General features: G+C 60.7%; 55 protein-coding genes and 1 pseudogene (1 of these 56 cut by a window edge). 36 read left to right on the forward strand and 20 right to left on the reverse strand.

What is annotated here, in order from left to right; all coding sequences use genetic code 11:
• From I3J13_RS19115 to I3J13_RS19125, 3 genes and pseudogenes are all read right to left on the reverse strand, one after another.
• Positions 1–226 (reverse strand): annotated as a pseudogene (locus I3J13_RS19115) (sugar ABC transporter permease); the annotation flags it as partial.
• A gap of 66 nt (positions 227–292) precedes the next feature.
• Entirely contained in the window at positions 293–1570 is a 1278-nt protein-coding gene (locus I3J13_RS19120) for a D-tagatose-bisphosphate aldolase, class II, non-catalytic subunit (protein WP_142780343.1), read from the reverse strand.
• The gene (locus I3J13_RS19125; RefSeq protein ID WP_196379822.1) at positions 1567–2574 is read right to left on the reverse strand and encodes a tagatose kinase; all 1008 of its coding nucleotides are present in this window, start codon (positions 2572–2574) and stop codon (positions 1567–1569) included. The genes I3J13_RS19120 and I3J13_RS19125 overlap by 4 nt, the downstream gene beginning before the upstream one ends.
• A 312-nt stretch (positions 2575–2886) precedes the next feature.
• Here I3J13_RS19125 and I3J13_RS19130 point away from each other — a divergent pair, with 312 nt between their 5' ends.
• The 10 genes from I3J13_RS19130 to I3J13_RS19175 all read left to right on the forward strand — a co-directional run bounded on the left by I3J13_RS19130 (position 2887) and on the right by I3J13_RS19175 (position 13295).
• On the forward strand, positions 2887–4200 hold the full coding sequence (locus I3J13_RS19130; protein ID WP_196379823.1) for an ABC transporter substrate-binding protein: 1314 nt from the start codon (positions 2887–2889) through the stop codon (positions 4198–4200).
• Positions 4201–4528: 328 nt separating this feature from the next.
• Positions 4529–5299 (forward strand): galactitol 2-dehydrogenase, encoded by a 771-nt coding sequence (locus I3J13_RS19135; RefSeq protein WP_196379824.1) that lies wholly within the window; start codon positions 4529–4531, stop codon positions 5297–5299.
• Positions 5300–5315: 16 nt separating this feature from the next.
• Positions 5316–6326: a D-altritol 5-dehydrogenase gene (locus tag I3J13_RS19140; protein WP_196379825.1), complete on the forward strand. Its 1011-nt coding sequence runs from the start codon at positions 5316–5318 to the stop codon at positions 6324–6326.
• Between the two features lie 116 nt (positions 6327–6442).
• Positions 6443–7456: a LacI family DNA-binding transcriptional regulator gene (locus I3J13_RS19145; protein ID WP_196379898.1), complete on the forward strand. Its 1014-nt coding sequence runs from the start codon at positions 6443–6445 to the stop codon at positions 7454–7456.
• Positions 7457–7718: 262 nt separating this feature from the next.
• Positions 7719–9077 (forward strand): NAD(P)H-dependent oxidoreductase, encoded by a 1359-nt coding sequence (locus I3J13_RS19150; RefSeq protein WP_196379826.1) that lies wholly within the window; start codon positions 7719–7721, stop codon positions 9075–9077.
• A 17-nt stretch (positions 9078–9094) separates the two neighbouring features.
• The gene (locus I3J13_RS19155; protein ID WP_206696250.1) at positions 9095–9397 is read left to right on the forward strand and encodes a putative quinol monooxygenase; all 303 of its coding nucleotides are present in this window, start codon (positions 9095–9097) and stop codon (positions 9395–9397) included.
• A gap of 12 nt (positions 9398–9409) precedes the next feature.
• Complete coding sequence (locus tag I3J13_RS19160; RefSeq protein WP_196379828.1) at positions 9410–10312, forward strand: NAD(P)-dependent oxidoreductase; 903 nt, start codon at positions 9410–9412, stop codon at positions 10310–10312.
• Between the two features lie 22 nt (positions 10313–10334).
• The gene (locus tag I3J13_RS19165; protein ID WP_196379829.1) at positions 10335–11330 is read left to right on the forward strand and encodes a DctP family TRAP transporter solute-binding subunit; all 996 of its coding nucleotides are present in this window, start codon (positions 10335–10337) and stop codon (positions 11328–11330) included.
• A gap of 129 nt (positions 11331–11459) precedes the next feature.
• Positions 11460–12011, forward strand: a complete 552-nt coding sequence (locus I3J13_RS19170; RefSeq protein ID WP_196379830.1) for a TRAP transporter small permease — start codon at positions 11460–11462, stop codon at positions 12009–12011.
• A gap of 3 nt (positions 12012–12014) precedes the next feature.
• Complete coding sequence (locus tag I3J13_RS19175; RefSeq protein ID WP_196379831.1) at positions 12015–13295, forward strand: TRAP transporter large permease; 1281 nt, start codon at positions 12015–12017, stop codon at positions 13293–13295.
• 24 nt (positions 13296–13319) lie between these two features.
• Here the strand turns inward: I3J13_RS19175 and I3J13_RS19180 are convergent, their stop codons facing one another.
• Both I3J13_RS19180 and I3J13_RS19185 read right to left on the reverse strand, forming a co-directional pair.
• Positions 13320–14216 (reverse strand): LysR substrate-binding domain-containing protein, encoded by an 897-nt coding sequence (locus tag I3J13_RS19180; RefSeq protein ID WP_196379832.1) that lies wholly within the window; start codon positions 14214–14216, stop codon positions 13320–13322.
• An 85-nt stretch (positions 14217–14301) separates the two neighbouring features.
• Entirely contained in the window at positions 14302–15510 is a 1209-nt protein-coding gene (locus tag I3J13_RS19185) for an MFS transporter (RefSeq protein WP_196379833.1), read from the reverse strand.
• Positions 15511–15633: 123 nt separating this feature from the next.
• Between I3J13_RS19185 and I3J13_RS19190 the strand changes: the two genes are divergently transcribed.
• Complete coding sequence (locus I3J13_RS19190; protein ID WP_196379834.1) at positions 15634–16488, forward strand: AraC family transcriptional regulator; 855 nt, start codon at positions 15634–15636, stop codon at positions 16486–16488.
• Positions 16489–16632: 144 nt separating this feature from the next.
• On the opposite strand, the gene I3J13_RS19195 is transcribed toward I3J13_RS19190, so the two are convergent.
• Positions 16633–17529 (reverse strand): helix-turn-helix domain-containing protein, encoded by an 897-nt coding sequence (locus I3J13_RS19195; RefSeq protein WP_196379899.1) that lies wholly within the window; start codon positions 17527–17529, stop codon positions 16633–16635.
• An 86-nt stretch (positions 17530–17615) separates the two neighbouring features.
• Between I3J13_RS19195 and I3J13_RS19200 the strand changes: the two genes are divergently transcribed.
• The 6 genes from I3J13_RS19200 (at position 17616) to I3J13_RS19225 (ending at position 25445) form a co-directional block, all read left to right on the forward strand.
• Positions 17616–18887, forward strand: a complete 1272-nt coding sequence (locus I3J13_RS19200; protein WP_196379835.1) for an ABC transporter substrate-binding protein — start codon at positions 17616–17618, stop codon at positions 18885–18887.
• A gap of 255 nt (positions 18888–19142) precedes the next feature.
• Positions 19143–20003, forward strand: coding sequence for a carbohydrate ABC transporter permease (locus I3J13_RS19205; RefSeq protein ID WP_196379836.1), 861 nt, complete (start codon positions 19143–19145; stop codon positions 20001–20003).
• Positions 20000–20836, forward strand: a complete 837-nt coding sequence (locus I3J13_RS19210) for a carbohydrate ABC transporter permease (RefSeq protein WP_196379837.1) — start codon at positions 20000–20002, stop codon at positions 20834–20836. Before I3J13_RS19205 ends, I3J13_RS19210 begins: the two co-directional genes overlap by 4 nt.
• A gap of 9 nt (positions 20837–20845) precedes the next feature.
• Positions 20846–21931: an ABC transporter ATP-binding protein gene (locus I3J13_RS19215; protein WP_196379838.1), complete on the forward strand. Its 1086-nt coding sequence runs from the start codon at positions 20846–20848 to the stop codon at positions 21929–21931.
• A 45-nt stretch (positions 21932–21976) separates the two neighbouring features.
• Positions 21977–23980 (forward strand): aldo/keto reductase, encoded by a 2004-nt coding sequence (locus I3J13_RS19220; protein ID WP_196379839.1) that lies wholly within the window; start codon positions 21977–21979, stop codon positions 23978–23980.
• 232 nt (positions 23981–24212) lie between these two features.
• Positions 24213–25445 (forward strand): M24 family metallopeptidase, encoded by a 1233-nt coding sequence (locus I3J13_RS19225; RefSeq protein ID WP_196379840.1) that lies wholly within the window; start codon positions 24213–24215, stop codon positions 25443–25445.
• An 8-nt stretch (positions 25446–25453) separates the two neighbouring features.
• On the opposite strand, the gene I3J13_RS19230 is transcribed toward I3J13_RS19225, so the two are convergent.
• From I3J13_RS19230 to I3J13_RS19240, 3 genes are all read right to left on the reverse strand, one after another.
• The gene (locus tag I3J13_RS19230; RefSeq protein ID WP_003522691.1) at positions 25454–25771 is read right to left on the reverse strand and encodes a cupin domain-containing protein; all 318 of its coding nucleotides are present in this window, start codon (positions 25769–25771) and stop codon (positions 25454–25456) included.
• A gap of 42 nt (positions 25772–25813) precedes the next feature.
• A complete protein-coding gene (locus tag I3J13_RS19235) occupies positions 25814–26551 on the reverse strand; it encodes a FadR/GntR family transcriptional regulator (RefSeq protein ID WP_020812260.1) in 738 nt (245 codons plus the stop codon).
• A gap of 110 nt (positions 26552–26661) precedes the next feature.
• Positions 26662–27459 carry an NAD-dependent epimerase/dehydratase family protein gene (locus I3J13_RS19240; protein ID WP_196379841.1) on the reverse strand — a complete coding sequence of 266 codons (798 nt, stop codon included), beginning with the start codon at positions 27457–27459 and terminating at the stop codon, positions 26662–26664.
• A gap of 138 nt (positions 27460–27597) precedes the next feature.
• On the opposite strand from I3J13_RS19240, the gene kduI reads away from it, so the two are divergent.
• The 8 genes from kduI to I3J13_RS19280 all read left to right on the forward strand — a co-directional run bounded on the left by kduI (position 27598) and on the right by I3J13_RS19280 (position 35230).
• Positions 27598–28422 (forward strand): 5-dehydro-4-deoxy-D-glucuronate isomerase, encoded by an 825-nt coding sequence (gene kduI, locus I3J13_RS19245; RefSeq protein ID WP_196379842.1) that lies wholly within the window; start codon positions 27598–27600, stop codon positions 28420–28422.
• On the forward strand, positions 28419–29162 hold the full coding sequence (gene kduD, locus I3J13_RS19250) for a 2-dehydro-3-deoxy-D-gluconate 5-dehydrogenase KduD (protein ID WP_078053632.1): 744 nt from the start codon (positions 28419–28421) through the stop codon (positions 29160–29162). Before kduI ends, kduD begins: the two co-directional genes overlap by 4 nt.
• A gap of 114 nt (positions 29163–29276) precedes the next feature.
• The gene (gene kdgD / locus I3J13_RS19255; RefSeq protein WP_196379843.1) at positions 29277–30188 is read left to right on the forward strand and encodes a 5-dehydro-4-deoxyglucarate dehydratase; all 912 of its coding nucleotides are present in this window, start codon (positions 29277–29279) and stop codon (positions 30186–30188) included.
• A gap of 36 nt (positions 30189–30224) precedes the next feature.
• A complete protein-coding gene (locus tag I3J13_RS19260) occupies positions 30225–31361 on the forward strand; it encodes a D-galactarolactone cycloisomerase (protein WP_196379844.1) in 1137 nt (378 codons plus the stop codon).
• A complete protein-coding gene (locus I3J13_RS19265) occupies positions 31358–32236 on the forward strand; it encodes an amidohydrolase family protein (RefSeq protein WP_196379845.1) in 879 nt (292 codons plus the stop codon). The genes I3J13_RS19260 and I3J13_RS19265 overlap by 4 nt, the downstream gene beginning before the upstream one ends.
• Positions 32237–32380: 144 nt before the next feature.
• Complete coding sequence (locus tag I3J13_RS19270) at positions 32381–33358, forward strand: TRAP transporter substrate-binding protein (RefSeq protein ID WP_196379846.1); 978 nt, start codon at positions 32381–32383, stop codon at positions 33356–33358.
• Positions 33359–33427: 69 nt separating this feature from the next.
• Positions 33428–33949, forward strand: a complete 522-nt coding sequence (locus tag I3J13_RS19275) for a TRAP transporter small permease (RefSeq protein WP_003522682.1) — start codon at positions 33428–33430, stop codon at positions 33947–33949.
• Complete coding sequence (locus I3J13_RS19280) at positions 33950–35230, forward strand: TRAP transporter large permease (protein WP_059757073.1); 1281 nt, start codon at positions 33950–33952, stop codon at positions 35228–35230.
• Positions 35231–35259: 29 nt separating this feature from the next.
• Here I3J13_RS19280 and I3J13_RS19285 read toward each other — a convergent pair whose 3' ends face one another.
• Positions 35260–36186, reverse strand: coding sequence for a helix-turn-helix domain-containing protein (locus I3J13_RS19285; protein WP_196379847.1), 927 nt, complete (start codon positions 36184–36186; stop codon positions 35260–35262).
• Between the two features lie 212 nt (positions 36187–36398).
• On the opposite strand from I3J13_RS19285, the gene I3J13_RS19290 reads away from it, so the two are divergent.
• The 6 genes from I3J13_RS19290 to I3J13_RS19315 all read left to right on the forward strand — a co-directional run bounded on the left by I3J13_RS19290 (position 36399) and on the right by I3J13_RS19315 (position 43386).
• Positions 36399–37280: a carbohydrate ABC transporter permease gene (locus I3J13_RS19290; RefSeq protein ID WP_020812253.1), complete on the forward strand. Its 882-nt coding sequence runs from the start codon at positions 36399–36401 to the stop codon at positions 37278–37280.
• 4 nt (positions 37281–37284) lie between these two features.
• The gene (locus I3J13_RS19295) at positions 37285–38169 is read left to right on the forward strand and encodes a carbohydrate ABC transporter permease (RefSeq protein WP_142780325.1); all 885 of its coding nucleotides are present in this window, start codon (positions 37285–37287) and stop codon (positions 38167–38169) included.
• Between the two features lie 2 nt (positions 38170–38171).
• Entirely contained in the window at positions 38172–39272 is a 1101-nt protein-coding gene (locus I3J13_RS19300) for an ABC transporter ATP-binding protein (protein WP_196379848.1), read from the forward strand.
• Between the two features lie 43 nt (positions 39273–39315).
• Positions 39316–40584 (forward strand): ABC transporter substrate-binding protein, encoded by a 1269-nt coding sequence (locus tag I3J13_RS19305; RefSeq protein ID WP_196379849.1) that lies wholly within the window; start codon positions 39316–39318, stop codon positions 40582–40584.
• A 115-nt stretch (positions 40585–40699) separates the two neighbouring features.
• On the forward strand, positions 40700–42253 hold the full coding sequence (pglA, locus tag I3J13_RS19310; RefSeq protein ID WP_196379850.1) for a polygalacturonase PglA: 1554 nt from the start codon (positions 40700–40702) through the stop codon (positions 42251–42253).
• Between the two features lie 8 nt (positions 42254–42261).
• On the forward strand, positions 42262–43386 hold the full coding sequence (locus I3J13_RS19315; RefSeq protein WP_196379851.1) for a glycoside hydrolase family 88/105 protein: 1125 nt from the start codon (positions 42262–42264) through the stop codon (positions 43384–43386).
• Positions 43387–43388: 2 nt separating this feature from the next.
• Here I3J13_RS19315 and I3J13_RS19320 read toward each other — a convergent pair whose 3' ends face one another.
• Together I3J13_RS19320 and I3J13_RS19325 are read right to left on the reverse strand one after the other, a co-directional pair.
• Positions 43389–44651: an ATP-binding protein gene (locus I3J13_RS19320; RefSeq protein ID WP_196379852.1), complete on the reverse strand. Its 1263-nt coding sequence runs from the start codon at positions 44649–44651 to the stop codon at positions 43389–43391.
• Positions 44648–45379, reverse strand: coding sequence for a response regulator (locus I3J13_RS19325; protein ID WP_196379853.1), 732 nt, complete (start codon positions 45377–45379; stop codon positions 44648–44650). The genes I3J13_RS19320 and I3J13_RS19325 overlap by 4 nt, the downstream gene beginning before the upstream one ends.
• A gap of 202 nt (positions 45380–45581) precedes the next feature.
• Here I3J13_RS19325 and I3J13_RS19330 point away from each other — a divergent pair, with 202 nt between their 5' ends.
• The 4 genes from I3J13_RS19330 to I3J13_RS19345 all read left to right on the forward strand — a co-directional run bounded on the left by I3J13_RS19330 (position 45582) and on the right by I3J13_RS19345 (position 49855).
• Complete coding sequence (locus I3J13_RS19330) at positions 45582–46223, forward strand: hypothetical protein (protein WP_196379854.1); 642 nt, start codon at positions 45582–45584, stop codon at positions 46221–46223.
• Positions 46224–46350: 127 nt separating this feature from the next.
• Positions 46351–46647, forward strand: coding sequence for a hypothetical protein (locus I3J13_RS19335; RefSeq protein WP_059757103.1), 297 nt, complete (start codon positions 46351–46353; stop codon positions 46645–46647).
• 22 nt (positions 46648–46669) lie between these two features.
• Positions 46670–47893 (forward strand): efflux RND transporter periplasmic adaptor subunit, encoded by a 1224-nt coding sequence (locus tag I3J13_RS19340; protein ID WP_196379855.1) that lies wholly within the window; start codon positions 46670–46672, stop codon positions 47891–47893.
• 3 nt (positions 47894–47896) lie between these two features.
• Positions 47897–49855, forward strand: a complete 1959-nt coding sequence (locus tag I3J13_RS19345) for a MacB family efflux pump subunit (protein ID WP_196379856.1) — start codon at positions 47897–47899, stop codon at positions 49853–49855.
• Positions 49856–49867: 12 nt separating this feature from the next.
• Here the strand turns inward: I3J13_RS19345 and I3J13_RS19350 are convergent, their stop codons facing one another.
• Positions 49868–50104 (reverse strand): acyl carrier protein, encoded by a 237-nt coding sequence (locus tag I3J13_RS19350; protein ID WP_003520197.1) that lies wholly within the window; start codon positions 50102–50104, stop codon positions 49868–49870.
• A gap of 312 nt (positions 50105–50416) precedes the next feature.
• Between I3J13_RS19350 and I3J13_RS19355 the strand changes: the two genes are divergently transcribed.
• On the forward strand, positions 50417–51514 hold the full coding sequence (locus I3J13_RS19355) for an acyltransferase family protein (RefSeq protein ID WP_196379857.1): 1098 nt from the start codon (positions 50417–50419) through the stop codon (positions 51512–51514).
• 350 nt (positions 51515–51864) lie between these two features.
• Here the strand turns inward: I3J13_RS19355 and I3J13_RS19360 are convergent, their stop codons facing one another.
• The 7 genes from I3J13_RS19360 to I3J13_RS19390 all read right to left on the reverse strand — a co-directional run.
• A complete protein-coding gene (locus I3J13_RS19360; protein WP_080854724.1) occupies positions 51865–52152 on the reverse strand; it encodes a hypothetical protein in 288 nt (95 codons plus the stop codon).
• A gap of 547 nt (positions 52153–52699) precedes the next feature.
• On the reverse strand, positions 52700–52837 hold the full coding sequence (locus I3J13_RS19365; RefSeq protein ID WP_020809401.1) for a hypothetical protein: 138 nt from the start codon (positions 52835–52837) through the stop codon (positions 52700–52702).
• A gap of 96 nt (positions 52838–52933) precedes the next feature.
• Entirely contained in the window at positions 52934–53149 is a 216-nt protein-coding gene (locus I3J13_RS19370; protein WP_020809402.1) for a hypothetical protein, read from the reverse strand.
• Positions 53150–53345: 196 nt separating this feature from the next.
• Entirely contained in the window at positions 53346–53555 is a 210-nt protein-coding gene (locus I3J13_RS19375) for a cold-shock protein (protein ID WP_003520191.1), read from the reverse strand.
• A 281-nt stretch (positions 53556–53836) separates the two neighbouring features.
• Positions 53837–54007, reverse strand: coding sequence for a hypothetical protein (locus tag I3J13_RS19380; RefSeq protein ID WP_020809249.1), 171 nt, complete (start codon positions 54005–54007; stop codon positions 53837–53839).
• A gap of 335 nt (positions 54008–54342) precedes the next feature.
• Entirely contained in the window at positions 54343–55578 is a 1236-nt protein-coding gene (locus tag I3J13_RS19385) for a Gfo/Idh/MocA family protein (RefSeq protein ID WP_196379858.1), read from the reverse strand.
• An 18-nt stretch (positions 55579–55596) separates the two neighbouring features.
• A protein-coding gene (locus I3J13_RS19390) for a sugar phosphate isomerase/epimerase family protein (protein WP_196379859.1) crosses the window boundary here: on the reverse strand, positions 55597–56350 show its 3' portion. The gene runs 68 nt beyond the window's last position; only the last 754 of its 822 coding nucleotides appear in the window; its start codon lies off the right edge, out of view; it ends in the stop codon at positions 55597–55599.

Genomic DNA, 56350 nt, shown 5'->3' on the forward strand with positions numbered 1-56350 from the left:
CGATCAGCAGCGTGTTCCAGATCGACTGGAAGAAGGCCGGATCGGTATAGAAATACTGGTAATTGAACAGACCGGCGAAGCTGACATTGGCCGGGTTGAGGAGATTGTAGTTCTGGAACGAGAACCACAGGGTCATCGCCAGAGGCACGATCATCCACACCAGCAACAGCAGCACCGATGGCGCTAGCATAACCCGCGCTAATCCGCTTGTGTTTCGGGTTGCCATGAGTTTCCCCTCCCTGACCGATACCCGCAACGTCTCCCGCCGGGGCATCCGAATTTAACGATTGTCTTAGTGACGATCTTCGCCCGTCGCCGCATGGTAGGTCGCCAGCACCTGATCCACTGCCGCGACCAGAACCTCCTCCATATCCTTTCCTGCAACTGCCGCGAGCGGCAATTCGCCGAGATACTGGCGCAGCAGGGGTTCGGGAATTGTCTTCCCATCCAGCGCCTTATGCAAGGCGGAAACGGCCGCAAGCGCTTCCGGCCGCGTCCAGTAATAGCGGATACGGTCGCTGTAGCTGTAGTGGCGCTGCAATCGCAGCGTGATGTCATCGCCATGGTAATGTCCGCGCCAGTCGCCGGGTGAGGAAAGCATCAGCTCCTCCATGGTGCGCGCCAAAGGACGGTCGCCATAATCGCCGATCATCTCGGAGGCGATCATATCGAGAGCGTAAAGCGCCTCGCGATAGGCGAAGGTCAGGCCGGGGCCCACTTTCAGGATGGGATATCCATCGCATACCAGTGTCGTGAGGGCGGCCTGCGTCTGGTAATCGGTGGAATGGGCCTCGAAGACCAGTTGCGGTTCGGCGTCCAGCACGGCGCTCAAGGCGGTGGCCGCTTGCGGATCGTAAGCGACGACATTGTCGCTGCCGAATTCCACGCCGGGCTGCACGACAAAGGCGATGACCCGTTCGAACGCATCGGAAAGGCCGTGTCGCGCGAATATTTCGCGGTGAAGGTCGATGGTCTGGCGCGCCGCCTGCGGCTGCGTCGGCGCGACCGTGTCGAGCACATGGTCAGCCCCGCCTGGCACCGGCACCTCGGTGCCGAGAATATAAAGCGGTTTCGGCAGGCCGGCAGCCGCGGCGGCCTTTTCGGCGACGGCCGCAAGTTTGGCGGCGCGGTTGGCTATCGTGTCGTCGTCCAGCGCCGCCGGTTCACCGGCGCAGCCCATCGAGGCATCGAGATGGATCTTGCGAAAACCTGCCGTCACATAGGCCTCGACCATGGCGGCGGCTTTTGTCAGCGCTTCCTCGGCCGGTTCCTTGCGCCAGGGATTGGGGCCGAGATGGTCTCCGCCAAAAATCACCAGTTCGCGGGGCAACCCTTCTTCCTCGGCAATGCTGTTGACGAAGCTGACGAAGTCCCGCGGCGTCATACCGGTATAACCGCCGAGATGATTGACCTGATTGCAGGTTGCCTCGATCAGCACCGGTGTCCTACCGGCGGCGGCGCGGCGGATTGCGGCGCGCAGAACAACGGGATGGGCGGAGCAGACGGAGGTGATGCCGGCGGGCTTGCCGGAGCGGCGCGCGGCGGCGAGATTTTCGAGTATACCGGTCACAGGATTTCCTCCGACAGTTGCGCGGCCAGAAAGGCGTCGAGTTCGGAAAGGCTGGCGGCGCCCTCCATCGGGCCGCGGCGGGTGACATTGTGCGCGCCGGCGGCATTGGCATAGGCGAGCGCCTGTCCGGGGTGCATGCCCAGGCGGCGGCAGGTGAGGTAGGTCGCACCGAAACAGTCGCCGGCACCGGTCGGGTCGATTTCGCGAACCCGCAGGCCGGGGACGTCGATGCGCCCATGGGCGCGGCTGAAATGGCTTGCGCCATCCGCACCGCGCTTCAGCACGATCTCGCCGATACCGGAGGCAAGCAGCTTTTCAATCGCCGCGTCCTCGTCATCCAGCCCGGAGGCCGCCTGAAGCTCCTCGCCGGAGGGCAGGAGAAGATCGGTGACACCAAGCAGATCGTCGATCAGCCTGCGGCCGGCGTCGCCCTGCGCCAGTTCCTTGCGGATGTTGGGATCGAAAGAGACCGAGCCGCCACGCGCCCTGACGCTTTTGATGGCCTCAAGAATGATTTCGCCAATGCCGGCAATCGCAAAGGCCGATCCCATGACATGCACATGGCCGGCTTTTTCGATAAGAGCCTGCGCTTCATCGGTCATATGCGTTTCGCTGGCCGCCGAATGGGCAATGTTGAAAACGAAGTCCCGTGCGCCGTTTTCCCGGTAACGCACGAAGGCGCTGCCCGTCGGCCGGTCGGCTATGGTGGCGATGGCCGAGACGTCGACGCCGTCGCCGCGCAGCCTCTCGACATTGAGACGGCCGAAATCATCGTCACCCACCGCCGCAATGATGCCGGCGGCTCCGCCGCAGCGCGCTACCTGATCGATGAAGATGGCCGGCGCGCCGCTCGGGAAGGGGCCGATCAGCGCCTGCGGCTCCAGAAAGCCGTCGCCCACCGTCGTCGCCATGATTTCCACGAGGATTTCCCCCGCCGTGATGGTCGGGCCTTTCGTGTGCGGCGCCAGTGCGGATGTCTGCCTCATCGTCTCCTCCATATGCATTCGGCTCCCGTCCTTTTGGCGGATGCAAATCCGCTGTCCCGAGGGCTTCTAGTTTTCGGATATCATTCAAAAATTTACGCGCGTCAATATATGATGTGATGAAAATTTTGTTGCGTCGCAGCAAGCTAGACGCCTCTGGAAATAATTTTTTATGGTATTATCCGCTTTAAAACAGTGGTTTATCGGCACGGATGACGATATCTCCATGCTCCGATTTATTTTCGGATGTTGACAAGAGAGCGGATTTTGCGAGATAAAAAATTTACGCATGTATTGTTATGCGTAGACATCCGTAAAGGAGGAGCGGGTCTCATGAGCAAATTTATTGGAATTCTGTCATCGTCCGTGGTTGGCATCGGCCTTTTCGCCGGTCTGGCGCAGGCGGAAGAAATCAACATCGCCACCGTCAACAATGGCGACATGATCATCATGCAGAAGCTTTCCAGCGCCTGGGAGAAGGAGACGGGCAACAAGATCAACTGGATCGTGCTGGAAGAGAATGTTCTGCGCGAACGCGTCACCACCGATATCGCTACCAATGGCGGCCAGTTCGACATCATGACCATTGGCGGTTACGAGGCGCCGATCTGGGGCAAGCAGGGCTGGCTGGCGCCGGTCGACGATCTCGGCGACGACTACGATTACGCCGATCTGCTTGATCCGATCAAAAAGGGCCTGACTGTCGACGGCAAGCTTTACGCGGTGCCGTTTTACACCGAAAGCTCGTTCACGCTTTACCGCAAGGACCTGTTCGATGCGGCCGGCCTGAAAATGCCTGACAATCCGACCTACGACCAGATCAAGGATTTCGCCGCCAAGCTGACTGACAAGTCGAAACAGCAATATGGCATCTGCCTGCGCGGCAAGCCGGGCTGGGGCGAGAACATGGCCTTCCTCGGCACCATGATCAACACCTATGGTGGCCGCTGGTTCGACATGGACTGGAAACCGCAGCTGACGAGCGAGCCGTGGAAAAAGGCGATCTCGGATTATGTGGCACTGATGACGTCTTACGGCCCGCCCGGCGCGGCCGCTAACGGCTTCAACGAGAACCAGACGCTGTTTTCATCCGGCCGTTGCGCCATGTGGATCGACGCCACTTCGGCGGCGGGCCGCGTTTATGACCCCAAGCAAAGCCAGGTTGCCGACAAGACCGCTTTCACGCGCGCTCCAGTCGAAGTGACGCCGAACGGCTCGAGCTGGTCCTGGTCGTGGAACCTCGCCATTCCGAACACCACGAAGAAGCTCGAAACCGCCAAGTCCTTCGTGAAATGGGCGACCTCGAAGGACTATGTGAAGACGGTTGGTGAAAGTGAAGGCTGGGTGGCGGTGCCGCCGGGCACGCGCAAATCCACATATGAGCTGCCGGAATACAAGAAGGCTGCGCCCTTTGCGGATACGGTGCTGAAGGCGATCATGTCGGCCGATCCGTCCAAGCCGACCAAGGATCCGGTGCCCTATACCGGCGTGCAGTTCGTCGCCATACCGGAATTCCAGTCCATCGGCACGGTTGTCGGCCAGCAGATCGCGGCTGCCCTTTCCGGCCAGCAGACCGTCGATGCGGCGCTCGAAGGCGCGCAGAAACAGGTCGAACGTGACATGACCCGCGCGGGCTACATCAAGTAGCCGCGTCCTCCCGGCGTGCCGCCCGTTCGCCTTTCGGGGGCGGGCGGCATGGGTGGAGTGTGAGTTACAGCACCTGCTTCCTCATTCCTGTGCTTGTCACAGGAATCTAGCCAGCCCAAGTCCTTGGGCTGAAAAAGACTCCTTCCGCCGCGCCGACGCGCGTCGACTGGATTCCTGTGACAAGCACAGGAATGAGGGAGTGTGGGGTGCGCTGGCATATCAAATCTTTACCCGGTGTACCGTGTTCGGGTTTGCCGGAAAAAATGCATCTAACAACAAACGCATGACCGGGTTCATCCAGTGCCCACCATGCATCACGGAGATCGACATGAGATTGAAGAACAAGGTCGCGCTGATCACCGGCGCCGCCCGCGGCATCGGCCTTGGTTTCGCGCAGGCTTTTGCCGATGAAGGTGCGAAGGTGATTATCGCCGATATCGATATCGCCCGGGCGACGGCTTCCGCCGCCGCCATCGGCCCTGCAGCCAAGGCCGTGAAGCTGGATGTGACCGATCTTTCCGAGATCGACGCCGTGGTAAAGGCGGTGGATGAGGAATTTGGCGGCATCGACATTCTCGTCAACAATGCCGCGATCTTCGATATGGCGCCGATCAACGGCATTACCGAAAAGAGTTATGAGCGGGTCTTCGACATCAATCTCAAGGGACCGTTGTTCATGATGAAGGCGGTCTCGAATGTGATGATCGAGCGGGCGCGCGGTGGCAAGATCATCAATATGGCGAGCCAGGCCGGCCGTCGCGGCGAAGCGCTCGTCACGCTTTATTGCGCTTCCAAGGCGGCGATCATTTCCGCCACGCAGTCGGCGGCGCTGGCGCTCGTCAAGCACGGCATCAATGTCAACGCCATTGCGCCCGGCGTGGTGGATGGCGAGCATTGGGAAGTGGTCGATGCGGAATTTGCCAAATGGGAAGGCCTGAAGCCGGGTGAGAAGAAGGCGGCGGTGGCGAAATCCGTGCCGATCGGGCGTTTTGCGACGCCTGACGACATCAAGGGGCTGGCGGTTTTCCTCGCCTCTTCCGACAGCGACTATATTCTCGCCCAGACATATAATGTCGACGGCGGCAACTGGATGAGCTGAAAAGCCGGAGATGACCATGCATGCCATTCAATTCGTCGAGAAGGGACAGGCCGTTCTGGCGGAAGTTCCCGTTGCCAATCTTCCGCCGGGCCACGCGCTCGTGCGGGTCAAGGCTTCGGGGCTTTGCCACACCGATATCGATGTGCTCCACGCACGTTATGGCGACGGTGCCTTTCCGGTCATTCCGGGGCATGAATATGCCGGTGAAGTCGCGGCCGTGGCCGCCGATGTTTCGGGCATAAAGGCCGGCGACCGGGTGGTGGTCGATCCCAATCTGCCGTGTGGCACCTGCCCGAGTTGCAGGAAGGGGCTGACCAATCTTTGCAGCACGCTGAAGGCCTATGGGGTTTCCCATAATGGCGGTTTCGCGGAATTCAGCGTCGTACACGCTGGTCACCTGCATGGCATCGGTTCCATGCCCTATCATATCGCGGCGCTGGCCGAACCGCTTGCCTGCGTCGTCAACGGTATGCAGAGCGCGGGTATCGGCGAGAACGGAACGGTGGCTGAAAATGCGCTGGTTTTTGGCGCCGGTCCCATCGGCCTGCTGCTTGCCCTGTCGCTGAAAGCGCGCGGCATCGAGACGGTGACGATTGCCGATATCAACGAAAGCAGGCTGGCTTTTGCCGAAGGTCTCGGGCTTCAGGTGGCGGTTTCCGGTTCGGAAGCGCTCCTGCGGCAACAGAAGTCTTTCGATGTCGTCGCCGATGCGACCGGAATCGCACCCGTTGCGGAAGCGATGATCCCGCTGGTTGCCGATGGCGGCACGGCGCTGTTCTTCGGCGTCTGCGCGCCGGATGCCCGCATTTCGGTTGCGCCCTTCGAAATCTTCCGCCGTCAGCTCAAGCTTGTCGGTTCGCATTCGCTGAACCGCAACATACCGCAGGCGCTCGCCATTCTGGAAACGGATGGCGATGTCATGGCGCGGCTCGTCTCGCACCGGCTGCCGCTTTCGGAGATGCTGCCGTTCTTTACGAAGAAACCATCCGATCCGGCCACCATGAAAGTGCAATTTGCAGCCGAATGATCGTTTGGTGGTTGATAACCGCAGTCGACCGGCTTTTCGTGCGAAGGCCGGTCGATATAAAGTACCACATGTAATAGTTCATGGGGGCAAGCACTTTGGCCAAATCTATCAGGACGATGGAAGAGTTTTCGGAATTCGTCGGCCTTTCCCGCCCGACTGTTTCGAAATACTTCAATGATCCGGCCTCGGTCCGCAAGAAGACCCGGGACGCCATCGAGGATGCGCTGAAGAAATCGGGTTTCCGGCCCAATATTTTCGCCGTCAATCTCAACCGCCGCCGTTCCAATATCATCGGCATCATCATCCCGAATTCCACCGATCCCTTCTATATGGCGCTGACGAGCCGTATCGAGCTCATCGCCAACGAGGCGGGGTTTCTTGCCTTCGTGCTGTCATCCGACGGCAAGGCGGAAATCGAGGACCGGGCTATCCGCACCTTCAAGTCGATGAATGTCGCCGGCGCGATCATCGCGCCTCTCGGCGTCAAATCCCACCGCGCCACGCTGGAGCAGCTCGCGGCCAGCATTCCGATCGTTTATGTCGATTCGCCGCTCGATGAGACCTCGGCCTTTGTCGGCACCGACAATCGCCAGAGTGTCGGGCTGATGGTGGATTATCTCTGCCGCTCGGGCGAGCCGCCCTGTTTCTTCGACATGCCGCAGGTCAATACCAATGCCGCCACCCGTCGCACCGCCTATGAGGAGGCCATGCGGCGCCTTGGTTTCGAGCCGCAGGTGATCAACGTTCCGGATATTGTCACCTGGGATTTCGAGCGTTTCGCTTTCGATGAAGCGGGCAGGTTGCTGGAAGGGGCGGGGGCTCTGCCATCGCGCACGATTCTGTGCGCCAACGACCGTATCGCCTTCGGTGTCATCGCCGCCGCCTTCCAGAAGGGCATCAGGGTCGGCCATGGTGCGGATTACGACCTCAGGGTCGCCGGCCATGACGATCATCCGCTGTCGCGTTATGCCTGCCCACCGATTACCACGGTGGCGCAGAACTATAACGAGATCGGCAGGCTGTCGATCGAGCTTCTGTTACAGAAGCTGGACGAAGAGGCGGATGACACGACGCGGATGCGCGAGCGCATCCTTCTCAGTGCCGATCTGATGCTGCGCAAATCGGCCTGATGATTTGTTAGATAAGCTAAACAAAAAATCTGATTTTCTAAATAGAACTAATATTTGAACGCTCCTACTCTGTTTTCAAGGTTGCTTTGGGAGGCGACCGCGAGAGCCGGCGCAAAGGCGTGCCGGTATCCGGGAGGAACGTTGGATTGTCATGCCGTCCGTGCCGCGAGGGGAGAGCCTTCGCAGCCTGGGTATCGCATGGCCTTCGCCGGGCTGACTGGACATTCTCGCCAGCAATTTCCCCAGCGAAGGATGTCAAAACATGAATCTCTATTCTCTTCTGTCAGCGCGTGCAGCCGGCGGCAAACCCGTGCGGGTCGGCCTCATCGGCGCCGGCAAGTTCGGCTCCATGGTGCTGGCGCAGGCGCAGCGCATTGCCGGTTTCCACATGGTCGCGGTCGCAGACCTCAATGTCGGCAAGGCGAAGGAATCGCTGGATCGCGTCGGCTGGCCGAAGGAGCGCTACGATGCGAAGAGCTGCGCCGAGGCGCTGAAGAGCGGCAAGACCTATGTGACCGACGATGTGAACGAGCTTTTCGCCTGCGGCGAGATCGAATGCGTGATCGAGGCCACCGGCCATCCGCTGGCCGGCGCGCGCCATGCGCTCGGGGCCATCGACCACAACAAACATGTCGTCATGGTCAATGTCGAAGCCGATGTCATGGTCGGGCCGATCCTTGCTGAAAAGGCCCGCGCCAAGGGCCTCATCTATTCGATGGCTTACGGCGACCAGCCGGCGCTGATCTGCGAGCTGGTGGACTGGGCGCGCGCCACCGGTTTCGAGGTCGTCTCCGCCGGCAAGGGCATGAATTTCGAGCCGCGTTATCGTTATTCGACGCCGGACACGGTCTGGGGTTATTTCGGCTGGACCGACGAGGAAGTGGCCAAGGGCGACTTCAACCCGAAAATGTATAATTCCTTCACCGACGGCACCAAGGCGGCCATCGAAATGGCGGCGGTCGCCAACGGCACGGGGCTGGATTGCCCGGATGACGGTCTGGCCTTCCCGCCCGCCGGCCTGCACGATCTCGCCCGCGTCTTCCGCCCCGCTGCCGATGGCGGCCGTATGTCGCGCTCCGGTCTGGTCGATATTGCTGCGAGCCAGGAGCCGGATGGACGCGAGGTGTCCAACAACATTCGCTACGGCGTTTTCGTCACCTTCAAGGCGCATAATGAATATGCCCGCGCTTGCTTCAAGCAATATGGCCTGCTGACCGACCCATCCGGCTGGTACGCCTCCATGTGGCGTCCGTTCCACATTATCGGTCTCGAAACATCGATCAGCGTGCTCTCCGCTGTGCTGCGCAACGAGGCCACCGGTTGCTCCAAGGAGTTCCGCGGCGATGCCGTCGCCACGGCGAAGAAAGACATGCAGCCCGGCGAGATGCTGGACGGCGAGGGCGGTTACGCGGTCTGGGCGAACGCCATTCCGGCCACCCGCAGCCTCGATATGAAGGCGCTGCCGATTGGCCTCGCGCATAATGTCAAGCTGAAGCGCGCCATCAAGAAGGACCAGATTGTCAGCTTCGACGATGTGGAGCTGGTGAACGACCTCGATGTGGTGAAGCTGCGTCAGGACATGGAAAACCGCTTCCGTCCGCAAAAAGACGCAGCCGCGTAATGGACGGAGAACGGGACATGCCGAAGGGAGCTTTCGTGGTAATCGCGGAATTTCGGGTGAAGCCTGACGCGATGGATGCCTTTCTCGACGCCGCGCGCGATGACGCCACCCATTCGGTTCGGGATGAACCGGGTTGCCGGCAATTCGACGTGGTGCGGCCGGAAACCGGAAACAACGTGGTGTTCTACGAGGTCTATGACGATAGGCAGGCTTTCGACGACCATCTCAAAACACCGCATCTCGACCGGTTTCGCGAGGCGTTTCCCGCCCTTATCGATGAAGAACTGCCGGTGCGTTTCCTGAACCGGCAATGGCTTTGAAGGATGGGAACGATGGCAGACATCCGTCGGATCGCCGTTATCGGAACGGGTATCATGGGTGCCCCCATGGCGGCGCGTCTGGCGGAAGCCGGATTTTCCGTCAAGGTCTGGAACCGCAGCGCTGAAAAAGCTGCGGTTCTGGCGGAGAAGGGCGTGCTGGCGGCGGCAACGGCTGCCGAGGCTGTGTCTGAAGCGGATGCCGTGCTCTGCATGCTGAGTTCCGGGCCGGTCTGCAACGAGGTTCTGCTCGGCTCCTCGGGCGTTGTTTCAGCCATGAGGCCCGGTGCGGTTCTTCTGGTCATGAGTTCCATTCCCGTTGAGATCGCAATGGAACAGGCGGAGGCGGCAAGGGCATGCGGGGTCAGATATGTCGATGCGCCCGTATCCGGCGGTGAAAAGGGAGCGATCGAGGGAACGCTCGCCATCATGGCTGGCGGCGAACAACAGGATGTGGATGCGCTGCGGCCGCTCCTCGGTTGTCTGGGGCGCGTCACCCATGTCGGTCCGGTGGGCTGCGGTTCTCTGGCCAAGCTCGCCAATCAGTTGATCGTCGCCTCGACAATCTGCGCCGTCGCCGAAGCTCTGACCCTCGTGGAAGAGGGGGGAGCGGACCCGGCGCAGGTGCGCCACGCCCTGCTTGGCGGCTTTGCCGATTCCACCGTCTTCCGCCAGCACGGAAAACGTATGGTGGAAGGCGATTTCCGTCCCGGCGGGCCGGCGAAATATCAGGTGAAGGATACGTCCACGGCGCTGGCCTTCGCCAGAAGCCGGGGCCTCAGACTACCGGTCGGCGAGGAGGTTGACCGGCTGTTCCGCTCCATGGTCGAGCATGGCGCGGGCGAGCTTGATCACAGCGGTGTGATCCTTGAAATTAAGCGCATGAATGCGTTCGGAGGAACGCTCGAAACCATTTGAGACACAACAAAGGGAGGAACACATGAAAATTTCAAAACTTTACGGTCTGGTTCTGGCCGCCACCATGCTCGTGGCATCCATCGCACAGGCGGAAACGCTGACACTTTCGACGCCGGATGCCGACAATTCCGAAATCACGCTCGCCGCCAACAAGTTTGCCGAGATCGTTTCGAAAAAGACCGACGGCAAGCTCAAGATCAAGGTGTTTCCGAACGGCACGCTTTATGGCGGCGATCCTTCGGCGGGCGTCAAGCAGTTGGCCGGCGGTTCGCTGGACATGCTGTTGAACTCGACCTCGCTTTACGCCACCTTCAATCCGAAGTTCACGGCCATCGCCATTCCCTACCAATTCCGCGATATCGATCAGCTCAGGGTCTATCTCGACAGCGATCTCGGCAAGGAGCTTTCCACCGATCTCAGCAAGATTGGCATTCTCGGGCTCGATCTCTGGTCGCGGCCGCTGCGCCAGATCACCAATTCCAAGGCGCCGATCAAATCGCCGGCCGATCTCAAGGGCATGAAGCTGCGTGTGCCGAACAATCCGCTCTGGGTCGAATTCTTCGGCGCCATGGGTGCGGCTCCGACGCCGATGGCCTTTGCCGAGGTCTATAATGCTCTCCAGCTGAAAGTCGTCGACGGACAGGAAAATCCGGTCAACGTGCCGGTCAGCGCCAAGCTTTACGAAGTGCAGAAATATCTGACAATCAGCAATCACATTGCTGACGCCTGGGTGCTGGGCATGAACCCGGCCCGCTTCGAAGGTCTCGATGAGAACTTCAAGACCGCGCTGAAGGAAGCAGCCACCGAGACCGAAGCCTGGAAGGCGCAGAACGACGCTGCCGATATCGACAAGTCGCTCGAGACGCTGAAGAAGAACGGCATGGAGGTGAACACGCTGACCGACGACGAACGCAAGGCTTTCGTGGCGGTGGCGGCCGGTCTTTCGGCAAAGTTCTCCGCGCTGGTGAAAGATCAGGCGTTCTTCGACAAGACGCAGGCTTTCCTCAAGACGAACTGACGTTTTCGCACAGGGAAGGCCGGATTTTTATCCGGCCTTCCCCAACGTCAGCAAGGGTTGCTTTGCCGCAGAGGCAGGGTGGCATTCGTTTTACCGGATATCCGGTTTCAGCAGTGGAAGGGTATTGTCATGAACGATACGAAACCTTCGGTGCTCGGCACCATCGTTAAAGTCACCGCCGATGTGGCCGCAGGGGCAGCCTGTGCCGGCATTCTCATCGTCGTTCTTCTTCAGGTCATCGGCCGCCTTGCCGGCAGCCCGCTTCCCTGGACGGAGGAGGCGACGCGTTTCCTCTTCATCTGGATGGTGTTCCTCGGCCTCGCCGCCGGCTTCCGCACCGTTGAAAGCGCCCGTGTCGTGGTGTTTCTGGTGCTGTTTCACCGCTTCTTCCGGCGGCTGGCGGTGCCGATCTATGTCGGTTCCTCGGTGTTCTTCTTCGGCATGATGGGCTGGACGGGCCTGACCATGGTGCGCCAGCAGATCATGATGAACGAGACCGCCGCCACCCTGCCGATCCCCATGTGGACCATCGGCATCGTGTTGCCGGTCTCCGCCATCATCGCCGTGCTGGCCATCATCGAATCGCTGCGCAGCCGCCGGGAGCTCATCGCGCTTCCCGAGCTTGGTCTGCCGGCGGATGAGATCGCCCATGCCGATATCTCCATTTCAGCAGGACATTGAGCCATGTCGGTCTTTCTTCTCGTCGCCTTTTTCGGTCTCAGCATGCTCGGCGTGCCGCTTGCCATCGCGCTGGCGCTCGCCAGTGTCGGTACGCTGTGGCTCTTCACCTCCATGCCCATGGACCTGCTGTCACAGACGATGTTCTCGTCGATGAACTCCTTCCTCCTTGTCGCCGTGCCGCTTTTCATCCTCGTCGGCACCGTCATGGAGCGGGGACGTGTGGCGGAGCGTATCTTCGATTTCGCCGAAGCCATGGTCGGCTGGCTTCCCGGTGGGCTGGGCCACGTCAATGTCATCTCTTCGGTCATCTTTTCCGGTGTCTCCGGCTCCTCCGTCGCCGATATCGCCTCGGTCGGCGCCATCGAGATCAAGGCCATGGAGCGGCATGGCTTTCCGAAGGGCTATGCCGTCGGCATGACGCTTTGCACCTCGACGCTTTCCTCGATCATTCCGCCGTCGATCCTGATCGTGATTGCCGGTTCCATCGCCAACGTGTCGATCGGCACGCTGCTGATCGCGGGTCTGGTGCCCGGCCTTTTCATCGCCTTCGCCTTTCTGGTCTTCAACCACTTCTATTCGGTGCATTACGGTTACAATCCGCCGACGCCGTTCAATTTTCGTCTGGTCGTCGTCACGGGCCTGCGCGCCATCCTGCCGATGCTGACGCCGCTGATCCTCATCATCGGCATTGCCAGCGGCCTGTTCACGCCGACGGAGGCCGCAGCCATCGCGGTGGTTTATGTGGCGGTGCTTGGCGTCATCGTTTATCGCACCCTGCCGGTACGCGAACTGCCGGAAATATTGATCTCGACGGCACGTATCTCGGGAACCATCCTGTTCATCGCCGCAACCTCGCAGCTCGCCGCCTGGGTCTTCACCTTCGATGGGCTGCCCGAACAGGTGGCCGATCTCCTGAAGGCCATGAATCTCGGGCCCATGTCGGGAATGCTTGTCATCTTCGTGTTCCTGCTGATCATCGGCATCTTCATGGAAGCGATTCCGGCGATGTTCATCCTCATCCCGGTGCTGATGCCGCCGGTGGAGGCGCTGGGCATCGATCCGATCCATTTCCTGATCGTGACTGTCATGACGCTGACGCTCGGGCTGGTGACGCCGCCGGTGGGGGTCTGCCTGTTTGCGGCTGCACAGGTGGCGAATATGAAGATCGAGGATGTCATTCGCGGTTCGCTGGCGCCGATGACGGTGCTGACGCTCGCTATCTTCGCGCTGGTGCTTTTCCCGGTGCTGACGCTTGGGCCGATACGGCTGATGGGGCTTTATTGAAACGGGAAGAGCAGAACTGTAAAATCAGACAACGCGACGGGCACGCCACTCGTCGCGTTGTTTTCGCATCCACTCCAGAAACAGCGTTACTTTTCTCTGCCGCAGATGGGAATGCGGGCAAACGATCCATTGGGTAACGAGCTTGATGCGTGGCGCGTCGATGACCGGGCAGATAAGCGCGCCGGTCGTAAGTTCCCGTTCCATCATCAGCGTGCTTTCCAGCGCGACGCCCAGGCCACCGGCAGCGGCATCGATGGCCATATGGCTGCGGTCGAACAGCACACGCCGCCATCTTTTGTCAGAATGCACGCCCGCCATTGGAAACCAGTGCGTCCACTGTGCCTGCGCCTTCACCGAATGAATGAGCCGCAGATCCAGCAGATCGGCGGCCTGAAGGCTCGCAGCGGCGGCGTAATCCGGGGATGACACCGGCAGGAATTCCTCCTCCACCAGCCCTTCCACGAAGAGGCCCGGCCAGCGGCCGTCGCCATGGCGCAGCTCTATATCGACGAGTTCCTGCGAAAAGTCGGTCGGCTCGTTGGTGCCGTCGAGGCGTACTTCAAGTTCGGGATGTTCTTCCAGAAACGAGCCGAGACGCGGCAGCAGCCATTTGTTGGATATGGTCGGCGTCGCCCGGATTGTCAGCGTGGTGACCGAGCGGAAGCCGCGAATGCTGTCGGTGGCATCTGATATCTGCTCGATCTGGGCGGTTATCATCGAAAAATACCGCTCGCCCGCTTCCGTCAATGTCACCTTGCGGCCGGTTCGCGCCATCAGTGTCGTGCCGAGCTGGCCCTCCAGTAACTGGATTTGCTGGGAAACGGCCGAAGGCGTGACGCTCAACTCTTCCGCCGCCCGTGAAATGCTGCCCGCCCTTGCCGCGGCGTGGAAAACGAGGATCGATTTTATCGGGATTTGCATGGGTAGGGCTTTGCTCAACGGAATACGGCGGTCACCTGAGTATCACAGGTGACCGCCGTGTTGAAAAGCGTTGAACGCGAGGCTTTTAGCGGTGGCTCGGCAGTTTCGGCAGGAACACCGTGAGCAGGCCGAGCAGCGGCATGTAGGAGCATATGCGGTAGACGAATTCGATGCCTTCCTTATCCGCATAAACACCCAGAACCGCAGCACCGATGCCGCCGAAACCGAAGGCGAAACCGAAGAACATGCCGGCGATGAGGCCGACGCGGCCCGGCACCAGTTCCTGCGCGAACACGACGATGGCCGAGAAAGCGGAGGAGAACACGAAGCCGATGACGACGACGAGAATGGCCGTCCAGAACAGGTTGGCATAGGGCAGCAGCAGCGCGAAGGGAATGACGCCGAGGATCGAGAACCAGATGACGACGCGCGAGCCGAAACGGTCGCCGATCGGGCCGCCGAAGAACACGCCCAGTGCCGAAGCGCCGAGGAAGAGGAACAGCAGAACCTGCGCGTCCTGAACACCAAGACCGAACTTGTCGATGGTGTAGAAGGTGAAGTAGCTGGACAGGCTGGCGAGATAGGCATTCTTGGTGGCGGTCAGAACCACCAGCACCAGAAGCGTCATGATCACGGTGCCACGTGCCAGCGGAAGGGTGCGGCTCGCGGGGGCCTTGCCGACGGTTGCGCGGCGGTGGCGGGTGTACCAGACGCCAACCCAGGAAAGCACGCCGAAGCCGAGGAGCGCGATCAGCGAGAACCAGCTGAGGCTGGACTGGCCGAGCGGGATGACGATGAAGGCTGCGAGCAGCGGGCCGATGGCCGTGCCGGTATTGCCGCCCACCTGGAAGAATGACTGCGCCAGACCATGACGGCCGCCGGATGCGAGACGCGCCACGCGGGAGGCTTCCGGATGGAAGATCGCCGAACCGATGCCGATGAGGCAGGCGCCGATCACCAGAACCTCGAAACTATGGGCGAAGGCGAGCGTGATGAGGCCGGCGCAGGTGGACAGCATGGCGACGGGCAGGGAAAACGGCATGGGCCAGCGGTCCGTCACCATGCCGACAACCGGCTGCAGCAGCGAGGCGGTGACCTGAAAAGCGAAGGTAAGCAGGCCGATCTGCATGAAATCGAGCGCGTAATTCGCCTTCAGCAGCGGGTAAAGCGACGTCAGCAGCGATTGCATGATGTCGTTCAGCATGTGGCAGAAGCTGGCGGCTGCGATGATCGAAAACGCCGTGCGTTGCGGGTTAAACCCGGTGCTGGTGCTGGCGCTGGTAACAGTGGCCATGATGAAGTCCTCTTCGGTTCCCGGCGGAAGGCGGGAAACATGTCTTTATTTCTTCCCGCTTTTATTCATATTGTTTCTGGCCTGCATTTGTGTTCTGGACGATTTTCTTTGTGAGTGGGCCAAATGGCAAAAATCAAATCGCGGCAGCCCTGGAGCGTGACGCAGGACGAGCATGAACGCAGCCTGAAATTGATCGACGGCACCAATGAGCCGGTGCTGGCGCTTTGCCGCGTTTATCCCACCGGGCACCGCACCCCGCCCCACAGCCACAGCCGGGTGCAGATCTGGTGCGCCCGGCAAGGTGTCGTGCTGGTCAGCACCGCGGACGGGCGCTGGATGATACCGCCCGGTCATGGACTGCTCATCCCCGCCGGGTTGCAACATGAGGCCGAGACCATTTCCACGGTGGAGATGCACTCGATCTATGTTCACCCGGACCTTTTCCATGCCGGTGCGCCAAGGGTGGTGGAAATAACCGATCTTGCCTCCAGCCTGATTGCGGAACTGCTGGTCGAGGAGCACCAGCCCTCGGCATTCCACCGGCAGGGCCTTGTGCGGGCGCTGCTGCTGGATGAGGTGAACCGCCTGCCGGAACGGCCGCTCGGGCTGCCTTTTCCCGATAATCAGCGTCTGGCGGCGCTCTGCCGTGACTTCCTGAAAAAGCCGGTGGCCCGGGTGGAGATCGACGACTGGGCCGCGGCCATGGGCATCAGCCGCCGCTCGTTTACGCGGCTGTTCCGCAAGGAATTGGGGTTGAGTTTCGTCACCTGGCGCCAGCAGGCCTGTATCTTCGCCTCCCTGCCGAGACTGGCAGCAGGCGAAGCGGTGACGAATGTGGCGCTGGATGCCGGTTATGAAAACATCCCGGCTTTCACCACCATGTTCCGGCGAATGCTGGGCAGTTCACCAAGGGCCTATCGGCAGGCGGCGCGGCAGCGCAGCGCTGCTTTTTCCGATTTTGAAGAGATGGGTGGTTAGGGTTGGGGTGCTCACTCACCCTCATCCCTGTGCTCGTCACAGGGATCCAGCCAGACCAAGTCCTTGGGCTGGAAGGACTCTTTTCGCCGCGCAGACGCGCGTCGGCTGGATTCCTGTGACGAGCACAGGAATGAGGAGGGTACCCTAAGCCGCAGTCGCGCGCATGTCGCGGCGGAAATCGGAAGGCGACATGCCTGATATCTGGCGAAACGCCTTGTTGAAGGCGCTGACCGAGCCGAAGCCGCTTTCCATGGCGATTTGCAGGATATTGTCCTTGCCGGTCATCAGCATCGCCTGAGCGCGGGAAAGCCGGAGCAGGGTGAGATATTTGATCAGCGTCATGCCCGTGGATTTGCGAAACAGGTTCATCGCATATTTCGGATGCAGCGATGCGGCACGGGCAATATCGGTCGCGTCGATATCGTCGAGAAAATTGGCGGCGATGAAGTCGCACATGCGCACCACACCGATGGACGGCGCCATGCCCTCGTCATCCTGTCTGCGTTTTCCATCGAGAGCGGAGGATATGACGGAGTAAGGCTCCAGAAACATCCGCTCGACCCGGAGCAGCAGTTCCTCCACCGCGTGCTGGGCTTTCGCCGGATCGCCCGAGGTGACGTAACGGAACCAGCGGCCGAAATTTTCCACATCGGCCCTGTCCGTCTCGGCACTCACCATCGTCGCACCGCCCATCAACTGGCTGGAAACGGCGGCCGGCAGGCGCATGCGAAAGAAATGCACAAGCGGCAGATGCGCGCCGGCATAAAAGGAATCGTCGGAGGAATGGTCCATCTGATGCGGCTGGCCGCCCCAGAAGATGCACATCTGGCCGGCGTTGAGCGTCATGTCATGGTCGCCCATGCGGTAATGCACCGACCCCGACATGACGTAATTCACCTCCACCTGCGCGTGCCAGTGAGGCCTGAGCATGATGGGCGGATGATTGTGAAAAAGCTGAAGCGTTGTTGGCATGCCTTCGATGCTGCTCGCACCCGGCTGGTAGAAGGCTCTTTCGGCAATCTTACTTTCCGCCAAATCGATGTTCCCTTTTTACGAGACAGATTTCCTGCCGCCGCTAATGTGCCCATGTTCGCTGAAGAACGGCAATTGAAAAAGGGAGGTTTTCAATGTGCTTGAAATTTCTTGGCGCGTCTACGGCCATGCTGCTTCTCGCAGCCCCGGCTTTCGCGCAAACAGAAACCGTCACCATCTGGAGCTGGAATGTCGCGGCTTCCGCGCTGAAATCCACGGTGGAGGGCTTCAACAAGCAGAATCCGGATATCAAGATCGTCGTTGAAGACCTTGGAAACAATCAGGTTTTTGACAAGACGCTAGCCGCCTGCGCAGCCGGCGGCGATGGTCTTCCGGATATTGTCACAATCGAGAATTTCGAAGCGGAACTGTTCTGGAGCCGTTTTCCCGATTGTTTCGCCAATCTGACCGAGCTTGGCTATACGCCTGAGAAACAGGCGCTTTTCCCGGATTTCAAGCGCACGGAACTGGAGGTTGACGGCGTCGCCTATGCGGTTCCGTGGGATTCCGGTCCGGTGGCGGTGTTCTATCGCCGCGACTTCTATGAAAAGGCGGGTGTCGATCCGGCCGCCATCAAAAGCTGGGACGATTTCATCGCCGCCGGCAAGAAGGTCATGGCTGCCAATCCCGGCACCGTCATGGCGCAGGCCGATTTCAATGGCGACAGCGAATGGTTCCGCATGATCGCCAATGAGCAGGGATGCGGTTACTTTTCGACCGATGGCCAGAACATCACCATCAACCAGCCCGCCTGTGTCGCGACCCTTGAAAAGGTCAAGGAAATGAAGGACGCCGGCATCATCACGGCGGCGATCTGGGATGAGAAAATCCAGGCCAATACGGCCGGCAAGGCCGCCAGCCAGATGTATGGCGCCTGGTATGAAGGTACGGTTCGTTCCGGCTCCCCCGATCTTTCCGGCAAATGGGGCGTCTATCTGATGCCGAGCCTGACGCCGGATGGCCCGCACGCCGCCAACCTCGGCGGTTCGTCGCTGGCGATCAGCTCGACATCCCAGCATAAGGAAGCCGCGTGGAAATATATCGATTACGCGCTCACCACCAATGAAGGCCAGGTGACGATGCTGAAATCCTTCGGCCTCGTTCCCTCGCTGCTCTCCGCCATTGACGATCCTTTCGTCAAGGAGAAGCAGGCCTATTGGGGCGGACAGGCGGTGTGGACCGATATTCTGGCCACCCTGCCGAAGATCGTGCCGAGCCGTGGCACGGCGTTCCAGTCGGATGCGGATGCGATCTACAAGGCGACGCAGACGAAATATTTCGCGGGCGGATATCCCGATGCGAAAGCGGCGCTCGACGATGCGGCCAAGCAGATCGAAACGGCCACGGGGCTGCCAGTCGCGCAGTAAGTCGGCGGTTAAGACCGAGCGGGTGCCACAAGTTTCTTCTCCCCGAGGGGGAGAAGTCCGCGGCAGCGGGATGAGGGGGCGAGGGTAGCGATATCCGGTGAGCTAGCCCCCTCATCCGACCCTTCGGGCCACCTTCTCCCCCTTGGGGAGAAGAAACCAGTGGCACCGTTGTGCAAAAGCATTCCCCTCAACGGGGGAAGCTCTTTCTGAAGCTTTTCCATTTATCCGGCCACCGTCCGGCATATGGAGGTCGTCATGCCGTCCAGGAACAGGATCGCTTATGCGTTCCTTGCGCCCTATCTCCTGATTTTCGCCACCTTCTGGGTCTGGCCGATCATCAGCTCGTTCATGCTGTCGTTCCAGAACACCCGCATCAACCCATGGCGGTTTGCGCCCTCCATGAACTGGGGGCGGCTCGTTTCCGATCCGGCCTTTTATAATGCGCTTTATAATACGCTGATCATTCTGGTCATTCAGGTGCCCGTCATGATCGCGCTCGCCACCGTCATGGCGGTGCTGTTGAATTCACCGCTCCTGAAGGCGCGGCCGCTTTATCGTTTTGCCTTTTTTGCGCCTGTCGTCGTTGGCGAGGTGGCCTATGCGGCTGTCTTCCGGCTGATGTTCAGCGCCGATTTCGGCATCGTCAACAAGCTCATCACCTCAGTCGGTCTTTCGCCCATCTCGTGGTTCGACAATGCCAATGCGGCCATGGCGCTGGTCATCATCGCGGTGACCTGGCGCTGGGCGGGGTATAATGCCATCATCATTCTGGCTGGGCTGCAATCGATCCCCGGCGATGTCTATGAAGCGGCGACGCTGGACAAGGTGAGCAAGCGCCAGCAGTTCTTTTATGTCACCCTGCCGCTCCTCAAACCCATTATCCTCTTCTGTGTCGTGCTCTCGGTTATCGGCACCATGCAGCTGTTTGCCGAACCCTTCCTCATCACCAACAGGGGCGGGCCTGGCGGCGGCACGGAGACGCTGGGGCTGTTCCTTTACCGGCAGGGCTTTACCTCACTCAATTTCGGCTACGCCTCGACCATTGCCTACACCATGGCGGCGCTCGCCATCGCCATTTCGCTGCTTAATCTCTGGGTCGGGAGGGAGCCGAAATGAGATCGAAATCGAGATCGCTTTTCTGGCAGAAGATCGCGCTGCATGCGGTGCTGACACCGCTTGCCATCATCTGGCTGTTTCCGCTGTGGATGATGTTCGTGTTTTCGACCATGCCGGATTACGGCATTTTCAGCCCGGATATCGTGCTGGTGCCCTCCACCAACTTCATCGAGAATTTCAACAACCTGCAGGCGGATACCAATTTCCTCAGGGCCATGTTCATCTCGATCACCGTCGCCGTCATCTACACGGTTCTTTCGGTGTTCCTGACGTCAATGGCCGGCTGGGCGCTGGCGCGTTACCGCTTTGCCGGACGCGGGGTGGTGATCGCCATCATTCTCGGCACCATCACCCTTCCGTTTGCCGTCGTTGTCATTCCGCAATTCATCATGGTGGCGCGCGAATTCAAGCTCGCCAACACCTGGGTGGCGCTGATCGTGCCGCCGCTCTTCAACTCGCTCGGCGTTCTGTTCATGCGGCAATCCTTCTCGATGATGCCGACCGAGCTTTTCGATGCGGCAAGGGTGGAGGGCGTGAAGGAATGGCAGATCTTCCTGCGCATTGCGTTGCCGCTTGCGCGTCCCACCATGGCGGCGCTCTCCATCATTCTCTTCCTGGCCTCGTGGAACAATTATCTCTGGCCGCTTCTCATCAATTCCCGCCCAGGAATGATGACCGCACCCGTGGCGCTTGGCACCCTCATCGGGCTGACCAAAGTGTCATGGGGCGGCATCATGGCCGGCGCGGTGCTGCTCACCGCACCCATCCTCGTGGTTTTCGTGGCTTTGCAGCGTCACTTCATCGCCGGCATTTCCGCCGGGGCAGTCAAGTAAGGGGGCCGCATGGCGGAACTTTCGCTCAACAACGTGGTCAAGCGTTACGGCGCGCTGGAAGTGATCCATGGCGCAAATCTGGAGGTAAAGGACGGGGAGTTCGTCGTTTTCGTCGGCCCCTCCGGCTGCGGCAAATCCACGCTTCTCAGAATGATCGCCGGGCTGGAAGATATTTCCGGCGGCGATATCGTGATTGGCGGCAAGACGGTCAGCGATGCCGACCCGGCGGATCGTGGCATTGCCATGGTGTTCCAGTCCTATGCGCTTTATCCGCATATGACGGTGGCGGAAAACCTCTCCTTCGGCCTTAGAATGAACGGTAACCCCAAGGCCGATACGCAAAAGCGGGTCAACCGCGCGGCCGAAATTCTGCAGATCAACGAGTTGATGCAGCGCCGGCCGAAACAGCTTTCCGGCGGCCAGCGCCAGCGCGTCGCCATCGGCCGCGCCATCGTGCGCGAACCGCAGGTCTTCCTGTTCGACGAGCCGCTGTCCAATCTCGATGCGGAATTGCGGGTGCAGATGCGCGTGGAAATCTCCCGCCTGCACAAGCAGCTCGGCACCACGATGATCTATGTGACGCATGACCAGACCGAGGCGATGACGCTGGCCGACAAGATCGTTGTGCTGCGGGCGGGCAATATCGAACAGGTCGGTGCGCCGCTCGATCTCTATGACGACCCCGCCAACCGCTTCGTTGCCGGTTTCGTCGGTTCGCCGAAGATGAATTTTCTCGAAGCCACCATCGTCGGCAGCAGCGCGGAGGGCGTCAAGCTTTCGCTCGACAGCGACCCTGCGGTGCGGCTGAGCCTGCCGGTCACGGCCGGTTTGAACGAGGGAGCCAGGGTGTCGCTCGGCATCCGGCCGGAGCATTTTGCCGATGCGGGCGGGGGCGATGCCGATCTCACCGTTCATGTCGATGTCGCCGAACATCTCGGCAATACCAGCTATGTCTATGCCCGGACCGAAGGCGGCGAGCAGCTCATCATCGAGCGGCCGGAATCGCGCGATGTCGGCAATCGCGACCGGCTGACGATTGGCCTTTCCGCCCGCCGGGCTTTCCTTTTCGACAACAAGGGCGACCGCCTGCGCTGAACCCTTTCCCAAGCACCCAAGACTGATATGAAAGACGAGGATTTCATGACGACCGAACAACCGATCCGCTGGGGCATCATCGGCCCGGGCACCATCGCCAGAACTTTTGCCGATGGTATCGCGCATTCCCGCACCGGCAGGTTAGAGGCCATCGCCACCCGCAATCCGGACAAGCTCGGCCTTGCCGAGGCCTTCGCCGGTGCGCGCATCATCCATGGGTACGATGCGCTGCTTGCCGATCCCGATATCGACGCCGTCTATATCGCCACACCCCATACCGGCCATGCCGAATGGGCGATCAAGGCGATCCGGGCGGGTAAAAACGTGCTGGTGGAAAAGCCCATCGCGCTCTCGGCCTATGATGCCGACGCCATTTTCCACGAGGCGAAAAAGGCGGGCGTCTTCGCGGGCGAAGCCTATATGTATCGCCTGCATCCGCAGACGGCGAAGTTGCTGGAGCTGGTGAAAGCCCGCGCCGTCGGCGATATCCGCATCATCCGCTCCAGCTTCGGTTTCAACATGGGCTCGTTCCGGGCCGATCACCGGCTGTTCGCCAATGAAACGGCGGGCGGCGGCATTCTCGATGTCGGCGGCTATCCGGTTTCCATGGTGCGGATGATTGCCGGCGCTGTAGACGGAAAACCCTTCGCCGAACCGGAAAAGGTGGCGGGTGCGGCGCATCTCGGCCAGTCGGGCGTTGATGAATGGGCCTCGGCCGTGCTGAAATTCGCAAACGGCATCGTCGCCGAAGTCTCGTGCTCGATCATGGCGGCGCAGGACAATGTGCTGCGCATCATCGGCTCGGAGGGCCGCATCGAGGTCAAGGATTTCTGGTTCGCCGCCGGCCACAAGGGCGGCACCGGGCGGATCGATATCGTCAGGGGCGACAAGGTGGAAACCATCGAGTTGCCGGAGGATCGCTGGCTTTATTCCTTTGAGGTGGATGCGGCGGGCGAGGCGATCCGGCAGGGTAAAAAGGAATTCGATGCACCCGGTATGGCCTGGGCGGACAGCCTCGGCAATCTGCGTGTCATGGATCAATGGCGGGCTTCCGTCGGGCTCGAATACAGCATTGAAAAAGCAACGTCGCGCGTTGCCAATATTGCCGGCGGCAAGGTCGTGGCCGGAAACGCAGTGCCGAAGCGGCAGATACCGGGCCTTGCCAAACCCGCTTCCGTTGTCGCGCTCGGTTTCGAATTCTTCCCCAATTTCGCTTCCGCATCCCTGACGCTGGATGCCTTTTACGAGGCGGGCGGCAATCTCTTCGATACGGCCTATGTCTATGGCGCAGGCAGGACCGAGGCGATTTTCGGCGACTGGCACACCAGCCGCAACGTGCCGCGCGAAGAGATCGTGCTGATCGGCAAGGGTGCGCATTCGCCGCTTTGCTATCCTGACATGATCGCAAAGCAGCTCGATCAGTCGCTCGCTCGGCTGAAGACGGATTATGTCGATGCCTATTTCATGCATCGCGATAATCTGGAGGTTCCGGTCGGCGAGTTTGTCGATGCCATGGATGCCGAAGTCCGGCGCGGACGCATTCGCGGCATTTTCGGCGGTTCGAACTGGACGCGCGAGCGCATGGATGAGGCGGCCGCCTATGCTGCGAAGAACGGCAAGCAGGCTCCGGCCGCGCTTTCCAACAATTTCTCGCTGGCGGAAATGCTCGATCCCATCTGGGCGGGCTGCGTCGCGGCATCGGACGACGAGTGGAAGGAATGGCTGAAATCCCGCCAGATTCCCAATTTCGCCTGGTCCAGCCAGGGGCGCGGATTTTTCACGGACCGGGCAGGGCGCGACAAGCATGACGATGAAGAAATCGTCCGCGTCTGGTATTCCGACCGCAACTTCGTCCGCCGCGACCGGGCAATCGAGCTTGCCCAAGAACTTGGACGGCACCCGATCCATATCGCGCTCGCTTATGTCATCGCCCAGCCTTTCCCGGTCATCCCGCTGATCGGGCCGCGCACGATTGCGGAGCTGGAAGACAGTCTTTCGGCGCTGGATATCAGGCTGACGGCCGAGCAGGTGAAGTGGCTGGAGGCGTGAGAGGCAATGAGACGGCGGATTTATCCGCCGCTCATTCGGATAGGGCAAGGCGTTGCGGCATATTTCTTCTCCCCGGCGGGGAGAAGAAACAAGCGGTAATCGCTCGCTCGAACTGACGATCTTCGGGGTGGAGATGTCATCTTCCACCTTCATTCCTCTCCCGGTGACTGGTAAAGCGTAGGTCCATAAACGTGTCGCGAAACACCGCAGCGAAACAATCACCGGGGTTCCCATGAGCGATATCGACCGAAGCCGTGCCCAGCAGCTGATGCGGGAAGCGGGCATCGACGCGCTGGTGCTTTTCCAGCCCGAAGCCTTCCGTTATGCCGTCGGCGCCCATGCCGGTGTCGCGACCATGTGGGGCAGGGCGGGTTCGGCAATTGCGCTGGTGCCGGCCGATGCCGATGCGCCGCTTGCCGCTGTCGTCAGCGATCATGCAGCCCCGCTTGTCAGGAGGGCCGCGCCGGAGATCGATCTGCGCTGCCATCGCATCTGGATCGATATGGTCGATCTGTCGGGCGTCGAAACCATCGCGCAGGTAGACGATGCCTACCGCCGCAACAATTCCGGTGGTCCGAGGCCGGAGACATTCGATCGCGCCGCCTGTTTCCGCCTGCTGGCTGACCTGCTGCGGGAGCGCGGACTGACGGCGGCGCGCATTGGCGCAGACCTCGAATTCATGCCCGCCGCCGATTTTCTGGCGTTGCGTCAGTCGCTGCCCGATGTCGACTGGGTTGACGGATCGGCCGTGCTGCGCCGTCTGCGCGCCGTGAAATCCGAGCGCGAGATAGGGCTTCTGAGGCGCGCGGCGACGGCTGCGGAGGCCGGGCTGGTCGCGATGGCCGCTGCCGTCAGGCCCGGCGCGCCGCTCGGCGGGCTTTCCTCCGCCTGGAAGGCCGGCGCACAGGCCCATGCCGCGAAATCCGGGTTTTCGCTGAGTGGACATTGGGATTACATATCCGTCGGACCCGCTTTGTCGGATATGGCGGCGGTTGTCACGCCGGGTGCGCTTATCAAGGCCGATGTCGGCACGCTGGTCGATGGTTATTCATCGGATGGCGCGCGGAGTTTTTCGTGGGGGCCGGTCTCGCCGCTGGCCGCCGATGTTTTCAGCGCGCTGGAAGTGGCCTTTGCCCGTGGGCTGGAAGCGCTTCGTCCCGGCAATACATTCGGTGCTGTGCACGCCGCCATGCTGGCCTCGATGCGCGGGCAAGGTTTCAGCGAATATTATCGCGGCCATTTCGGCCATTCCGTCGGCGGTGGCGTGGGTATCGAGGAATGGCCGTTCTTTTCCCATGACAATCCGGAAATCATTCTTCCCGGCATGGTCGTGGCGCTCGAAGCGCCGTTTTATGGCGAAGGGCTCGGCGCGCTGATGATCGAGGACCAGTTCCTCGTCACCTCCTCCGGCGCGGAATGCATGAACAGCCTGCCGCGCACCCTGCGGGATTTATCGGCGGACTGACCGCCGGATCAGAGGAAATCGTCGCGGCGTGGGGTAAAGCAGTCGATCAGTTCGCCCTCTTCCAGACACAGGCAGCCATGCTCGATATGGCCGGGAATGACGAGGCTATCGCCCTTCTGAAGATCGTAGGCTTCGCCGTCGCGGTAAAAGCGGAAGCTGCCGCTGGCCACATAGGTGGATTGCACATGCGGATGGCTGTGCAGCCTGCCTTCGGCGCCGGTTTTGAAGCGGAAGGAGACCACCATCAGTTCCGGCGCTTCGGAAAGCACGGTGCGCTCCACGCCATCGTCGGGAGAAACGGTGGGGAAGGTCGGAAGCTGCTGCATATCGTTCTCCTCAGTCATGCAATGCGGTTTAAACAGGCAATCTCAGCGCGGCGCGCGCAGCATGGAGCGATAACGCGTCTGGCTGCTTTTCAGGTGGCTGCGCATGGCGCTGCGCGCCGCCTCCTCGTCGCCGTCCTGTATCGCGATCAGGATCGCTTCGTGTTCACCGACGAGCCGGGCGAGATCGGCGGGCGAAAGCACGGTTTCCGTGCCGTTTTCGGCCACGGCGCGGCGCGGAATGAGGGTAGGGCCGAGCACCTGCAGAAACTCGCTGAAGCGGGGATTGTTGGTCGCTTCGGCAATGGCGAGATGGAAGGCGAAATCGGCCTCCGCCGTCGGCACGCCCTTGGTGGCGCTGGCGCGGAAGGCATCGAAGGCCTCGATGATCTTTTCCTCCTGCGCCGGCGAACGGCGAATGGCGGCAAGACCGGCGGCGTCACCTTCAACGGCGGTGCGCAATTCCAGCATTTCGATCAGCGACGAGACGCGCGCAAGATCGACATTGTGGAAGGGACGCCGCTCAGTGGGTGCGGGTTCCAGTACGAAAACACCCGCGCCCTGACGCGGCTCGACCAGACCGTCGGATCGCAGCGAGGCGATTGCCTCCCGCACCACGGTACGGCTGACACCGAATTCCTGCGTCATCTGCGCTTCGGAGGGCAGGCGTTCGCCCGTCTTGTAACGGCCCTTGGCGATCTGGCTGCGGAGTTCCTCCGAAACCTTCACCACAAGCGTTCTGCCTTGTGGAGCTGCCGGTTCGGAGCTTGTCGCTTTTGTCATCTTGGTCGCCGTTCTAAAAAAATGTCGGTTGCGTGCACCGTTCCTCGATACGTCATTCGCGGCCCGGCATGCAATCCCGCCTTTTTCGCGGGAAAGGTCCGTGCGACATTTCACGTCTCCTTGAAGATCGGGTTGTCGACAAACACGCCACCCTGAAAGCGGACTACCGCGTCGCTCGGGTCCGGTTTGGGGGCGGTCCGGGCGATGTGCTCCCGGAAGGCCTCGGCATTGTCCTTCGGTTTCCATCCCAGAAAGCCGAGATGCGAATTGTCCCACCAGCTCGCATCGTTGGCCGACGCACCCCAGACGACCGGGCAGCCGAGAACGGGTGCGCGGAACGCCGCTTCGATCAGCGACACGAAATCGTCATGCGAGAACCACGTGGATAGCATGCGGTAATTATTGGGTTCCGGGGTGCAGGAGCCGATGCGGACAAGCGCCGTCTCCTGGCCGAATTTCTCGAAATACAGGCGGGCGAGGTTTTCGCCGAAACATTTGGAAACACCGTAAAGCCCATCCGGGCGGAAGGGAACGTCGGGACCAAGCCGTTCGGTCTGGGGATAATAGCCGATCGTATGGTTGGAACTGGCGAAAACAATTCGCGGCTGGCCGTGGGCGCGGGCGGCCTCGTAGAGATTATAAAGTCCGATGATGTTGCCCTGAAGGATTTGTTCGAACGGCTTCTCCACCGATATGCCGCCCAGATGCACGATGCCGTCGCAACCGGCAACCATGGCGTCAACGGCTTCTGCATCCGCAAGGTCGCATTGCATGCACTCCTCGTTCGGGCCTGCCGGATCGAGCGGGGCGAGATCGGCAAGGCGAATGGTCTCGGCCATCGATGCAAGGCGTTTGCGCATGACGCGGCCAAGCTGGCCCGCAGCACCGGTAACAAGAAGCCGTTTCATTGCCATTCTCCCTCAGCGTTGCACGTCCCTGGCGTGGTCGAGATATGCCTATGCCTCTTGACCTTGTCATACAGATCGTACAAAAAGCGGATAACATATATTATGTGCCATACGCAACAATCATGAAGGATGAGTTTGATGTTGACCGTCGAAACAAGGCAGGCCGTGAACCCGGAATATGCAAAAACGCTGGATACCGAAGGGCTCCGCCGGCATTTCCTCGCCAACGACATGTTTCGTTCCGGCGAAATCAGGCTGATCTATACCCATTATGACCGCTTCGCGATGGGCGGTGCGGTGCCGAACGGCGCGCCGCTGACGCTGGACAAGGTGGAAGAGACCAAAACGCCGTCCTTCCTCGACCGGCGCGAGATGGGCATCGTCAATATCGGCGAGACCGGCACGGTCAGCGCCGGCGGCGAGACTTACACCCTCAATCGCGGCGATGTGCTTTATCTCGGTGCAGGCAGCGGCGCAGTGACCTTTGACGGGGCAGGGCGATTCTACATCACCTCCTGCCCGGCGCATCGCAGCCTGCCGGCGAAGCTCGTGACGCTGGCCAATAGCAAGGAGGTCAAGCTCGGCGCGACCGAAACCTCCAACAAGCGCACCATCAACCAGTTCATCCATCCGCTGGTCATGGAAAGCTGCCAGCTGGTGCTGGGGTATACGACGCTGGAGGACGGTTCCGTCTGGAACACCATTCCATCCCATATTCACGATCGCCGCATGGAAGCCTATCTCTATTTCGGCATGGATGAGAAGTCGCGCGTGCTGCATCTGATGGGTGAGCCGCAGGAAACCCGGCATCTGTTCATTTCGAATGAAGAGGGTGCGATTTCCCCGCCCTGGTCCATTCATTCCGGTGCCGGCATCGGTTCTTACACCTTCATCTGGGCCATGGCGGGAGACAATGTCGATTACACCGACATGGACTTCATTCAGCCGGGAGACCTGAAATGAAGAATCCCTTTTCGCTTCAGGGGCGTAAGGCGCTCGTCACCGGCGCGAATACGGGGCTTGGCCAGGCGATTGCGGTGGGGCTCGCCGCGGCCGGCGCGGAGGTGGTCTGCGCCGCCCGCCGCGCGCCGGATGAAACGCTGGAGATGATCGCCAGGGACGGCGGCAAGGCCAGCGCATTGTCTATCGATTTTGCCGATCCGCTGGCGGCGAAGGACAGTTTTGCCGGCGCCGGTTTCGATATTCTCGTCAATAATGCCGGCATCATCCGCCGTGCCGATTCCGTCGAGTTTTCCGAACTCGACTGGGACGAGGTGATGGACGTCAATCTCAAGGCGCTGTTTTTCACCACCCAGGCTTTTGCGAAAGAGTTGCTCGCGAAAGGCCGGTCCGGCAAGGTGGTCAATATCGCTTCGCTCCTTTCCTTTCAGGGCGGCATTCGCGTGCCGTCCTATACGGCGGCGAAACATGGCGTCGCCGGCCTCACCAAGCTTCTGGCGAATGAGTGGGCGGCAAAGGGCATCAATGTGAATGCGATTGCGCCCGGCTACATCGAAACCAACAATACCGAGGCGCTACGCGCGGATGCGGCCCGCAACAAGGCCATTCTCGAGCGTATTCCGGCTGGCCGCTGGGGCCATTCCGACGATATAGCCGGGGCGGCGGTTTTCCTTGCCTCGCCGGCGGCGGATTATGTGCATGGCGCCATTCTCAATGTCGATGGCGGCTGGCTGGCGCGCTAATCTGTTACAGATTTCAACAATTCATCATACAACATGTATGATGAATTGTTGACAAGCATGCGGCAACCGGGTTAGGTGGCTTCCAGTGAATGAATTTGCAAAGGAATACCAAACATGAACCCTGAACAAATCAAGGCGGCGCTCGGCTCCGGCCTGTTGTCTTTCCCGGTCACCCATTTCGATTCCGAGGGCCGTTTCGCCCAGGACAGTTACAGGGCGCATGTCGAATGGCTTGCCGGTTACAAGGCGCCGGTGCTGTTTGCCGCCGGCGGCACGGGGGAGTTCTTCTCGCTGAAGCCGGATGAAATTCCGACCATCGTTTCCGCCGCCAAGGACGTGGCCGGTGAGACCGCCATCGTTTCCGGCTGCGGTTACGGCACCGAGATCGCCGTCGATATCGCCCGCTCGGTCGAAAAGGTCGGCGCGGACGGCATCCTGCTTCTACCGCATTATCTCATCGATGCGCCGCAGGAAGGCCTTTACGCCCACATCAAGAAGGTGTGTCAGTCGGTCGGCATCGGCGTCATGGTTTATAACCGCGACAATTCCGTGCTGCAGGCCGATACGCTGGCGCGTCTTTGCGACGAATGCCCGAACCTCGTCGGCTTCAAGGACGGCACCGGCGATATCGGTCTCGTTCGCCAGATCACCGCCAAGATGGGTGATCGCCTGATGTATCTTGGCGGCATGCCGACGGCGGAACTGTTTGCCGAAGCCTATCTCGGCGCCGGTTTCACCACCTATTCCTCGGCTGTCTTCAACTTCGTGCCCGGCCTTGCCAATGAATTCTACGCCGCCCTGCGTGCTGGCGAACGCGCCACCTGCGAGCGTGTCCTGACGGAATTCTTCTATCCGTTCATGGCGATCCGCAACCGCGCCAAGGGTTATGCCGTCTCCGCCGTCAAGGCCGGCGTTCGCCTGCAGGGCTTCAATGCCGGGCCGGTGCGTGCGCCGCTGAAGGACCTGACCAATGAGGAAATCGGCATGCTCGACGCCCTGATCGGCACGCACAAGCGCAAAGCCTGATTTGGAGGCCTGATCGAGACAAGCGGGAGGGGAGCCATGAAGATCACAGCGGTGCGCACGCATCTGCTCGAACACCGACTGGACACGCCGTTCGAAAGCGCATCCATGCGTTTTGACCGCCGCGCCCATATTCTGGTGGAAATCGAATGCGACGACGGAACCGTCGGCTGGGGCGAATGCCTTGGCCCGGCGCGGCCCAACGCCGCCGTGGTTAAGGCTTACTCAGGCTGGCTCATCGGCCAGGACCCGCGCCAGACCGAAAAGATCTGGGCCGTGCTTTATAACGCCCTGCGCGATCAGGGACAGCGCGGCCTCAGCCTTACCGCCTTGTCCGGTGTCGATATCGCGCTGTGGGACATCAAGGGCAAGCATTACGGTGCCTCCATCTCGATGCTGCTCGGCGGGCGCTGGCGCGAAAGCGTGCGCGCCTATGCCACCGGCAGCTTCAAGCGGGATGGTGTCGACCGCGTTTCAGACAATGCGTCGGAGATGGCGCAGCGCCGGGCGGAGGGCTTTCACGCCTGCAAGATCAAGATCGGCTTCGGCATTGAGGAGGACCTCCGCGTCATCGCCGCCGTGCGCGAGGCGATTGGGCCGGATATGCGGCTGATGATCGACGCCAATCACGGCTACACCGTCACCGAAGCCGTCGCGCTCGGCAACCGCGCCGCCGACTATTGTATCGATTGGTTCGAGGAGCCGGTGGTTCCCGAACAGCTCGATGCCTATGCCCGGGTGCGGGCGGGTCAGCCGATACCGGTTGCGGGCGGTGAGACCTGGCACGGGCGTTATGGCATGTGGCAGGCGCTTTCCGCCGGTGCGGTGGATATTCTCCAGCCCGATCTCTGCGGCTGCGGCGGTTTTTCCGAAACGCAGAAGATCGCGGCGCTCGCCACGCTGCACGGCGTGCGCATCGTGCCGCATGTCTGGGGTACGGGCGTGCAGATTGCCGCCGCCCTGCAATTCATGGCGGCGATGACGCCCGATCCGGTGCGGGTCAACCCCATCGAGCCGATCATGGAATTCGACCGCACCTATAATCCGTTCCGGCAGGCCGTGCTGAGCGAGCCGATAGAGGCGGTAAACGGCGTCGTCACGATCCCGAACGGCCCCGGCCTCGGCATCGAGATCAACCGCGACGCATTGATTGAATTCAGGATGCCAGACCCGTGAGCGAACTTGTCAGAAAACTGAGCGGCACAGCGCCTCGGCCCGCTTTCCCGAAAGGCGCCGTCGATACGCAGATGCATCTCTATCTGCGCCACTATCCCGCCCTGCCGGGTGGACCGGGCCTGCCGCCGGGCGCTCTGCCCGGACCGCAGGATTATCGCAGCCTCATGCAATGGCTCGGCATCGACCGGGTCATCATCACCCAGGGTAACGCCCATCAGCGCGATAACGGCAACACGCTCGCCTGTGTCGCGGAAATGGGCGAGGCGGCCCGCGCGGTGGTCATCATCGATGCCGGCACGACCGAAAAGGACATGGAAAAGCTTGCCGCCGCAGGCGCTGTCGGTGCGCGTATCATGGATTTGCCGGGCGGTGCGGTAAACCTGTCCGAGCTGGAAGCCGTGGACGAGCGCGCGCATGCGGCCGACTGGATGGTGGCGGTGCAATTCGACGGCAATACGCTGCTCGATCACCTGCCGCGCCTTCAGAACATCCGCTCGCGGTGGGTGTTCGATCACCACGGCAAGTTCTTCAAGGGCATCAGAACCGATGGCCCGGAAATGGCGGCGCTTCTGAAACTCATCGACTGCGGCAATCTCTGGTTCAAGTTCGCCGGAGTCTACGAAAGCTCACGCGAGAGCTGGCCCTATGAGGACGTCGCTGCCTTTTCGCGCGTCATCGCCGCCCATGCACCGGAGCGCATCGTCTGGGGCACCAACTGGCCGCATAATTCCATCCGCGAAACGGCAGCCTATCCCGACGATGCCCGCCTTGCGGAACTCATACTCGGCTGGCTGCCGGATGAAGCGGCGCGTCATCGCGCGCTGGTGGAAAATCCGGAAGCGCTATTCAAGCTGCCGCCAGTCAAGGCGGCATAGGTCAATCCGGGATGGCTGGGGAAGGGAGGTCCCCATCATCCTTTTAAAGTGAAAGGTCTTTGCATGCCGGCCCGGATGGGTGTGAAAAAATCGGTCCGATAGCCTTGGAGGGGCTGGATCGTTTCAACAATGGAGGAGGAAAGCATGAAAAAGATTGCAAGCATGATGTGCGTCGCGATGGGGATCGCGCTCGCCGGTGTTTCCGCCAAGGCGCAGGAAATCACCCTGCGTTCGGCCGATATTCATCCCGACGGTTATCCGACGGTCGAAGCCGTGAAATATATGGGCGAGCTTCTGGCCGAGCGCACCAAGGGCCGCATCAAGATACAGGTCATGAACAATTCCGTTCTCGGCGGCGAGAAGGATACCATCGAGCAGACCCGCTTCGGCGTCATCGACATGAACCGCGTCAATGCCGCGCCCTTCAACAATCTGGTCAAGGAAACCACCGTCCTCGGCCTGCCTTTCCTGTTCCGCTCGACGGAACACATGCACAACACGGTCGACGGCCCGATCGGCGATGAGGTTCTGGCGGCCTTCGAACCGCACGGCCTCATCGGTCTCGCCTTTTACGATTCCGGCGCACGGTCCTTCTACACCACCAAAAAGCCCATCGAAAAACTCGCGGACCTGAAGGGCCTGAAAATCCGCGTGCAGCAGTCGGATCTGTGGATTTCGATGATGCAGGCTTTCGGCGCCAACCCGACGCCGATGCCGATGGGCGAAGTCTATTCCTCGCTTGAAACCGGTGTCGTCGACGGTGCGGAAAACAACTGGCCCTCTTACGAATCCGCCCGTCACTACGAGGTTGCGAAGAACTACTCCCTGACGGAACATTCGCTGAACCCGGAAATCCTCGTCATTTCCAAGGTCTCTTACGACAAGCTCTCTCCGGAAGATCAGAAGCTGTTGCGTCAGGCGGCCAAGGATTCCGTCGGCAAGATGCGTGAACTCTGGAGCGCTCGCGAAAAGGCATCGGAAGAAAAGGTCCGCGCCGGCGGCGTCAACGTCATCAAGGTCGACAAGGAGGAATTCGCTGCCGCGATGGGTCCCGTCTACGACAAGTTCGTCACCGATCCGAAGATGAAAGACCTTCTGGAACGGGTGAAAGCGGTCAAGTAATGCGCGGAAAACCGGCCCTGGGAACAGGGCCGGTTTTCTTTTGTCGCCGTTGACGCGGAGGAACAGACAATGCGAAATTTCATGCGGGCCATTCGCCCCTTTCTCGGCGCGCTCAGCCACGCGTCGCTTTATATTGCCGGTATCGGCATGATCGCCATGACGCTTATCGTCGGCTGGCAGGTTTTTGCGCGGTATATTCTGAACGATTCACCCAGCTGGTCGGAGCCGCTGTCGCTGCATCTCATGTCATGGTTCATCATGCTGGGGGCGGCGGTGGGCGTTCGCGAAAGCGTGCATCTGGGGCTGGATATATTGCGCTACATGATGCCGCCACGCGTGCAGAAGGGAATGGACCTTACCAGCCTTGCCCTGATCTTTTTCTTCGGCGCCGGCATGGCCTGGTATGGCACCTCGCTTTCCATGGGCACATGGACGGCGACGATCCCGGTTCTCGGCTGGCCGGGCGGCACGGATTTCTTCCCGCTGATCGGCGGCGGTTTCCTCATCGCGCTGTTTGCGGCTGAACGTTTCGTCGATCTCGCCATCGGCGAGGAGATTGCGGCGGATGTGATCGTGCAGGAGGCAGCGTAGATGGCTTACACCATTCTCTTCGGGGTCTTCACCCTGCTGATGCTGATCGGCACGCCGATAGCATTTTGCCTCGGCATTGCCTCTTTCGCCACGGTTCTTTATCTCGGCCTGCCGCCCATTGTCGTGTTCCAGCAGATGAATTCCGGCATGAACGTGTTTGCGATGATGGCGATACCGTTTTTCATCTTCGCCGGCGACCTGATGGTGCGCGGTGGCATCGCCCATCGCCTCATCCGCTTTGCGGCCGGCCTCGTGGGACACCTTCGCGGCGGTCTCGGCCAGGTCAACATCGTGGCCTCGACGCTGTTCGGCGGCATTTCCGGTTCGGCCGTGGCCGATGCCTCGGCCGTCGGCGGGCTGATGATCCCGCAAATGGCCAAGCGCGGTTATGACAGGGACTATGCGGTCAATGTCACGGTCAATGCGGCCATCATCGCGCTGATGATACCGCCCTCGCATAACATGATCCTTTATTCGATTGCGGCGGGCGGCAATGTTTCGGTGGCCGATCTCTTCACCGCCGGCATCGTTCCGGGTTTCCTGCTTGCAGCGGCGCTGATGGTGACGGCCTATATCGTTGCCCGACGCAAGGGTTATCCTTCCGAGCCGTTCCCGGGCTTCTCGAAGCTGATGTATTATCTCTTGGCCTCGTTCCCCGGCATCCTGTTGATCGGCATCATCTTCGGCGGTGTGCGTTCGGGCATCTTCACTGCGACGGAAAGTTCCTGCATCGCGGTTCTCTATGCCTTCCTCGTTGCGATGCTGGTCTATCGCGAGCTGGACTGGAGCGGTTTCGTAGAGGCGGTGATGGGCGCGGTGCGCACGACAGCCATGGTTCTGCTGGTCATCGGCACGGCGGCGTCCTTCGGTTGGCTGATGGCCTTCCTGCAGGTGCAGACGCTGATGATTGCCGCAATCAGCGCGATTTCGGACAATCCGATCATCGTGCTGCTCGTCATCAATGTCATCCTGCTTTTGCTCGGCACCTTCATGGACATGGCGCCGATGGTCATCATCTCCACGCCGGTGCTTCTGCCCGTGGTGAAGGCCTTCGGCATCGACCCCGTGCATTTCGGCGTGGTGATGATCCTGAACGCCGGTATCGGGCTCAACACGCCGCCGGTCGGAACGGTACTTTTCGTCGGCTGCGCGGTCGGCGGCATATCGATACGGGAAGCGATGCGGACGATCTGGCCGTTCTTCGGGGCCAGCATCGCGGTGTTGCTTGCCGTCACCTATATTCCGTCGCTGTCCCTGTGGTTGCCGTCACTGTTCCGGTAATTCCAGCGCTTTCAAACGAGAAGGCCCCGCTATGCCGGGGTCTTTTCCGTTTCAGTGGCAAGCAGCCTCTGCTGTTCGTGTTCGTCAAAGGCCATGAGATTGCCGTGCCGGCTGCGGCGTATGCGGTTCATATGGTCGCGCGGGCTTAACCCCAATGTCCGTTTGAACATGCGCGAGAAATAATAGGGATCGCCATATCCTACTTCGGCCGCCGCCGCCGTAACCGAAAGCCCCGCCTCGAGAAAATGCATGGCGCGTTCCATGCGTTTGAACTCCTGATATTTACGCGGGGTTCGTCCGACGCGTTTTTGAAATTCGCGCAGAAAATAATCGCGATTATAGGGTGCGGCATCGGTCGCCCGGCCGGCAATGTCGGGGTCGAGCGGATTGGCCGAAATCATGGTGATCGCCTTCATCACCGCAAGGTCGAGGCCTTCCGTCCCCTCCGGCTGGAAACTCGGCCGGTCGACCCATCCGAGGAAGGCGTCGTCGATGAAGGCGATGAGAAGCACCATGAAAAGATGATGCTGGCCAAGCGTGACGGAGGAGGGCGGGGCGCTCTGCCGGTAGTGGCGCACCAGCGGTTCCAAGAGCGCCCAGCGGCTCAGCTTCACTTTCGGCTTCAGATCCATCTGCGCGATCAGGTTGTGGCGGCCGTAAATATCCAGCGTGAAATGCTGCGCCACCCCGCGATAGGTGACGGCCTGCTCGTTCCAGCCGACAAAGCGCTGCCCCCGGAAAATCAGCATGGCGTCACCGGGTTCCAGCACCCGCGCCTCGCCATCGACGAGATAATGCCCGCGCCCTTCCAGGCAGATGATGAGATCGTCCACTTGGTTGGATTTGTCGATCTGCCAGGTGCGCGAATGCTCCATCTTGATCGTTGCGCGCGTCAGGTTGAGGTTGAGCGCCGCAGGCGGAACGGACGACAGAATGCCACCTTCGATTTCGTCCATCTTTTTCCTCATCTTTGTTAATTCACCTTGGCGCGGAAATTTGGTTTTGTCACCGCATAAATTGCTTTTACGCGCCGTATCAATGAGGGAGGAGATCGGTCGCGGCGAGAAACTGCGCCATCACGCGCCCGCCGACGACCGTTCCGGGAGAATCACTTGTACGAAATTGTATTCTGTCATTCGCGTTCCACTGGGACGCGGGGAGGAGCATTATGAAATCTCAGCGCTTCCTCGGGCTGGGATATCTGACGCCTTATATCGTCGGGCTTCTGGTCTTCACGGCCATCCCGTTCCTCGGCTCGCTCTATCTCAGCTTCACCCGTTACGATCTGATGAGCGATCCCAGCTGGGCGGGGCTGGCCAATTACGAGCGGCTGTTCACCCGCGACCGCACCTTCATGAAATCGCTGAACGTTACCCTGTTCTACGTGTTTCTGACGGTGCCGCTGAAGCTTGCCTTCGCGCTGTTCATTGCCGCCATACTCAATTATAAGCTGCAATTCATCAACTTCTTCCGCACCGCCTTCTACGTGCCGTCCATTCTCGGCGGCTCCATCGCGATTGCGGTTCTGTGGCGCTATATCTTCGCAAGCGAGGGGCTTGCCAATATGGCGCTGGCCGCCATCGGCCTGTCGCCGGTGGACTGGTTCGGCGACCCCGGCAATGCGCTTTTCACCATCACGCTGTTGCGCTGCTGGCAGTTCGGTTCGGCCATGGTGATCTTTCTCGCCGCCCTGCAATCCATCGACAAGTCGCTTTACGAGGCCGCCGCCATCGATGGCGCGGGCAAGGTGAGAACCTTCTTCTTCATCACGCTGCCGCTTCTGACGCCGGTGATCTTCTTCAACCTCATCATGCAGATGGTTCAGGCATTCCAGGAGTTCAACGGGCCCTACATCATCACCCAGGGCGGGCCGCTGAAGTCCACTTATCTCTTGCCTCTTTACATCTATGACGAGGCCTTCAAGAAGTTCAACATGGGCTATGCCTCCGCCATCGCCTGGGTGCTCTTCACCATCATCACCGTGCTGACCCTCGTGGCCTTCTGGTCGTCGAAGAAGTGGGTCTATTACGCCGGCGACAAGCGGAACTGATGCCATGACCGATATCGCAACCCTAAACGACATGCAGGCGGCCCGCCGGGCGCGGCTGAGGCTCGTTTCCACCTCGGTCCGTTACGTGCTTCTCTTCGCGGTCGGTCTCGTCATGCTCTATCCGCTGATCTGGCTGGTGGGCGCAAGCTTCAAGACCAATTCGGAAATCTTCTCCGGCGCCGGCTTCATCCCCGATAATCCGACGCTGGATGGCTATATCCGCGGCTGGGAAACTTCGACGCCCTATACGTTCGGTCGGTTCTTCTGGAATTCGTTCCTGATCATCCTGCCGAAAGTCATCGGCACGGCGATTTCCTGCACCATGGCGGCCTATGCCTTTGCCCGCTTCGATTTTCCGCTGAAGAAGATCCTGTTCGGTTCTGTCATCGCCATCCTGCTGCTGCCGAATGTCGTTACCCGCATTCCGCAATATATCCTGTTTCGCGATCTCGGCTGGCTGGACAGTTTCCTGCCGCTCTGGGTGCCCTCGGCGCTCGCCGGCGATGCCTTCTTCGTTTTCATGCTGGTGCAGTTTCTGCGCTCGCTGCCATCGGACATGGAAGAGGCCGCCCGGGTGGATGGCGCCAACAGCCTGCAGACGCTGATTTACATCGTCGTGCCGATGCTGGCCCCGGCGCTGATCTCGGTCTGCCTGTTCCAGTTCATGTGGACGATGAACGACTTTCTCGGGCCGCTGATCTACCTGTCCTCGGTCGACAAATATCCGGTGAGCCTTGCGCTCAAACTCTCCATCGACACCACCGAAGCCTTCGAATGGAACCGCATCCTGGCGATGTCGGTGCTGACGATCGCGCCCGCGCTGATCGTGTTCTTCGCGGCGCAACGGTATTTCATTGAAGGGATCTCGTCTGGCGGGGTCAAGGGCTGAAAATGGCAAGCGTTCAACTTAAAAATCTCGAAAAAATCTATGGCGGCAGCTTCAAGGCCGTGCACGGCATCAATCTCGAGGTCGAGGATGGTGAGTTCATGGTGTTTGTCGGCCCCTCCGGCTGCGCCAAATCCACGACGCTGCGCATGGTGGCGGGGCTGGAGGAGATCACCGGCGGCGAAATCCTGATCGGCGACCAGCGCGTCAACGACCTGCCGCCCGGCAAGCGCTCCATTGCCATGGTGTTCCAGAATTATGCGCTTTATCCGCATATGAAGGTGCGCGGCAATCTCGCCTTCGGCCTGAAGATCGCCGGTGTCGCCAAGCCAGAGATCGAAAAGGCAATCGACAATGTCGCGCGCATTCTCGAAATCGAGCCGCTGCTCGACCGTCTGCCGAAACAGCTCTCGGGCGGGCAGGCGCAGCGTGTGGCGCTGGGCCGCGCGCTCATCAAGAAGCCCGGCGTGTTCCTGTTCGATGAGCCGCTGTCCAATCTCGACGCCAAGCTGCGCGCCTCCATGCGGGTGCGCATCACCGATCTGCACCGTCAGTTGAAGGCGGAAGGCCTGTCCTCGACGGTCATTTACGTCACCCATGACCAGACGGAGGCCATGACCATGGGCGACCGTATCTGCGTCATGCAGGCGGGTCGCATCATGCAGGTCGCGACGCCCAAGGAGCTTTATAACCACCCCGCCAATCTTTTCGTCGCCGGTTTCATCGGCACGCCGGAAATGAACCTGGTGGATGTGGCAATCGACGGGGCGGAGTTCGTCATCGCCGGCCAACGCCTGCCCATCGGTGCACATCTGGAGCAACGGCTATCGGCGAGACCCGCAGACGCCGTCATCGGCATCCGCCCGCAGCATCTTTCGCTGGCGGGAAAAGCCGATGGCCCGGCTCTACAGGCGAAACTCACCAATGCGGAATTCATGGGCCACGAGGTCTATCTGCACGCCGATCTCGGCGGCCAGAAAGTCGTCAGCGTCGTTGGCGCGGCCGAATTCGAGGCGCTCGGGCGCGACGGCATCCTGCGGCTGAAGCCGGACCCGGAGAAGCTGCATATTTTCGACAAGGCCGATGGCCGCAACGTCTCGCTGTGAGGAGCGGACGGGCGTGCCTGATTTTTCGAGGAGGAGAAGAACAATGAAGACGATGACAAGAATGATGGCGATGCTCGCCGGTGCCGCTTATGTGGCGATGGCGACGGCCCCGGCGGCGGGTGCTGTGGAACTGCGCATGTCGTGGTGGGGCGGCGAAAGCCGCCATGTCGCCACCCAGAAGGCCATTGCCGCCTGCGGCGAGAAATACGGCCACACCGTCAAGGGCGAATTCACCGGCTTCGACGGTTATCTGGAAAAGCTCACCACGCAGATGGCCGGCAAGACGGAGGCCGATATCGTTCAGGTCAACTGGCCTTGGCTGCCGCTGTTTTCCAAGAACGGCGAAGGTTTTGCGGATCTGCGCCAGCTGAAGCCGCTCGATCTTTCGCAATGGGCCGAGAGCGATCTGGACGCCGGTTCGATGAACGGCGTGTTGCAGGGGCTTTCTGTTTCCACCACCGGCCGCGTCTTTTTCTTCAACGCCACCACCTTCGAAAAGGCCGGCGTGGAAATTCCGAAGACCTGGGACGAGTTTTTCGCGGCAACCAAGACCATCAAGGAAAAGCTAGGCAAGGACTATTACACCTTTAATGCCGTGAAGGAGACTGCCCAGCTTCTGGTGACACTGGCTGTCGTGCAGAAGACCGGCAAGGATCTGGTCGACCCCAAGACCAACCGCGTGGCCTGGACGCCGGAGGAACTGGCTGAGGGTATCTCTTTCGTCGGCAAGCTGGTCGAAACCGGCTCCATCCGCTCGCAGAAAGAGGAAGCGGCCGACGGTAACGTCAATCTCTATGAAAAGCCGTCCTGGTCCGAAGGCCGGATTGCCGGCTCCTATGAATGGGATTCGACCTATTCGAAATATGCCGATCCGCTGAAGGAAGGACAGGTTCTGAAACCGTTCCCGATGCTGAAGCTTGCCGATGCCGTGACCGAAGGCGTTTATCGCAAGCCTTCCATGGTGTTTTCGATCTCGAAAAACTCTAAGAACCCGGAAGCGGCCGCGCAAATCCTGAACTGCCTGCTGAACGAACCGGAAGGCATCGATGCGCTCGGCACCTCACGCGGCCTGCCGGCATCGAAGGCTGCGGCGGCGCGTCTGGGCGACAAGGGCGAGCCGGAAGTGCGGGCCGCCAACGCCATCGTCATGGCGGCATCGGGACCGGTGGTGTCACCCTTCAACGAACATCCTGAAATCCGCTCGGGCTTTATCGATACGCTCGAGGAATATGCCTATGGCCAGTTGACGGCGGAGGAGGCCGCCGAGCAGATCATCGATACGACCAACGATGTTCTCGCCAAATTCGATTGACGACAATGGCCCGCCGCCGCCTCCATGGCGGCGGGCTCCCTATCCGGCTGCCGGATGATGTGAGGCATGTCCGCCAAGGGTTTGGCCGGACAGGCACCAAAGACGAGAAAAGAGCATGAACGAACCCCTTATCATCGCGTCTTCGGCGCGAACGGCAGCGCTTTGCCTTGCCGTGCCCGGCGCTCGATATTTCCTTCCGTCCAAAACGGCATGGCGTCTGACGTCTGCGGATGGCGACGAAAGGAGCGGCGAAACCGCGACCGTGGTGACGCTGCTGCATGGTCTCTCCCCGGATACCCGCTATGTCTTCGAAGCGGAGGGGTTCGGGCGGCTGGAGTTCAGAACCGCCCCCTGTGCCGGGCTTGTCGAGGCTGCGGAATTTTCCCTCATGCCGGATGTTGCGCTTGATGATGAAGAGGGCGCGCGCGCCAATGCGCAGGCGCTGGAGAGGGCCGTGGCTGCGGTGCCGCAGGGCGGCACGTTGCGTCTCTCGGCCGGTCTCTGGACAGCCTTTCCCGTACGCCTCAAAAGCAACATGACCTTTCACCTTGCCGAAGGAGCCGTGCTGCGCGCGCCCTCCACCCGCCGGGGCTGGCCGATCCTGCCTGCCCGCGATGAGGCAGGCCGTATGCTCGGAAGCTGGGAAGGCTTGCCGGATGCCTGTTTCGCCGCGCCGGTTCATGCCATCGCGGCAGACAATCTCGTCATCGAGGGTAGGGGCGTGCTCGATGGCTCCGGCGACAGCGGCGACTGGTGGAGCTGGCCGAAAGAAACCCGCGATGGCGCGCGCCGGCCACGCGGCCTGCATCTCGTTTCCTGCCGGAAGACAAACCTGCTCGGTTTCACCATCCGAAACGCCGCCTCCTGGACGATCCATCCGCAGGGCTGTGAAGACTTGATTGCCGCCGGTCTCAGCATCGTTGCGCCCCACGACAGCCCGAACACCGATGGTTTCAACCCCGAAAGCTGCCGCAACGTCACGATATCAGGCGTGCGCTTTTCGGTCGGCGACGATTGCATCGCGGTCAAGGCGGGAAAGCGCGGCCCCGGTGGCGAGGACGATCATCTCGCGGAAACGCGCGGCGTTCGGGTGCGCCATTGCCTGATGGAACGCGGCCATGGCGGGCTGGTGATCGGTTCGGAAATGTCCGGCGGTGTGCATGATGTGGCGGTCGAGGATTGCGACATGGTCGGCACGGATCGCGGCCTGCGCCTCAAGACACGGCGCGGGCGGGGCGGCACCGTCAGCAACATTGCCATGCGCCGGGTGCTGCTGGATGGCGTGCAGACCGCGCTTTCCGCCAATGCCCATTACCATTGCGATGCCGATGGACATGACGACTGGGTGCAGTCGCGAAACCCGGCGCCGGTCGATGGCGGCACGCCCTTTATCGACGGCATTAGCGTGGAGGAGGTCGAAATCCGCAATCTCTCCCATGCGGCCGGCGCTTTTCTTGGCCTTGCCGAAGCGCCCATCCGCAACGTTGCAATCCGCTATCTCACCATCGTCTCGCGCGATCCGTCGGCCATCGCAACGCCGCCGATCATGGCCGACCGGGTGCGTCCCATGCGCCATGAGGCGATTGTTTTCGAGCAGGCGCATATAGTCTGCGATAATCCCGCCCTGTTGAGCGATGCTTCCGTTTCCATTGTGTCAGATTCCGATTGAGAAAACCGATGAAAGCCACTGAATATTTTGATCAATTCTCCAGTCGCTATAAACATTACAAGGGCGGAAGCTGGTGTTATGAGGATGGATGTGTCTATCGCGGCCTGCAGCAGCTGTTCGAGGCGACAGGGGAAGCGCGCTGGAACGATCATCTGCACCGTCTCGCCGATGCGCAGATAGCGCCAGACGGCACGCTCGCCGGTTACGATCCGCAGGAGTATAATATCGATCATATCCTCGCCGGCCGTATCCTCTTTCCCCTTGCGGCGGAAACGGGCGATCCGCGTTACCTCGCTGCGGCGGAACATCTGGCGGGGCAACTGCGCAGCCATCCACGGATCGCATCCGGGAATTACTGGCACAAGAAGCGTTATCCGCATCAGGTCTGGCTGGACGGGCTTTATATGGGGCTTCCTTTCCAGATCGAATATGCGCGGGCGACGGGCCGGGCGGAACTGATCGACGATGCGCTGCGGCAGTTTTCAGCGGCGCTCGCGGCGACGGAGGATAGCGGGGGGCTCTATGCCCATGGTTACGACGACAGCCGCAGCCAGCGCTGGGCCGATCCTCAAAGCGGCAAGTCTCCCGCCATATGGGCGCGTGCGGTGGGCTGGCTCGCCATGGCGCTGGTGGACGCGCTGGCCATCCTGCCGGATGACGGCGCGACGGCGGCGCTTCGCAACAAGACGCGGTTGCTTCTGGCCGGCATCGTCGCACGGCAGACCGAGACGGGGCTCTGGATGCAGGTTCTCGACAATCCGGGCCTTGCGGGCAATTACGAGGAAACATCCGCCTCGGCCATGTTTGCCTATGCCTTGCTGCACGCAGTGCGGTTGAAGCTCGTGCAGGGCGAAGAGGCGAATGCCGCCCTTTCGGCGGGTCGTCGCGCGCTTGAGGCGCTTCTTGAAACCCAGCTGAAAGCCGATGAAGAGGGCGTGACCCGCCTCACCGGCATCGTGCATGTCGCGGGCCTTGGCGGCTTCGAGGGCAATTATCGCGATGGAACGCCGGAATATTATCTGACCGAGCCGGTGGTGTCCGACGATGCCAAGGGTGTTGGGCCGCTGATGATGGCCTATGCCGAAAGCCTGCTTCTGGCCAAGCCGCAGGCGCAGGCTGTTTCAGTGGCGTGACGTCACGCCGCCCTTGCGAAGATCACGGTCTGGATCAGGCCCTGTTTCTTGTGGTTGGCAATGGTGATCGTGCCGCCGAAGCGCTCGATGATTTCCTTGGCGATGGCAAGACCAAGACCCACGCCGGGGATTGATTTGCGCCGCGCGAGGTCCACCCGGAAGAAGGGTTCGAAAACCCGCCCGATCAGTTCCTGCGGAATGCCGGGGCCTTCATCCCTGATGGTCACGACGATTTCGCTGTCGTCTCCGGTCAGATCGATATGCGCCTTCTTGCCATGGGTAACGGCGTTCAGGATGAGGTTGCGCAGGGCTCTCTTCAGCGCCAGCGGAGCCGCCTTGATGGTCATGGCGGCTTCCGGCTCGATGAAGTCGAGCGCACCCGCATGGCCGAGATCGGAAACATCGCTGACGATTTCGCTGAGAAGCATGCCGATGTCGATCGTCTTGACGCTGTCCTGGCTGACCTCTTCCCGCACCAGAAGAATGGCGCTGTCGGCGATGGCGTCCAGCTCTTCGAGGTCCGCCAGCCATTTGGCCCGTTCCTCATCGTTTTCGATGAATTCCGCCCTCAGCCGCATGCGGGTCATCGGGGTTCTGAGATCGTGGCCGGCGGCGGCGACGAGGCGCATGCGGCTTTCCATCGCCGCTTTCAGGCGAGTGGCGAGTTCGTTCAGCGCCCGCGCCGTGGCGCGGATTTCGCCCGGTCCGGTTTCCGGCAGGTGCGGCAGCGAACCGTCAGGCCCGATGCTGGCGGCGGCATTTTCCAGCATGTCGAGCGGGCGGGTGATCTTGCTGGCGGCAAAGATCGAAACGGCGGCGCTGCCGAGAATGATCAGCCCGATCCACATGCCGAAAATCTTCCAGCCGCCCGGCGGCGGACCCATATGCGGGATTTCCGCGACCAGCCAGCCGCCTTTTTCCAGCGCGATAGCCGCCACGGGGGCAGGATTTCCCGGCGAGCGAATGACCATCGCGGTGCGCGGCTCTCCGATACGGGCCAGCGCCTTTTCCAGAAATTCCGAAAGCATGCCGTCGAGATCGCCTTCCGGCGGCTTCTGTTCGATCTGGAAATAACCGGGCTGCTGCAGGGAAGGATCACGCTCGGCCATGGTCACGGCAAAGGCGAGGCTGCGGGCCAGCGGCTCGATGGTGGCGTCGGGCGGTGGTGGCTGCAATGTACGGTCCGCCACAAAAGTCGCAAGTGCGATGACCGCGATGATGGAGACGATCATCAGCGCCGTGATGCGGTTTTTAAGCGAGCTCATCGCTGCACCGGCAGGGTTTTGACCTGAACCGTCATCTGGTAACCGCCATTGCGCACGGTCTTGAAGATCGGCGTTTGCGTGTCGGCGTCCAGCTTCTTGCGCAACCGGCTCATCAGCACGTCGATGGAGCGGTCGAACGGGCCGCGATCCTTGCCCTGCGTGAGATCGAGAAGCTGATCGCGGGAAAGCAGCCGGCCGGGCCTGTCGAGAAAGACTTTCAGCAGATCGAATTCCGCTCCCGTCAAATCTATCTTTTCACCGCTGGCGCGGACGACGGAGCGCTGCTCTGGATCGGCGGTGAAATCCGCAAAACCATAGGCGGCGGATGAGGGGCGGGGGGCTTCCTGCGGTGTGGCGCGGCGCAGCACGGCCTTGATGCGCGCCGTGAGTTCTCGCGGATTGAAGGGTTTGCCGAGATAGTCGTCTGCGCCGATTTCCAGGCCGACGATGCGGTCGACATCTTCCTTCAGCGCTGTCAGGAGAATGACCGGCGTGCGCGGCCGGCGGCCCTGCAGATCGCGGCAGATATCGAGGCCGGAGCCATCGGGCAGCATCACGTCGAGCACGATGAGATCGGGATCGGAGCTGGCGATCTTTTCCTCGAACTCACGCCTGTCGGCGGCCATCGACACGCGAAACCCCTGCGAGCCGAGATATTTCGCGAGCAATGTGCGTATTTCCGGATCGTCATCGACGATCAATATATGTGTCACCGAAACTGTCGTCATATCGTCCAACCTTTTGATGCCACTATACATAAGCGCTGAAAAGAAACGGCGGATTTTTGCAACGAAAGCTTTCCGGGGCCGTTCTGGCAACATTCGGTTACAAATAGGCGGTTTGCGGAAGCAGCCCGGAAACATTCGGACCAAAGCCGGAAACGCGATGCACCTATCGTCCTTTCATGTTGGAAAACGGAAGGAAGGTAAGATGAGAAACTCGCTACTGGCCACCGCCGTCATCGCGACAGCAATTCTCGGCGTTTCCGCCGCCGCGCAGGCAACGGAAGAGAATGCGCCCGCACCCCGCGCGACCGAACAGGCTGCGCCGCCGCCCGCCAATCTCGATCTCGGCCCGGACATCGGCCCGGATCGTGGTCCTGATGAAAGGCCGCTGCCGCCGCATATGCGCAGAATGCCCGGCCCGGATGTTCTCGGGCTGGCGACGAAGCTTTCGGCGGCCGAAATCTATCTCGGCGTCACGCCGGAGCAGCTCGGTCCATGGCGCGCTTATACCACGGCGCTGATCGATCTCGTTTCCCCCGGTCCGGAGCGCAATCCGCCGCCGCCGGTGCAGGGTGAAGGCAAGGCCAAGCCCGAGCCGCGTCTTGCGGGAGAGGAACTGGCAGGCATCATCGCGCAGAAGGCGGAAAAGGCCAAAGCCCTGCAGGACGCCGTTGCCGCTCTGAAACCGAAGCTTTCGCCGCAGCAGGTGCTGAAGCTTGCCGAACTCGAGCGTGCGCTGATGCCGCCTCCGCCTCCCGGCCCGCGTCATGGCCCCGCAGCGCGCGGCGGCTTTGCTCCCCCGCATGGCGATATGAGGCCGCCGGTTCCCGAGGCGGAACGGGGCTGAGGCAACTATTCGAAGTTTCCTCCTTTAATCTGCCCCCCAGTAAAGGAGGAAATCAGCCGGCAACGGCTGGAGCCGGGGGATCGCACGCCTGCGATCCCCCGCGTGATTTTCAAGCAGGAAGACGATGATGAGATATTTCTATCTGGTGCTGGCAACGGCTTTTGGTTTGAGCTTTGCCTGGTCGGTGGCCGTGGCAAAGGACAAGCCCGTGCAACAGCCGGCGGCCAAATCCCGGCAGGATGAACAGCGGCGTCAGCCCGCCTGTGCGAAGGATCAGCGCGAAAAGACGGATTCCAGACGTCTTCGCAGCACCTGCCGCAAGGCCGCGGCGCGAAAATCCGCCTCTGCCTATGAATGGATCGAGGCGGACAGGGGTTTCATCCTCGTGAAACACGAGATGACGCCGGTTTCTTCCTTCGAGTGAACCGGCTGGACAGGACATCAATATGAAAACGGCACGCAAGGCAGGCGCATTGCTGGCGGTTGTCGCTCTCGCTGTGGGCGGCTACTGGCTGTCCTCGCAATATACGCGGGCGGCCACACCCGACTACATAACCGCACCGGTGACACGCGGCGATATCGAGCAGACGGTGCTGGCGACGGGAACGCTGAAACCCGTTCGCCTTGTCGCCGTCGGCGCGCAGGCCTCCGGCCGCATCACCGCCGTCAAGGTGGCGCTCGGCGATACGGTCGAGGCGGGCGATCTAATCGCCGAAATCGATTCCGTTACCCAGACGAACAGCCTGCGCACGGCGCAGGCGGCCCTTGCGAACGTGAAGGCGCAGCGGGTGGAAAAGCAGGCGACGCTTGTTCTCAACCGCCAGAGCCTCGCCCGTCAGCAGGAGATGGTGTCGAAGAACGCCGCCTCCCGCGCCGATTTCGAAAGCGCCATCGCGGCGCTCGCCGTCACCGAGGCGCAGATCGAAGCTATCGACGCCCAGATCGAGGAAGCGCAGGTCGCGGTGGAAACGGCCGAGGCCAATCTTGGCTATACCAAGATCACCGCGCCCATCGAAGGCACGGTTCTGTCGATCGTCAGCCAGGAAGGGCAGACCGTCAACGCCACCCAATCCGCGCCAACCATCGTCATTCTCGGCCAGCTCGACCGGATGACGGTGCGCACGGAAATTTCCGAGGCGGATGTAACGCGGGTCAAGCCGGACCTGCCGGTCTATTTCACCGTGCTGGGTGAGCCGCAGCAACGTTACGACGCGACGCTCGCCTCGATAGAGCCGGCGCCGGAATCGGTGCGCAGCGATTCCAGCTTCAGCTCCTCGACCTCTTCATCCTCCAGCTCGTCCTCTTCCAGCACGTCGTCATCAGAGGCGATCTATTATAATGGCGTGTTCGAAGTGCCGAACCCGGACGGCAAACTGCGCACCTATATGACGGCGGAGGTCCATATCGTTCTCGGCGAAGCGAAGGACGTGCTGACCGTCCCCTCGGCAGCCCTTGGCAGCATGGACAGCGACGGCAGCTATGCCGTGCGCGTGGCCGGCGCCGATGGCAGGGTTTCCGAGCGCAAGGTCGAAATCGGGCTCAACAACAAGGTCACGGCGGAAGTGCGTTCCGGCCTTGCCGAGAATGAGCACGTGGTGACCGGCGAGCGTTCCACCGACACCACCGCAAACGCCATGCCGGGGCCGGGCGGCCCGCCGATGGGGCTTTGAACCATGGCTGAACCTCTGATTTCGCTTAAAACCGTGCGGCGGGATTATCCCTCCGGCGAAGGCACGATCAGCGTGCTCAAGAATATCGACCTCACCATCGAGGCCGGTGAGATGGTGGCGATCGTCGGCGCGTCCGGATCGGGCAAGTCGACGCTGATGAATATTCTCGGCTGCCTCGACCGCCCAACTTCGGGTAGCTACAGCATCAGGGGCCGGGAAACGGGCAATCTAGATGCCGACGCGCTTTCGGCGCTGCGGCGTGAAAATCTCGGCTTCATCTTCCAGCGATACCATTTGCTGGCCGAGCTGACGGCGCTCGGTAATGTCGAAATTCCGGCGATCTATGCCGGCAAGACGCAGGGCGACCGCAGGCACAATGCCGCAAGGCTGCTTGGCCGCCTCGGCATGGCGGAACGCCTCGATCACCGTCCCGGCCAGCTTTCCGGCGGCCAGCAGCAGCGCGTTTCCATCGCCCGCGCCCTGATGAACGGTGCCGAGATCATTCTTGCCGACGAGCCGACCGGCGCGCTCGACAGCGCCAGCGGCGACGAGGTGTTGCGCATCCTCGGCGAGCTGCATGCCGAAGGCCGCACCGTCATCATCGTTACCCATGACATGTCGATTGCCAGACGCGCCGGCCGGATCATCGAAATCAGCGACGGCATAATCATTTCCGACCGCAGGACGGATGCAACGCCCGTACCGCAGGACGATGCCAAACCTGCTGCCGTTTCCGGCGGGTCTTCCAGTCTTGCGGGTCTCGTTTCGTCTCTGCGCGAGGCGTTGCGCATGGCGCTTCTGTCGATGCGGGCGCACAAGCTGCGCACCTTTCTCACCATGCTCGGCATCATCATCGGCATCGCCTCGGTCATCAGCGTCGTGGCGCTGGGGCAGGGGTCGCAGCAGCGGGTGCTGCAGAACATATCGAGCCTCGGCACCAACACGCTTGAAATCTTCGCGGGCAAGGATTTCGGCGACATAAGGTCGGGCAAGATCACCACGCTCGTCGTTTCCGATGCCGAAGCGCTTGCCAAGCAATCCTATGTCGCGGCGGTGACGCCGACGGTCTCGACCTCCAGCACGGTGCGTTTCGGTGCGAAGGAGGCGAATGCGCTGGTGAACGGCGTCAGCGAGCGCTATTTCGTCGCCAAGGGCACCAAGCTGTCGCAGGGCCGCTTTTTCGATGGCGGAAGCGTCGCGCAGAAGGCGCAGGAAGTGGTGATCGACGAAAATACCCGCAAATCGCTGTTTGCGGATTTCGACGGCAGCCCTGTCGGCCAGGTCATTCTCATCGGCAAGGTGCCGGCCCGCATCGTCGGCGTCACGCAGGCGCAGCAGGGCGGTTTCGGCTCAAGCCAGAATCTGTCGCTCTACCTGCCTTATACCGCCGTCCAGTCGCGCTTTCTCGGCAGCCTGTCGCTGCGCAGCATCACGGTGCAGGTGGCCGACGATGTCGATGCCTCAATCGCCGAACAGGCGGTGACCACGCTTCTGACCCAGCGGCACGGCACACGGGATTTCTACATTCTCAATACCGACGATATCCGCCAGACCATCACCAGCACCACGCAGACGCTGACCCTTCTGATTGCGGCCATTGCGGTGATTTCACTGCTGGTCGGCGGCATCGGGGTGATGAATATCATGCTCGTTTCGGTGTCTGAACGCGTGTCGGAAATCGGCGTGCGCATGGCGGTCGGCGCACGGCGCACCGATATTCTGCGGCAGTTCCTGATCGAAGCGGTGCTGGTCTGCATCATCGGCGGTGCGCTGGGCGTGCTCGGCAGCCTCGGCTTCGGCGCGCTTTTTTCCGCCTTCAGCAGCAATTTCGCCATGGTCTATTCCACGGCGTCGATCATCGCCGCTTTCGTCTGCTCGACGCTGATCGGCGTTGTCTTCGGTTATCTGCCGGCGCGCAACGCGTCGAAGCTCGATCCCGTCGCGGCTTTGTCTGCGGGGTAAATCCCCCGCCCGTCACGCCTTGTTTTTTTCGACGAAGCGGATGGCGTCGCCAACGGTCAGGATCGTGCTTGCGGCGGAATCTGGAATTTCCACCCCGAATTCCTCTTCGATTTCCATGACGATCTGAACGGTCTCGAGCGAATCCGCACCGAGATCGTCAGCAAAACTGGCCTCGTCCACGATGGTGGCAGGGTCTGCGCCAAGCTGGTCCACGATGATTTTTCTGATACGTTCTGCAATGGTGGACATGGTGAGACTCCGCGAAAGTTGCCTGCCGTCGAACGCCGCCACATCTGAATTTGCGCCGAAGATATCCAAGCGAAATCAAGCTGAAGTTTCGAAAGGACAGGGCACAGAGTCAAAGGTTCGGAAGATCGATGACATCCGGACGTAGCACGCCTTTCGCAGCCGCGAAAGGGTGTCGATCACCCGTTAGTATTCCATAATAATATGGGACGTTCGCCACGTTAAACAGTTTGTGACTGGCAGCGGTGAACCGCAACGCGGTAAAGCTCGTTGCCTGTGAACCTTAAATCCGTCAGCCACACCGAGCCTCATGCCATGGTCCAGTCGTCTCCGGAACGCTTCATATTGCTCGACGGCATAAGGGGCGTGGCCGCTCTTTTCATCGTCCACCGCCACGCCGAGGATCTGTTCGGAAAAAGCACGGCTTCGAGCTATCTCGCCGTGGATCTGTTTTTTGCGCTTAGCGGTTTTGTGCTCGCGCATGCCTATAGCCGGAAACTGGCCGAAGGCGCGATTACGCCAGGCTTTTTCATGAAGGCGCGCTTCGCACGTCTTTATCCTCTTTATGGGCTGGCGCTGGTCCTGATGGCGGCCTATTTCATCTGCCTCTACGTGCTGGGCCTGCCGACGCCGATCGACGATCTGCATCGTCCCATCGATCCCGGCGAGCTTGCTTTCGCCTTGGTAACGGGGCTGCTCTTTTTGCCGGCACCCTTCACGCTCACCCTGAACGGCGCGCTGTTTCTCGTTAGCCCGGCATGGTCGCTTTTCAACGAGTTGGTGGTGAATGCGTTTTACGCCCGCTTCGGTGTCCGGGCTACGACGAAACAGACCGTCGCGGTGCTCATTGTCAGCGCCCTTGTGCTGATGATGGCCGCCGCCGAGTTCGGCCGTTTGCATGCCGGTTTTCGCTGGCATGAAATGTATGCCGGCATGGGGCGGGTGTTCTTCTCGTTTTTTGCCGGCGTGCTGATTTACCGTTTCCGCAATCGCGTACCGCAGTTGAAACCCTTTCAGGCGGCGCTTTGCCTTCTGCTGGTCTGTTTCATTCTGGCCGTGCCGATGTCGCGCGAGCTTCGGCCGTTCTTCGATCTTGCGGTTGTCCTCATCGTCTGGCCGCTGCTGCTGTTCGTCGCCAGCAAGACGGTTCCGGGGCGCGGGGTGGGAATGGTCTCGGTGTTTCTCGGCACGGCGTCCTATGCGGTCTATGTGCTGCATATTCCGCTTCTGGCCTGGACGGAGCTTCTGATCCCCGCGGTACACCGGGAAAACCTCGCTTTGCCGGCCGGCATTGTTTTCCTCATCGGCACGACGTGCGTGTCATGGTGGCTGACGGTCCATTACGATCAGCGCGTTCAGAAATGGCTGAAGAACCGGTTGAGAAAGCGGAGCGAAATCCGCCAGCCGGTATGACCCTGCCTCGCGGCTGAAAACCTCAATAATGGGCGAAAATCGGGGCAGTCAGCACAAAAGCTGCGACGAGGCTGATGATCGTCAGTTTCGCCGCTCGCATGCGGCGCATTTTGCGGCCGCTCCAGTCATACGTCATACTCACCTCCACGCAGACGCAAAACTTACCGGCATGGGAAACAACCGAAGTCTGGCGAAGACCGGTCATGGTCCCGCAACGCATCGGATGCACATTCCATACCCAAGCTTCCCGGGACGCTCCTGATCGCGCGCGGGACGCTCAATTTCAGTGTTGCCTGATATACGGCTTTTGCCAAGCCGTTATTTTCATCGGTGATTTTGAAGGAAGCCCATCACCGGTAAAGAGGCGGCAGGCCCTGAATGGCGTAACGCGGCAGCGGTTTCCACGGTTTGACGCGTTCATGTTTGTGAACGCCGAACAGGAACAGCATTTCCTCCGAAATATCGGCAGGGTCGGTCAAGCCATCCTGAAAGAGCTGGATCACCTTGCGGGCGGCACTGTTGTAGAGAATGACTTCGTCATCCATGGTGTGGCTGTCATAACCGAGACCTTCCAGCACTGACTGGAGCATTTTCAGGTCCTGCGATGTGATGATGCAATTTTCATATGCGGAAGACATGACGTCCTCCTTTCCTGTGGGGGTCAAAAAGCCGGAGCGTCGCGCTATCGTCCAGAGGCGGTGCGGGGACGCTTCAACGCCTTGAAACGCGGGCGACGTCAGGGAAACCGTTTCCGGCCCGTGCCGTCATGCATGTCGCGTGAATTCCGGATCGTTCCCGCCGGACAACGGGCGGGACAGGGCTGGGGGTGCAACAGGCCTGACGGCGGCAACGCCCTTTAATTACCGATGAAAAAGCCTGCGCTGATTAAGGGGAATAGGCAAGTTAATTCCGTTGACGACGGCGGAAGATGCAGCAGCCGCTGCCGCAGGCAACAAAAAAGGCCGGGGCAATATTGCACCGACCTTCCTCATATCGCTCTCAACACCCGTGCCAGTACATCCGTGGTCAAAAGTCTGAAGCGACTAAAACAACTGCGAACGTCGATTTCATTCGCGCTCACCAGCAGTTGCCATGTGAGCTGTTTAAATGGGCAATGTGGCCAAAACAAGTCCGGTATCCATGGCGGTGCTTTTATTCGCCGTGACATGCCAGCCCGCACGACGCCTATTTCTTTTTGGCATCCGCTGTCGTGGCGTTTGCGAACTTGACCTGCGAACCGGCGGGCGGCGCGGCAGGTGCTTTCGTCTTGTCCTTCTTCGGTTTGCGGATTTCCTTGTTGCTGCGCAATTGACCCTTGGCCATGGTGTCCTCCTCCTGTTGGATTGATACGGCCTCGAGCGGCTATGAGACAATCCGTTCAAGGCCCGTTCGACCGGGCGATGCTGGAGATCCGGCCAGTCAGTTCTTGCCGGATCGTTTTTTTGCGGAAACCGGCGCGTCGGCGATAATCGTCGCTTCCTGTGCTTCGCGAAGCTGGCGAAGGCGTTCCGTTTTGCGGGCGCGCTGGTCGGCCTCGGCGTTTATGATCTGCTTTGCGGCGTTATCCGTCAATGACGCCCTGTCCTGTGCGGATAGTTTGCCGGGTTTGAAAAAAGTTTCCTTTGACGCGGCCATGGCATTCTCCTTTATGGAAGAGCGGTATCGGACGGCTGGCGGGGGCGGGTAACCTTTTTGGCGGCAGGCAGCAGCCCTTCGCGGACGCGCTTTTTCCCTGGCCCAAAAACAAAAGGCCGGGCTTTGACCCGACCTCTCACAATCATTCTAACCGGCAGCCAGTACATCCGTGGTCTGCGGGGTCAAATGACGAATATCAAGCTGCCTGAAGGTTATCAGCCGAGCTTTTGCCGGACCGACGGTCCTGGACGATCTCGTAGCTGATCTTCTGGCCGTCGTTCAGCGAACGCATGCCGGCGCGCTCAACAGCGGAAATGTGAACGAAAACGTCCGCGCCGCCATTGTCAGGCTGAATGAAGCCGAAGCCCTTGGTGGCGTTGAACCACTTTACAGTACCAGTGTTCATAACGATTTCCTTTCGTAGAATCGTTGTGGTTCCCGCGATACCTTGCGGGATAAGATCGATTATTTGAGAGGAAATCCGACGGGGAACACAGCGTTCCAGAACGACGTCACAAGCAATGGTCGATGAGGAAAATATAGGCGCAATTTTTGATTTTGCAATGGGCCCTGAAGGAAAAAGCGCCGGCGAGCGACCGCTCATCGGCTAAGTATCTGGTTCACGGCGCTATTTCCCGCTGACCCAAACGTGCGCCCGGTCTGGCGCGGCCTTTGGTCTCGCGCGCATCAACCTCCGCCGGGAGACACGTCTTTCGCGCCGTCATCCGGCAGGCTGCCCGCGCCCGGCGTCTTGTCATAGTCGGTGAGGGACGGTTTGGCGTGCGGGCCGGCGGGAGGAATGTCGTTCGGGCTGGAAGGCCCTTTGTCGACTGTTTTCGGCTTCGTTTTCTTCGTCATGTCGCGTCCTCCTTTTAAAGGGAAAACGCAGGGGAAAAGGTGCGGGTTCCGTTTCCACGCCGCGCGGGCGCGCTTTTCCGCCGTCAGCGGCGGGAACGCGGCTTTTTCTCTTCCCGGTTCATATCTCGCCCGACCCATTTGAAAAATACGACGAGGCTGACGCCGATGATGATGAGCGGAACGAAGGATTCAAAACTGGACATGACTCACTCTTTCTTCCCCCGGCGACCATTTTACCGGCATGGAAGAAGCGCGTAATCTGCGGAATATCGTCCGTTCTTTTTTGGCAATTGCCGTCTGCGGCCCAGCTGCCGATGGGCCGCAGACGAAGGCGGTTAAACCGGCAGCGATTTCACCGCCGCCGTGCCGCCTTCACGGGCGCTTTTCAGCGCCGCCACGCCTGTCAGAACGGACATGGCGCCGGCGCGCGAACCCGCCCGCTGCCGCAGCCGGTCGTTGGAGCCGGGCTTGAAGATCATGTCGCGCATGCGGTTGTCGCCGCCATAATGGCCGCCCGGCTCATGCGGCACCCAGATATGTTCGACACCGCCGCCGAAGCTTTTCACCAGCAGGATTTCATCGGCCGGCGGTTCCGTCCAGGGCTGCTTTTCATACTGGCGCATCTCGATGCGGCCCTTATGGCCGTTGAAGGCGATGTGATGGCCCTCGATCGGCATATAGGTGTTGAGCGAATAGGAAACCTGCACGCCACTGGCATAACGGATCGAGGCGCTCATCGTGTCGGGAATGTCGATCTCCTCGCGGAAGACGCAGGCATCGCGCACATAACCGTCCACCGCCGAAGGGTCTTCATAAAGCGCATCGAGAAAAGGATCGGCGCCGAGATCCATGAAATAATCGCACTCGCTTTTGTGCGGACAGGTGCGACAGCGCGTTCCCCGGAACGGACCGTTCTTGCCATAATGCAGCAATTGCCCGAAACCCTTTACTTCCACGGGATCGGAATCGAGATACCAGTTCAAGAGATCGAAATGGTGGGTCGCCTTGTGCACGAACAGGCTGCCGGAATGTTCGGTGAAGGCGTGCCAGCGGCGGAAATAATCCGCGCCGTGCTGGTTATCGAGATACCAGTGGAAATCGACCGAAGTGACGGTGCCGATGGCGCCTTCGTCGATCAGCTCCTTGATGCGGGCGGCGGTGGGAGAGAAACGGTAATTGAAGGAGACGTCGACCCGGCGGCCGCTTTTGGCCTCCGCCGCGCGAATGCGGTCGATCTTTTCCGGGGTGGTGGTCATGGGCTTTTCGCTGATGACATCGGCCCCGCCTTCGAGCGCGCGGATGATGATGTCGTCATGGGTGTCGTCAGGTGTGCAGACGATCACCAGTTCGGGTCGCTGCTCCTCCATCATCCGGTCGAAATCGTCGTAAAGCGGCGCGTTCGATCCCATCATGGCGCGGGCGCGTTCGGCGCGCATCAGGTTCAGGTCGCAAATGCCGACCAGTTCGACATAGTCGCTCCAGCCGGCCAGCAATTCGCGGCCCCACATGGTGGTGCCGCGATTGCCGGTGCCGACCAGCGCATAGCGTTTGCGTTTCACCTTTTCAGGCATTGTCTCTCTCCCGGATAATCAACAAACAGTCTTGAAACGCTCGACCACGGTGGCGAGGACCTCGTCCATCGGGCGCGCCTGCCAGCGATGCGAAAAGATTTCCACTTCCTGCGGGCCGTGGAAGCCGGCGGCCTCGATCATGGCGCGAAATGCCTTCAGGTCAATCACGCCGTCACCCATCATGCCGCGATCGTTGAGAGGATCGGTGGTCGGCACCAGCCAGTCACAGATATGGTGGGCGAGAATTTGCCCGTTTCTGCCCGCACGCGCCACCTGTTCCTCCAGTTCCGGGTCCCACCAGACATGGTAGACATCGATGGCGACGCCGGTGCCAGACCCCAGCCTGTCGCAGAGATCGAGCGACTGTTTCAGCGTGTTGAAGCAGGCGCGGTCGGCGGCATAAAAGGGATGCAGCGGTTCGATGGCGAGCGGTACGCCGGCGGCCCGCGCATAGGGAAGAAGCTCGGCCATGCCGTCCTCCACCATCTGCCGTGCGCCTTTCAGGTCGCGTGAGCCTGCGGGCAGGCCGCCCACGACCAGCACAAGGCAATCGGCCTTCATGGCGGCTGCCTCATCGACGGCGCGTTTATTGTCCTCGATGGCGAGGCGGCGGCCTTCCGCATTGGGCGCGGGGAAAAAGCCGCCCCGGCAATGGCCGCTGAGGCGCAGCCCGTTCTGTTCGACAATGCGGGCGGCTTCAGCAAGGCCAACGCCATGCACCTGCTCGCGCCAGGGCGAGATGGCGGTGATGCCATGGGCAAGGCAGGCATCG

This window comes from Agrobacterium leguminum, from assembly GCF_015704895.1.
GTDB lineage: Bacteria > Pseudomonadota > Alphaproteobacteria > Rhizobiales > Rhizobiaceae > Agrobacterium > Agrobacterium leguminum.

Coding starts and splice junctions, on each gene's coding strand:
- I3J13_RS19360 (WP_080854724.1), bottom strand. CDS start 52,152: ATGTCTTCCGCATATGAAAATTGCATCATCACATCGCAGGACCTGAAA.
- I3J13_RS19345 (WP_196379856.1), top strand. CDS start 47,897: ATGGCTGAACCTCTGATTTCGCTTAAAACCGTGCGGCGGGATTATCCC.
- I3J13_RS19160 (WP_196379828.1), top strand. CDS start 9,410: ATGGCAGACATCCGTCGGATCGCCGTTATCGGAACGGGTATCATGGGT.
- I3J13_RS19190 (WP_196379834.1), top strand. CDS start 15,634: ATGGCAAAAATCAAATCGCGGCAGCCCTGGAGCGTGACGCAGGACGAG.
- I3J13_RS19370 (WP_020809402.1), bottom strand. CDS start 53,149: ATGGCCGCGTCAAAGGAAACTTTTTTCAAACCCGGCAAACTATCCGCA.
- I3J13_RS19240 (WP_196379841.1), bottom strand. CDS start 27,459: ATGAAACGGCTTCTTGTTACCGGTGCTGCGGGCCAGCTTGGCCGCGTC.
- I3J13_RS19140 (WP_196379825.1), top strand. CDS start 5,316: ATGCATGCCATTCAATTCGTCGAGAAGGGACAGGCCGTTCTGGCGGAA.
- I3J13_RS19280 (WP_059757073.1), top strand. CDS start 33,950: ATGGCTTACACCATTCTCTTCGGGGTCTTCACCCTGCTGATGCTGATC.
- I3J13_RS19375 (WP_003520191.1), bottom strand. CDS start 53,555: ATGAACACTGGTACTGTAAAGTGGTTCAACGCCACCAAGGGCTTCGGC.
- I3J13_RS19150 (WP_196379826.1), top strand. CDS start 7,719: ATGAATCTCTATTCTCTTCTGTCAGCGCGTGCAGCCGGCGGCAAACCC.
- I3J13_RS19220 (WP_196379839.1), top strand. CDS start 21,977: ATGACGACCGAACAACCGATCCGCTGGGGCATCATCGGCCCGGGCACC.
- I3J13_RS19175 (WP_196379831.1), top strand. CDS start 12,015: ATGTCGGTCTTTCTTCTCGTCGCCTTTTTCGGTCTCAGCATGCTCGGC.
- I3J13_RS19260 (WP_196379844.1), top strand. CDS start 30,225: ATGAAGATCACAGCGGTGCGCACGCATCTGCTCGAACACCGACTGGAC.
- I3J13_RS19315 (WP_196379851.1), top strand. CDS start 42,262: ATGAAAGCCACTGAATATTTTGATCAATTCTCCAGTCGCTATAAACAT.
- pglA (WP_196379850.1), top strand. CDS start 40,700: ATGAACGAACCCCTTATCATCGCGTCTTCGGCGCGAACGGCAGCGCTT.
- I3J13_RS19295 (WP_142780325.1), top strand. CDS start 37,285: ATGACCGATATCGCAACCCTAAACGACATGCAGGCGGCCCGCCGGGCG.
- I3J13_RS19215 (WP_196379838.1), top strand. CDS start 20,846: ATGGCGGAACTTTCGCTCAACAACGTGGTCAAGCGTTACGGCGCGCTG.
- kduI (WP_196379842.1), top strand. CDS start 27,598: ATGTTGACCGTCGAAACAAGGCAGGCCGTGAACCCGGAATATGCAAAA.
- I3J13_RS19355 (WP_196379857.1), top strand. CDS start 50,417: ATGGTCCAGTCGTCTCCGGAACGCTTCATATTGCTCGACGGCATAAGG.
- I3J13_RS19210 (WP_196379837.1), top strand. CDS start 20,000: ATGAGATCGAAATCGAGATCGCTTTTCTGGCAGAAGATCGCGCTGCAT.
- I3J13_RS19380 (WP_020809249.1), bottom strand. CDS start 54,007: ATGACGAAGAAAACGAAGCCGAAAACAGTCGACAAAGGGCCTTCCAGC.
- I3J13_RS19230 (WP_003522691.1), bottom strand. CDS start 25,771: ATGCAGCAGCTTCCGACCTTCCCCACCGTTTCTCCCGACGATGGCGTG.
- I3J13_RS19285 (WP_196379847.1), bottom strand. CDS start 36,186: ATGGACGAAATCGAAGGTGGCATTCTGTCGTCCGTTCCGCCTGCGGCG.
- I3J13_RS19145 (WP_196379898.1), top strand. CDS start 6,443: ATGGAAGAGTTTTCGGAATTCGTCGGCCTTTCCCGCCCGACTGTTTCG.
- I3J13_RS19270 (WP_196379846.1), top strand. CDS start 32,381: ATGAAAAAGATTGCAAGCATGATGTGCGTCGCGATGGGGATCGCGCTC.
- I3J13_RS19350 (WP_003520197.1), bottom strand. CDS start 50,104: ATGTCCACCATTGCAGAACGTATCAGAAAAATCATCGTGGACCAGCTT.
- I3J13_RS19290 (WP_020812253.1), top strand. CDS start 36,399: ATGAAATCTCAGCGCTTCCTCGGGCTGGGATATCTGACGCCTTATATC.
- I3J13_RS19125 (WP_196379822.1), bottom strand. CDS start 2,574: ATGCATATGGAGGAGACGATGAGGCAGACATCCGCACTGGCGCCGCAC.
- I3J13_RS19185 (WP_196379833.1), bottom strand. CDS start 15,510: ATGGCCACTGTTACCAGCGCCAGCACCAGCACCGGGTTTAACCCGCAA.
- kduD (WP_078053632.1), top strand. CDS start 28,419: ATGAAGAATCCCTTTTCGCTTCAGGGGCGTAAGGCGCTCGTCACCGGC.
- kdgD (WP_196379843.1), top strand. CDS start 29,277: ATGAACCCTGAACAAATCAAGGCGGCGCTCGGCTCCGGCCTGTTGTCT.
- I3J13_RS19155 (WP_206696250.1), top strand. CDS start 9,095: ATGCCGAAGGGAGCTTTCGTGGTAATCGCGGAATTTCGGGTGAAGCCT.
- I3J13_RS19180 (WP_196379832.1), bottom strand. CDS start 14,216: ATGCAAATCCCGATAAAATCGATCCTCGTTTTCCACGCCGCGGCAAGG.
- I3J13_RS19320 (WP_196379852.1), bottom strand. CDS start 44,651: ATGAGCTCGCTTAAAAACCGCATCACGGCGCTGATGATCGTCTCCATC.
- I3J13_RS19130 (WP_196379823.1), top strand. CDS start 2,887: ATGAGCAAATTTATTGGAATTCTGTCATCGTCCGTGGTTGGCATCGGC.
- I3J13_RS19365 (WP_020809401.1), bottom strand. CDS start 52,837: ATGGCCAAGGGTCAATTGCGCAGCAACAAGGAAATCCGCAAACCGAAG.
- I3J13_RS19335 (WP_059757103.1), top strand. CDS start 46,351: ATGAGATATTTCTATCTGGTGCTGGCAACGGCTTTTGGTTTGAGCTTT.
- I3J13_RS19340 (WP_196379855.1), top strand. CDS start 46,670: ATGAAAACGGCACGCAAGGCAGGCGCATTGCTGGCGGTTGTCGCTCTC.
- I3J13_RS19200 (WP_196379835.1), top strand. CDS start 17,616: ATGTGCTTGAAATTTCTTGGCGCGTCTACGGCCATGCTGCTTCTCGCA.
- I3J13_RS19225 (WP_196379840.1), top strand. CDS start 24,213: ATGAGCGATATCGACCGAAGCCGTGCCCAGCAGCTGATGCGGGAAGCG.
- I3J13_RS19170 (WP_196379830.1), top strand. CDS start 11,460: ATGAACGATACGAAACCTTCGGTGCTCGGCACCATCGTTAAAGTCACC.
- I3J13_RS19300 (WP_196379848.1), top strand. CDS start 38,172: ATGGCAAGCGTTCAACTTAAAAATCTCGAAAAAATCTATGGCGGCAGC.
- I3J13_RS19325 (WP_196379853.1), bottom strand. CDS start 45,379: ATGACGACAGTTTCGGTGACACATATATTGATCGTCGATGACGATCCG.
- I3J13_RS19275 (WP_003522682.1), top strand. CDS start 33,428: ATGCGAAATTTCATGCGGGCCATTCGCCCCTTTCTCGGCGCGCTCAGC.
- I3J13_RS19330 (WP_196379854.1), top strand. CDS start 45,582: ATGAGAAACTCGCTACTGGCCACCGCCGTCATCGCGACAGCAATTCTC.
- I3J13_RS19205 (WP_196379836.1), top strand. CDS start 19,143: ATGCCGTCCAGGAACAGGATCGCTTATGCGTTCCTTGCGCCCTATCTC.
- I3J13_RS19385 (WP_196379858.1), bottom strand. CDS start 55,578: ATGCCTGAAAAGGTGAAACGCAAACGCTATGCGCTGGTCGGCACCGGC.
- I3J13_RS19165 (WP_196379829.1), top strand. CDS start 10,335: ATGAAAATTTCAAAACTTTACGGTCTGGTTCTGGCCGCCACCATGCTC.
- I3J13_RS19135 (WP_196379824.1), top strand. CDS start 4,529: ATGAGATTGAAGAACAAGGTCGCGCTGATCACCGGCGCCGCCCGCGGC.
- I3J13_RS19235 (WP_020812260.1), bottom strand. CDS start 26,551: ATGACAAAAGCGACAAGCTCCGAACCGGCAGCTCCACAAGGCAGAACG.
- I3J13_RS19305 (WP_196379849.1), top strand. CDS start 39,316: ATGAAGACGATGACAAGAATGATGGCGATGCTCGCCGGTGCCGCTTAT.